52 protein-coding genes and 1 pseudogene (2 of these 53 running past the window's edge) are annotated in these 56,048 nt (G+C 64.5%); 18 read left to right on the forward strand and 35 right to left on the reverse strand.

Going from position 1 to position 56,048, the window contains the following annotated elements:
* On the reverse strand, positions 1-518 hold the 5' portion of the coding sequence (locus LOY53_RS14830; RefSeq protein ID WP_258702854.1) for a thermostable hemolysin. It extends 160 nt beyond the left edge of the window; 518 of the gene's 678 nt are visible here — the first part of the coding sequence; it begins with the start codon at positions 516-518; its stop codon lies off the left edge, out of view.
* A 135-nt stretch (positions 519-653) separates the two neighbouring features.
* Here LOY53_RS14830 and LOY53_RS14835 point away from each other — a divergent pair, with 135 nt between their 5' ends.
* On the forward strand, positions 654-1,145 hold the full coding sequence (locus LOY53_RS14835) for a DUF1543 domain-containing protein (RefSeq protein ID WP_258702855.1): 492 nt from the start codon (positions 654-656) through the stop codon (positions 1,143-1,145).
* 164 nt (positions 1,146-1,309) lie between these two features.
* Here LOY53_RS14835 and LOY53_RS14840 read toward each other — a convergent pair whose 3' ends face one another.
* Positions 1,310-1,951 (reverse strand): DUF1109 domain-containing protein, encoded by a 642-nt coding sequence (locus tag LOY53_RS14840; protein ID WP_252824572.1) that lies wholly within the window; start codon positions 1,949-1,951, stop codon positions 1,310-1,312.
* A complete protein-coding gene (locus tag LOY53_RS14845; RefSeq protein ID WP_252824574.1) occupies positions 1,938-2,525 on the reverse strand; it encodes a sigma-70 family RNA polymerase sigma factor in 588 nt (195 codons plus the stop codon). The genes LOY53_RS14840 and LOY53_RS14845 overlap by 14 nt, the downstream gene beginning before the upstream one ends.
* A gap of 167 nt (positions 2,526-2,692) precedes the next feature.
* On the opposite strand from LOY53_RS14845, the gene LOY53_RS14850 reads away from it, so the two are divergent.
* From LOY53_RS14850 to LOY53_RS14865, 4 genes are read left to right on the forward strand one after another with little or no spacing between them, the layout of a single operon-like run.
* Complete coding sequence (locus LOY53_RS14850; RefSeq protein WP_027596420.1) at positions 2,693-2,971, forward strand: DUF2282 domain-containing protein; 279 nt, start codon at positions 2,693-2,695, stop codon at positions 2,969-2,971.
* A 16-nt stretch (positions 2,972-2,987) separates the two neighbouring features.
* Positions 2,988-3,821: a DUF692 domain-containing protein gene (locus tag LOY53_RS14855; protein ID WP_258702856.1), complete on the forward strand. Its 834-nt coding sequence runs from the start codon at positions 2,988-2,990 to the stop codon at positions 3,819-3,821.
* Complete coding sequence (locus tag LOY53_RS14860; RefSeq protein ID WP_258702857.1) at positions 3,818-4,573, forward strand: DNA-binding domain-containing protein; 756 nt, start codon at positions 3,818-3,820, stop codon at positions 4,571-4,573. Before LOY53_RS14855 ends, LOY53_RS14860 begins: the two co-directional genes overlap by 4 nt.
* A 10-nt stretch (positions 4,574-4,583) precedes the next feature.
* Positions 4,584-5,051: a DoxX family protein gene (locus LOY53_RS14865; protein WP_258702858.1), complete on the forward strand. Its 468-nt coding sequence runs from the start codon at positions 4,584-4,586 to the stop codon at positions 5,049-5,051.
* Between the two features lie 10 nt (positions 5,052-5,061).
* On the opposite strand, the gene LOY53_RS14870 is transcribed toward LOY53_RS14865, so the two are convergent.
* From LOY53_RS14870 to LOY53_RS14890, 5 genes are all read right to left on the reverse strand, one after another.
* Positions 5,062-5,592 carry a membrane integrity-associated transporter subunit PqiC gene (locus LOY53_RS14870; protein WP_258702859.1) on the reverse strand — a complete coding sequence of 177 codons (531 nt, stop codon included), beginning with the start codon at positions 5,590-5,592 and terminating at the stop codon, positions 5,062-5,064.
* 23 nt (positions 5,593-5,615) lie between these two features.
* The gene (locus LOY53_RS14875; RefSeq protein WP_258702860.1) at positions 5,616-7,256 is read right to left on the reverse strand and encodes an intermembrane transport protein PqiB; all 1,641 of its coding nucleotides are present in this window, start codon (positions 7,254-7,256) and stop codon (positions 5,616-5,618) included.
* Positions 7,240-7,884 carry a paraquat-inducible protein A gene (locus tag LOY53_RS14880; RefSeq protein ID WP_258702861.1) on the reverse strand — a complete coding sequence of 215 codons (645 nt, stop codon included), beginning with the start codon at positions 7,882-7,884 and terminating at the stop codon, positions 7,240-7,242. The genes LOY53_RS14875 and LOY53_RS14880 overlap by 17 nt, the downstream gene beginning before the upstream one ends.
* A complete protein-coding gene (locus tag LOY53_RS14885) occupies positions 7,881-8,477 on the reverse strand; it encodes a paraquat-inducible protein A (RefSeq protein WP_252824585.1) in 597 nt (198 codons plus the stop codon). Before LOY53_RS14885 ends, LOY53_RS14880 begins: the two co-directional genes overlap by 4 nt.
* Positions 8,478-8,551: 74 nt before the next feature.
* Entirely contained in the window at positions 8,552-8,776 is a 225-nt protein-coding gene (locus tag LOY53_RS14890) for a hypothetical protein (RefSeq protein ID WP_027596412.1), read from the reverse strand.
* 232 nt (positions 8,777-9,008) lie between these two features.
* On the opposite strand from LOY53_RS14890, the gene LOY53_RS14895 reads away from it, so the two are divergent.
* Positions 9,009-9,314 carry a hypothetical protein gene (locus LOY53_RS14895; protein ID WP_027596411.1) on the forward strand — a complete coding sequence of 102 codons (306 nt, stop codon included), beginning with the start codon at positions 9,009-9,011 and terminating at the stop codon, positions 9,312-9,314.
* Positions 9,315-9,350: 36 nt separating this feature from the next.
* On the opposite strand, the gene LOY53_RS14900 is transcribed toward LOY53_RS14895, so the two are convergent.
* From LOY53_RS14900 to LOY53_RS14935, 8 genes are all read right to left on the reverse strand, one after another.
* On the reverse strand, positions 9,351-10,901 hold the full coding sequence (locus tag LOY53_RS14900) for a sensor histidine kinase (protein ID WP_252824586.1): 1,551 nt from the start codon (positions 10,899-10,901) through the stop codon (positions 9,351-9,353).
* A 522-nt stretch (positions 10,902-11,423) separates the two neighbouring features.
* On the reverse strand, positions 11,424-13,361 hold the full coding sequence (locus LOY53_RS14905) for a response regulator (RefSeq protein ID WP_258702862.1): 1,938 nt from the start codon (positions 13,359-13,361) through the stop codon (positions 11,424-11,426).
* The gene (locus LOY53_RS14910) at positions 13,351-14,217 is read right to left on the reverse strand and encodes a sensor histidine kinase KdpD (RefSeq protein WP_027596408.1); all 867 of its coding nucleotides are present in this window, start codon (positions 14,215-14,217) and stop codon (positions 13,351-13,353) included. The genes LOY53_RS14905 and LOY53_RS14910 overlap by 11 nt, the downstream gene beginning before the upstream one ends.
* Positions 14,210-15,226 carry an anti-sigma regulatory factor gene (locus LOY53_RS14915; RefSeq protein ID WP_252824590.1) on the reverse strand — a complete coding sequence of 339 codons (1,017 nt, stop codon included), beginning with the start codon at positions 15,224-15,226 and terminating at the stop codon, positions 14,210-14,212. Before LOY53_RS14915 ends, LOY53_RS14910 begins: the two co-directional genes overlap by 8 nt.
* Positions 15,217-15,621, reverse strand: a complete 405-nt coding sequence (locus LOY53_RS14920) for an anti-sigma regulatory factor (RefSeq protein ID WP_027596406.1) — start codon at positions 15,619-15,621, stop codon at positions 15,217-15,219. Before LOY53_RS14920 ends, LOY53_RS14915 begins: the two co-directional genes overlap by 10 nt.
* The gene (locus LOY53_RS14925; RefSeq protein ID WP_027596405.1) at positions 15,618-15,980 is read right to left on the reverse strand and encodes an STAS domain-containing protein; all 363 of its coding nucleotides are present in this window, start codon (positions 15,978-15,980) and stop codon (positions 15,618-15,620) included. Before LOY53_RS14925 ends, LOY53_RS14920 begins: the two co-directional genes overlap by 4 nt.
* A gap of 4 nt (positions 15,981-15,984) precedes the next feature.
* The gene (locus tag LOY53_RS14930) at positions 15,985-16,836 is read right to left on the reverse strand and encodes an STAS domain-containing protein (RefSeq protein WP_252824593.1); all 852 of its coding nucleotides are present in this window, start codon (positions 16,834-16,836) and stop codon (positions 15,985-15,987) included.
* Positions 16,837-17,011: 175 nt separating this feature from the next.
* Positions 17,012-17,476, reverse strand: coding sequence for an Lrp/AsnC family transcriptional regulator (locus LOY53_RS14935; protein ID WP_081717555.1), 465 nt, complete (start codon positions 17,474-17,476; stop codon positions 17,012-17,014).
* A 514-nt stretch (positions 17,477-17,990) separates the two neighbouring features.
* Here LOY53_RS14935 and LOY53_RS14940 point away from each other — a divergent pair.
* A pseudogene (locus tag LOY53_RS14940) lies at positions 17,991-18,182 on the forward strand (AzlD family protein); the annotation flags it as partial.
* On the opposite strand, the gene LOY53_RS14945 reads toward LOY53_RS14940, so the two are convergent.
* From LOY53_RS14945 to LOY53_RS14975, 7 genes are all read right to left on the reverse strand, one after another.
* Positions 18,168-18,710, reverse strand: a complete 543-nt coding sequence (locus LOY53_RS14945; RefSeq protein WP_027596402.1) for an AAA family ATPase — start codon at positions 18,708-18,710, stop codon at positions 18,168-18,170. The pseudogene LOY53_RS14940 and the gene LOY53_RS14945 overlap by 15 nt on opposite strands.
* Positions 18,711-18,961: 251 nt before the next feature.
* On the reverse strand, positions 18,962-20,608 hold the full coding sequence (locus LOY53_RS14950) for a fatty acid--CoA ligase (protein WP_258702863.1): 1,647 nt from the start codon (positions 20,606-20,608) through the stop codon (positions 18,962-18,964).
* Positions 20,609-20,653: 45 nt separating this feature from the next.
* The gene (locus tag LOY53_RS14955) at positions 20,654-23,179 is read right to left on the reverse strand and encodes an RND family transporter (protein WP_258702864.1); all 2,526 of its coding nucleotides are present in this window, start codon (positions 23,177-23,179) and stop codon (positions 20,654-20,656) included.
* 29 nt (positions 23,180-23,208) lie between these two features.
* On the reverse strand, positions 23,209-24,285 hold the full coding sequence (locus LOY53_RS14960) for a YCF48-related protein (protein ID WP_258702865.1): 1,077 nt from the start codon (positions 24,283-24,285) through the stop codon (positions 23,209-23,211).
* A 64-nt stretch (positions 24,286-24,349) separates the two neighbouring features.
* Positions 24,350-25,708 carry a DUF1329 domain-containing protein gene (locus tag LOY53_RS14965; protein WP_258702866.1) on the reverse strand — a complete coding sequence of 453 codons (1,359 nt, stop codon included), beginning with the start codon at positions 25,706-25,708 and terminating at the stop codon, positions 24,350-24,352.
* 32 nt (positions 25,709-25,740) lie between these two features.
* The gene (locus LOY53_RS14970) at positions 25,741-27,606 is read right to left on the reverse strand and encodes a DUF1302 domain-containing protein (protein ID WP_258702867.1); all 1,866 of its coding nucleotides are present in this window, start codon (positions 27,604-27,606) and stop codon (positions 25,741-25,743) included.
* A gap of 31 nt (positions 27,607-27,637) precedes the next feature.
* Positions 27,638-28,204: an alpha/beta hydrolase gene (locus LOY53_RS14975; RefSeq protein ID WP_252824604.1), complete on the reverse strand. Its 567-nt coding sequence runs from the start codon at positions 28,202-28,204 to the stop codon at positions 27,638-27,640.
* Between the two features lie 258 nt (positions 28,205-28,462).
* Here LOY53_RS14975 and LOY53_RS14980 point away from each other — a divergent pair, with 258 nt between their 5' ends.
* Entirely contained in the window at positions 28,463-29,518 is a 1,056-nt protein-coding gene (locus LOY53_RS14980) for an AraC family transcriptional regulator (RefSeq protein ID WP_252824606.1), read from the forward strand.
* A 10-nt stretch (positions 29,519-29,528) separates the two neighbouring features.
* Here the strand turns inward: LOY53_RS14980 and LOY53_RS14985 are convergent, their stop codons facing one another.
* From LOY53_RS14985 to LOY53_RS15040, 12 genes are all read right to left on the reverse strand, one after another.
* Positions 29,529-30,539, reverse strand: a complete 1,011-nt coding sequence (locus LOY53_RS14985; RefSeq protein ID WP_027596394.1) for a YeiH family protein — start codon at positions 30,537-30,539, stop codon at positions 29,529-29,531.
* Complete coding sequence (locus tag LOY53_RS14990) at positions 30,536-30,862, reverse strand: Rieske 2Fe-2S domain-containing protein (RefSeq protein ID WP_258702868.1); 327 nt, start codon at positions 30,860-30,862, stop codon at positions 30,536-30,538. Before LOY53_RS14990 ends, LOY53_RS14985 begins: the two co-directional genes overlap by 4 nt.
* Positions 30,859-31,521 carry a DsbA family oxidoreductase gene (locus LOY53_RS14995; protein WP_258702869.1) on the reverse strand — a complete coding sequence of 221 codons (663 nt, stop codon included), beginning with the start codon at positions 31,519-31,521 and terminating at the stop codon, positions 30,859-30,861. Before LOY53_RS14995 ends, LOY53_RS14990 begins: the two co-directional genes overlap by 4 nt.
* Entirely contained in the window at positions 31,518-32,852 is a 1,335-nt protein-coding gene (locus LOY53_RS15000) for an MFS transporter (RefSeq protein ID WP_252824611.1), read from the reverse strand. The genes LOY53_RS14995 and LOY53_RS15000 overlap by 4 nt, the downstream gene beginning before the upstream one ends.
* Positions 32,853-33,147: 295 nt before the next feature.
* The gene (locus LOY53_RS15005; RefSeq protein ID WP_027596390.1) at positions 33,148-34,200 is read right to left on the reverse strand and encodes a 3-keto-5-aminohexanoate cleavage protein; all 1,053 of its coding nucleotides are present in this window, start codon (positions 34,198-34,200) and stop codon (positions 33,148-33,150) included.
* A gap of 29 nt (positions 34,201-34,229) precedes the next feature.
* Positions 34,230-35,078 carry a TauD/TfdA family dioxygenase gene (locus LOY53_RS15010; protein WP_252824613.1) on the reverse strand — a complete coding sequence of 283 codons (849 nt, stop codon included), beginning with the start codon at positions 35,076-35,078 and terminating at the stop codon, positions 34,230-34,232.
* Positions 35,079-35,088: 10 nt separating this feature from the next.
* Positions 35,089-36,069 (reverse strand): quinone oxidoreductase, encoded by a 981-nt coding sequence (locus LOY53_RS15015; RefSeq protein ID WP_027596388.1) that lies wholly within the window; start codon positions 36,067-36,069, stop codon positions 35,089-35,091.
* A 138-nt stretch (positions 36,070-36,207) separates the two neighbouring features.
* The gene (locus tag LOY53_RS15020) at positions 36,208-36,966 is read right to left on the reverse strand and encodes an SDR family NAD(P)-dependent oxidoreductase (RefSeq protein WP_258702870.1); all 759 of its coding nucleotides are present in this window, start codon (positions 36,964-36,966) and stop codon (positions 36,208-36,210) included.
* Complete coding sequence (locus LOY53_RS15025) at positions 36,963-38,141, reverse strand: acyl-CoA dehydrogenase family protein (RefSeq protein ID WP_258702871.1); 1,179 nt, start codon at positions 38,139-38,141, stop codon at positions 36,963-36,965. The genes LOY53_RS15020 and LOY53_RS15025 overlap by 4 nt, the downstream gene beginning before the upstream one ends.
* Before the next feature lie 27 nt (positions 38,142-38,168).
* The gene (locus tag LOY53_RS15030) at positions 38,169-38,879 is read right to left on the reverse strand and encodes a histidine phosphatase family protein (RefSeq protein ID WP_252824621.1); all 711 of its coding nucleotides are present in this window, start codon (positions 38,877-38,879) and stop codon (positions 38,169-38,171) included.
* Positions 38,872-39,237 carry a DUF6285 domain-containing protein gene (locus LOY53_RS15035; RefSeq protein ID WP_252824622.1) on the reverse strand — a complete coding sequence of 122 codons (366 nt, stop codon included), beginning with the start codon at positions 39,235-39,237 and terminating at the stop codon, positions 38,872-38,874. The genes LOY53_RS15030 and LOY53_RS15035 overlap by 8 nt, the downstream gene beginning before the upstream one ends.
* Positions 39,234-40,283 (reverse strand): phosphotransferase family protein, encoded by a 1,050-nt coding sequence (locus LOY53_RS15040; RefSeq protein ID WP_252824623.1) that lies wholly within the window; start codon positions 40,281-40,283, stop codon positions 39,234-39,236. Before LOY53_RS15040 ends, LOY53_RS15035 begins: the two co-directional genes overlap by 4 nt.
* Before the next feature lie 453 nt (positions 40,284-40,736).
* Here LOY53_RS15040 and LOY53_RS26705 point away from each other — a divergent pair, with 453 nt between their 5' ends.
* The 10 genes from LOY53_RS26705 to LOY53_RS15095 all read left to right on the forward strand — a co-directional run.
* Positions 40,737-43,394, forward strand: coding sequence for a LuxR C-terminal-related transcriptional regulator (locus LOY53_RS26705; RefSeq protein WP_309475927.1), 2,658 nt, complete (start codon positions 40,737-40,739; stop codon positions 43,392-43,394).
* Positions 43,395-43,506: 112 nt separating this feature from the next.
* Positions 43,507-45,294 (forward strand): acyl-CoA dehydrogenase C-terminal domain-containing protein, encoded by a 1,788-nt coding sequence (locus LOY53_RS15055; RefSeq protein ID WP_252824624.1) that lies wholly within the window; start codon positions 43,507-43,509, stop codon positions 45,292-45,294.
* A gap of 113 nt (positions 45,295-45,407) precedes the next feature.
* The gene (locus LOY53_RS15060; protein WP_252824625.1) at positions 45,408-47,501 is read left to right on the forward strand and encodes a 3-hydroxyacyl-CoA dehydrogenase NAD-binding domain-containing protein; all 2,094 of its coding nucleotides are present in this window, start codon (positions 45,408-45,410) and stop codon (positions 47,499-47,501) included.
* A gap of 34 nt (positions 47,502-47,535) precedes the next feature.
* Entirely contained in the window at positions 47,536-48,720 is a 1,185-nt protein-coding gene (locus LOY53_RS15065) for an acetyl-CoA C-acyltransferase (protein WP_258702872.1), read from the forward strand.
* Positions 48,721-48,786: 66 nt separating this feature from the next.
* A complete protein-coding gene (locus tag LOY53_RS15070) occupies positions 48,787-49,560 on the forward strand; it encodes an SDR family NAD(P)-dependent oxidoreductase (protein WP_252824627.1) in 774 nt (257 codons plus the stop codon).
* A gap of 12 nt (positions 49,561-49,572) precedes the next feature.
* A complete protein-coding gene (locus tag LOY53_RS15075) occupies positions 49,573-51,162 on the forward strand; it encodes a sigma 54-interacting transcriptional regulator (RefSeq protein ID WP_258702873.1) in 1,590 nt (529 codons plus the stop codon).
* An 83-nt stretch (positions 51,163-51,245) separates the two neighbouring features.
* Positions 51,246-52,751, forward strand: a complete 1,506-nt coding sequence (locus tag LOY53_RS15080; RefSeq protein ID WP_252824630.1) for a PLP-dependent aminotransferase family protein — start codon at positions 51,246-51,248, stop codon at positions 52,749-52,751.
* Positions 52,752-52,864: 113 nt separating this feature from the next.
* Positions 52,865-53,926, forward strand: coding sequence for a sugar phosphate isomerase/epimerase (locus LOY53_RS15085; protein WP_252824632.1), 1,062 nt, complete (start codon positions 52,865-52,867; stop codon positions 53,924-53,926).
* A 33-nt stretch (positions 53,927-53,959) separates the two neighbouring features.
* Entirely contained in the window at positions 53,960-55,225 is a 1,266-nt protein-coding gene (locus LOY53_RS15090; protein WP_258702874.1) for an MFS transporter, read from the forward strand.
* A 157-nt stretch (positions 55,226-55,382) separates the two neighbouring features.
* On the forward strand, positions 55,383-56,048 hold the 5' portion of the coding sequence (locus LOY53_RS15095; protein WP_258702875.1) for an RHS repeat-associated core domain-containing protein. Its footprint extends 264 nt past the window's final position; the window shows 666 of its 930 coding nt (coding positions 1-666); it begins with the start codon at positions 55,383-55,385; its stop codon lies beyond the right edge, outside the window.

Consider the following 56,048-nt stretch of genomic DNA (forward strand, 5'->3'; position numbering starts at 1 on the left):
CGCTCAGGGTCGGCCGCAGCCAGCACCGTAGGCATCAGCCCGAGGCGTTGGAAGCTGTTGATCAGCGTGGCCGCCCCCGTGAATGCCACCCATTGCAAACCGCGCGTGGCCAGCAGCCAGGTCACGGCAATGATCATGATGCGTGCACTGCCAGCACTCAGCGAGGCCAGGTTGCCCACCTCGACCATGCTCTCCCGCGCCAGCGCGTAGCCGGCCACGCGGGTAACCGCTGCCTCCAGTGGCTCGTCCAGGTAACGCTCGAGAAACAGCGTACCACTGCTGGCCGGGCGTATGCCTGCGGCGGCAATCATCCGCCCATGGCTGTCATGCAACGCCAGGAGTTCAGGCAGGTAATGGTGCACATCGGCGTGATGCACGCTCTGAAAACACTGATGAATGAAGTGCTCAAGGTCACGACGCCCTGCATCAGGCTCCAGTTGCAGGGACAGTTGGGCATGGTGGTCGACGTGACAACCGATACGCAGCGGGAGCAGGCTGCTCCATTGATGCGGGTTCATGAAACGCCCCCCGTGGGATTCGATGAGGGGAGTATCCGGCGTGAATCTGAAAGGAATCTGAAGTCAGATGGACTTGCTGATCGGGCAGACGCCACGCATGCTGGTCATTGTCACTGTCAAACTACAGGTTATTCCATGCTCTACGTCGTCATGCTCGGCGGACGCCACTCCCGCGCCAGCATCGAAGTTCACGATGTGGTATTTGCCCAGGCCGACTCGCTGGAGCAAACCTACCCCCTCTTGCGCAACGCCTGGTTCGGCAGCCGCAAAGGGTTGCACATCGACTCCTGGCTGGAAGTGCACGGGGTGGAGGGTTATCGCATCGAATTCAGCCAGGCAGCGCCACCGCCCGGGGCCATGCGCCTGTTCTTCCTGAACCTGGGGGGCTACGAGCGGCAGGTGTTTGGTGAAGCTCACCGTTACCTGTTAGTGGCTGCTACTGACAAAGCCGCCGCCAAGCAACTGGGGAAGCAGCGTATGGCGGCGGGATGGTTGAAACCCCATACCGACGCGGTGCTCGATGTCGACGATTGCTTACCGATTGATCTGCTGGAAGGGCGCTATGTGCACCTGGTTGAGGGGGAGCATGACGGCATTGTGCAACGTAGCGATTACATTCTGATTTGATTGACAGGTCATCAACGCCTGTACGTTCCGTGCAGATGACGCGCGACTAAATCTCGCAACAACGGATCACAGAGTCCCTTCGATTGTTCTGACCGTTATCGTTTTCGCGAAGAACAGCCGATTTGTTAACACATTCGCGTGGGCTTTAGCGTTTTCGCTGCCTCTCACCAGCGCAACAACCGGGGCCCTGCCAACGCCCCCACCAACGTGGGGACCAGCATGCCCAACAGGTACCAGGTCCCCCAGAACGGCACCTGCATTTCCGGGCAGTGCAGGCAATAGGCCAAGGTTGCAGTCGAACCAGCGAGTAGCCCAGCGGCGCCACCAGCCTGGCGCAACCGTGTTGGGGCCAGGCCGCGCACTGCCCAGAACACGGCGATGAACACCGGCACGCTCAGCAGCGAGATATTCAACGCGCAGGTGCGCCAGGTACGGCCGAAGATCAACTCTGCACGGGCCTCGACCGGGGCGCCCGACAGGCTGATCGCCGCGCCCAGCCAGACCAGCAGCAACGGCAGCCCCAGCAGCCACCAGGCCAGCCCTCCCTTCACACCCGGCCGGGCCAAACGTTGCGTGAGCCATAGCGCAAGCAGCGCGAGGCTGCCAGGCAAGGCCAGCTTGGCCCAGAACAACGGCGTGCGCGCCACGTCGGCAAGGTCGCTGCGCACGCCATAGAGGGCCACTGTCATCATTACTGCGGCGAGCACGCCCGCGAGCAACGCCTGGGCCAGGCGCCGCGCCAGGGCATGGCGGTCCACCGGCCCTTCGCCAGCGGCCAGCAGGGTAATCAGTTCATCGGTTTTCATCGTCTTCACTGCCTCGAATCAGCCTGGCCAAGGCCTTGAGCCCACGGTGTATGCCTACCTTGACTGCCGAACTGGAGAGCCCGGTGATACGCGCGGTCTCCTCCACCGACAGGCCCTCGAGCTTGACGTGGACGATCGGCAAGCGCTGGCGCTCCGGCAACTGCCCCAGCAGTTTACCCAGGTCTCGGCTGGCCTGGGCTGGCGCTTCGTCGCTGGCGGCGAACAGGTCACTGTCGTCGTCCAGCAGGTCGTGCAGCGCATCGTGATGCGCGTAGCGGCGCAGGTAATCCGCCAGTTTGTAGCGGGCAATTGCCTGCACCCAGGCCGTCAGCGGCTGTTGCGGCTGATAGGTTTGCCGCGCGTTATGCACGGCCAGCAACACCTCCTGCAACAGGTCTTCGACCTCGGCCGGGCGCTGTTGCAGGCGCCGCTTGAGAAAACCCCGCACGTGCAGCGCCAGTGCCGCGAGAAATTCGCGGTAGGCGTGCGCATCACCCGCCAGCCCGCGCAGCAGCAAACCCTGCAACTGCGTCTCGCGAGCGGCGAGGAGGTCCTGTGGGTTAGTTCGTTGCATTGGGCGCCTGGGTTACACCGTCGGAAGGTTTCTTTTATCGAACCTTAGATGAGCCACGGCCACTGGAAAAAAATTTTCGTCGGCCTGTAACCCGGGCAACGATCGCCGCGAACTACTCAATGAGCCTTCGGTACAACACCCGGGCCCCATCCTCTGGAGACACCCTCATGAAAACCCTCGCCCTCGCCACCGCCGCCCTGGCCCTCGCTTCAATGGCCAGTGTCGCCTTCGCCGGCACCACCGCCGGCACGGGTACCGCCATGGAAAAATGCTACGGCGTCGCCATGGCCGGCAAAAACGATTGCAAGGCCGGCGCGGGCACCACCTGCGCCGGCAGCGCGAAAAAGGACTACGACGGCATGCACTGGAAGAACGTCCCGGCCGGTACCTGCACGTCGATCAAGACCCCCAACGGCATGGGGTCGCTGACCCCGATCAAGTCCTGAGCAGAGGCCGCCGACCATGAACCGGAACTTACCCCTGGGCGCTGGGCTAGGGCTGAAGGCCGAGCACTATGCCCAGGCCCTGGCGTGCAACGCTGAAGGCCTGTGGTACGAGGTCCATCCGGAAAACTACATGGTCGGCGGCCCGCGCCTGGCCTGGCTGCAGCGCATGGCCGAGCGCCATCCGCTGTCGCTGCATGGTGTGGCGCTGTCACTGGCAGCGGACGCCGAGCCGGACGCCACCCACCTGCGCCGCTTGCGCACGCTGATCGACCAGGTAAAGCCAGCACTGGTGTCCGAGCACCTGGCCTGGTCCACCTGGCGCGGCCAATACCACCCCGACCTGCTGCCGTTTCCCCGTTGCAGCGAAGCGCTAACGCGCATCAGCGACAATATCCTGCGCACTCAGGATGCACTGGGGCGGTCAATCGCCCTGGAAAACCCCAGCCACTACCTGCAGTTGCAAGGGCATGAGTGGGACGAGATCGATTTTCTCGACGAACTGGTGCGCCGCACTGGGTGCACCCTGCTGCTGGACGTCAACAACGTGCATGTCAGCGCACACAACCTGGGTTTCGACGCTGCGGCCTATCTGGACCGCTTCCCTGCCCAGGCCATCAGCGAAGTGCACCTGGCCGGGCACAGCCACGACGCGCAGGGCGCGCTGCTGATCGACTCGCACGATGCCGCGATTGCCGAACCTGTTTGGGCGCTGTTCCGCCGCTTGATCGCGCGTATCGGCCCACGCCCGACGCTGATCGAGCGCGACGGTAACCTACCGGCGTTCGACGACTTGCTTGCCGAACGCGCCATCGCCCAAACCACCCTCACGTCTGCAGGAGACTTGCCATGAACCTGCCCCTCGGCCAGTTCCAGGACGCCTTCATCGACGCGCTTTACCAGCGCCCTTCCCCGGCGCTGCAAAGCCTGACCGGGCAAGCGGCGTTCGCGGTCTACCGCAATACCGTGCTGGCCGGTTGCGTCGACGCGCTGCGGGCTAACTTCCCCACCGTCGAGACCTTGGTCGGCGCCGATTGGATGCGGGAGGCCGCGACCGCCTACGCCCAGCAGTCCCTCCCGGACGATGCCCGGCTGATCCACTACGGTGCGGGCTTTGCGGCGTTTCTGGAACAGTTGCAGGCCAGCCATGGGCTGCCCTACCTGGCCGATGTGGCACGCCTGGACTTCTACTGGAGTGAAGCGTTCAGCGCTACCGAAGACCCTTGCCTGGCGCTCACCGACTTGTCTGGCATGACCGCCAGCGACTTGATGCACAGCTACCTGGCCCCACGCCAGAGCGTACGCTGGCAGTGGTTCGATCCGCACCCGGTGCTCAGCCTGTGGCGCTGCAGCCGTGAAGGCCTGCCGTGGTCGGCCTCGCAACCGTGGGTGGCCGAAGGCGTGCTGCTAAGCGGCGGCCTCGACGGCGTCAGCCATCAGCCGCTGGAAGCCGGTGGTTGCGCCTTTCTGGATGCCTGCGCGGCAGGCCATACGCTGGAAACCGCGTCGCAATACGCCCAGCAACGCCAACCCGACCTGGACTTCAGCGACCTGCTCGGCCGCCTGATGCAAGCCCGGGTCTTTCGCCCACTCTCATTCGCATGAAGGAGTGGCCATGGACACCCTGCGCCCCAATGCCCCGGCAATCAGCCTGCGCCAACGCTGGAACAGCCTGGCCGACCGCCTGCAATTGCTGCTCAACGACACCGTGCTGTGCCTGGTCGCACGCCTGGGTATCGCCTCGGTGTTCTTCATGTCTGGCCGGACCAAGGTGGAGGGCCTTCTGAGCATCACGCCCAGTACCTATGAGTTGTTCCAGAGCGAGTATGCGCTGCCACTGGTCTCACCCTGGCTCGCGGCCCACCTGGCGACCTATGCCGAGCACCTGTTCCCGCTGCTGCTGGTGCTTGGCCTGTTTACCCGGCTTTCGGCGCTGGCCCTGCTGGGCATGACCACGGTGATCGAGGTGTTCGTCTACCCGGACGCCTGGCCTACCCACCTGTCCTGGGCGGGCCTGCTGCTGTTGCTGGTGGCCAAGGGCGCTGGCGCGCTGTCACTGGACCGCGTATTGCGGCTGCGCTGAACGCGGCCTATTAAGACCTAGGGCAACCCGACGCACTGGCACGCACGGCGCTGGCGAGCTTCTGCAGGTTGGCCTGCTGGGCGCCAACCAGGCTGCCGACGCTGTTTTGCGCGGGGGTCTGCACGGAGGTGCGGCAGTTGATCTCGTCCTGCCCGGGGCGCTTCAAGCGCCACACCGCCTCCAGCAGTGCGTACTGGCCAGGGACCGAGTCGAAGCGCTGCACATCCACCCTAAGCAGGGCGCGGGGCGTGCCGCCGACCGGCCCGCCTAGCTGGTCCTGCAAGGCACTGCGGAACTCATCGACCAGGTTGGCGCCCCACCACTCGGTCTCGAGGATCACCAGGCTACTCGTGCCCTGGCGGATCACCAACTGCGGGCGGTCCACCTGCGGCGGCATGCTGACCCGCTCGACTAGGATCTTCTCGCCCGCCGCATGGTTGGGCTGCGCAGCGACCAACGTGTGGTAGTTGTTGGGCGCGCTGCGACAGCCCGCGGTCAGCACCACCAGCGTGGCCAGCAACAGGGTAGGCAACGTGCGCATCGGCTCTCACTCCTTGGGCGTGGTCAGGGTTGCACGTCGTCCGCGCCTGCCGCTTTTGGCCGGCCGCGAATGAGCGATTCGGGATGACGGCCGAGGTAATCCGCCAGGTCCCTCAGCGAACGGGACATACGCTCCAGCTCCTGCAGCGTGTCACCGAGTTTCTCCCGCTGCGGCGAGTTCTCGGAGATCGCTGAATTGGCCGTGCGCAGGGTTTTCTGCAGTTCATCCAGTGTGGTCGTCAGCCCAGGCAGGGTTTGCCCATCGACGCGTTTGGCCGCGCTGCGCAGTTCGCGCAGCGTGCCGTCCAGATTTCCGGCAATGCTTTCGAGCGGCAGCTTGCCGATGCGCTCGACCACACCCTGCAACTGCTCCTGGAGTTTTTCCAGGCTGCCGGGCACGGTGGGGATGACGATCGGGTCGGCGCTCATGTCGAAGGCGACCTTCGGCGCCTCGGGGTAGAAGTCCAGCGAGATGTACATCTGCCCGGTGATCAGGTTGCCACTGCGCGCCTGGGCACGCAGGCCGTGCTCGACGAACGTGCCGATCAGTTGCCGGGCACCGGCGGCGTCGCCTTCGGTGTGCTTGAACACCTTGAGCATTTTCTGGTGCACCGGCCCCAAGCGTTTCGGGTAGATCGCCGCATCGACTACCACAGGGAAAATCTGTTTCTGCGGGTCGTAATCCAACGTAATCGACGTCACCCTGCCAAATTCAACCCCTTTGAACTCCACCGGCGCGCCCACCGTCAGCCCGCGCATCGACTGGTCGAAGCGCAGGCGCAAGTACTGTGGGCTGCCAGTCGGCGGTGCGAGGGCCGCATCGCGGTCGACGAACAGCTCGAACGCCTGCTGGTCGGCGGCGGGCTCGGCTGCAACGGCATATTCGGGCGTGCCGAAGGCCAAGCCGCCCATAAGAATCGACGATAACGACTGGGTCTCGACCTTCAGCCCGTTGGCGCCAAGCTGCATGTCGATGCCGCTGGCGTTCCAGAAGCGCGTGTCGAGGGTGACGAACGCGTCATAGGGGGCCTGCACGAAGATGTCGATGTCCACGCCCCTGCCATCGGGCTGCAGCGCGTAGGACACCACCTCGCCCACTGGGATCCGGCGAAAATAGATCGACGAGCCGATATCCAGCGAGCCGAGGTCATTGGCGCTGAGCACGAAGCGCTTGCCCTTCTCGCCATAGGTTATGGCCGGCGGCGATTCCAGGCCGACGAAGGTCTTCGCGGGCTTTTTCGACTCGCCAGCATCGGCGCCGATGAAACTGCCCGACAGCAAGGTGTCGACCCCGGATATGCCACCGGCGCCAATACGCGGGCGCACCACCCAGTAGCGGGCGCTTTCGGTGGCAAACGACTCCGCCTCTTTCGACAGCTCCACCTTGGCCACCACGCTCTTGTGGTCCGCCGCCAGCTCCACCGAGGTGACTTCGCCGATCACCACGCTGCGGTAGCGCACCTGGGTCTTGTGCGCCACCAGCCCCTCGCCGCTGCGAAAGGAAATCGAGATCACCGGCCCCTGTTCCATCCAATTGCGCACCACCAGCGAGGCGCCCACCAGCAGCGCCAAAATCGGCACGATCCACACCAGCGAGACACTGAAGCGGCGTGTGCGTACCTGCGCCTGGCCGGGCCCAGCAGGGTTCTCAGTCTCCAGCGCCATCGTGGTGCTCCCCGTCGTGTGGATGGTCGTCCCAGATCAGGCGTGGGTCGAAGCTCATGGCCGAGAGCATGGTCAGTACCACCACCAGGCCGAAGAACAGGATGCCCGGTCGCGGCTCGATGGTGCCCAGCCCGCGCAGTTGCACCAGCGCGGCCACCAACGCCACCACCATGACGTCGAGCATCGACCAGTAGCCGATCAGCTCGACGAAGCGAAACAGTTGCGAGCGCTGGCGGCGCGCCCACTGGCTGCGGTGCTGAGCAGTGAACAGCAGCAGGCCAAGGGACACGAACTTGATGCCCGGCACACCGATACTGGCGATAAAGATGATCAGTGCGATGTCCCAGGCGCCCGCCTCCCAGAACTCCAGCACCCCGCCAACGATGGTGCTGTCGCTGCCCTGGCCGAGCATCTCGGTGCGCATCACCGGCAGCGCATTGGCCGGCACGTAGAAGATCAGCGCGGCAAACAGAAATGCCCAGCCCCGGGCGATCGGGTTGGCCTTGCGCCGGTGCAGCGGCGCGCCGCAGCGGTCGCACTGGTGCAGGCCTTGGCGCAGGTCGCAGGCCTGGCCGCAGCCGTGGCACAGGCACAGGTGCAGTTGGTCGGCCAGCGCCGGGGCGCTCATACCTGCACCCACAAGTCGCGAATATCGCGGCCGGCAATGAAGATCATCAACACGCTCAACGCCGCCAGCGCGATCAGCCCAATCCCCGGGATCACCTCGAGTAGCCCCGCCAGCTTGATCACCGCCACCATGGCGCCCAGCAAGCACACCTCCAGCATGCTCCAGGGTCGCAACCCCTCCAGCGCCCGCATGCAGGCGGCAAAACCCGGCGCGCGGCGCCTGCCCAGGGCAAACCCTAGCACCCAGCACAACAGGGCAATCTGCAACACTGGGGCAAAGATGACCGCCAGCGCCAGCACCAGGGCGATAAAGGTAATGCTGCCGTGGCTGAGGATCAGCACTGAATCCCACAAGGTCGCCGAATTGCTCAAGCCGCTCATGCTGATGGTCATCACCGGGTAGGCGTTGGCGAAGACCAGCAGTACCCCGCCGGTGATGCACAACGCCAGGCGCTGCTGAACATTTAGTGGGTTGTGGCGATAAAGCACACCGCCGCAGCGCTGGCAGCAGGCACTTTGATGACGGTGCAAAGGCGTGCGCCGGTACACGGCGTCGCAGTACTCGCAAATGATCACATCATCCGCCTGGGCCATGCGTGCCCCCCGAATTGGCGCTTACCTGGCAGATAGCGTAGACAACGGGTCGGCAATCTGCTCAAGCACCTTGCTCAGGCGAAATTTGCTTGCTGGGGATCTTGGCAGCTATTACGCGCCGCACATTCGAACTCGGCTTCGGCGCGCGTCGAAAAGCTCAGGCTGAGGCGCACCTTTTCTTGCGTATCGTAAAGGTCATAGCCCTCCCCCAAGGCACTGGGAAAACCAATGCGCCGAGGGAAGATCTCTTTATGGCGAGGTACCGCGGGAACCACAACGAAGCGCATGTGCATAATCAGCCCTCTCCGGCAGTTCTTTAGTATTAGTCTGCATATGGGAAAGACTCAAGTTGGCTCATGCAAAGAATGCGGTTAAACCCAAAAAGCTCAGGATTATTGGAGCCATAAATACCGGGCCGGCGGTTGTTCAGGCGTTTTGTCAGAATCCCCAACAATAAATGCACCGCCCAAGATTGCCCCGAAGTCACAACTGAACACAGACCTTCCTGTGTGTGAACAGAGGTATGCAGTCATGGCGAACAATCAAGACTGGGGTGCAAACCAAGGCGGCAACGCCAATACCGGTGCCGGCGATGCCGGGCAGAAAGGCGGCCAGGGTGCCGGGGGCGACATGCCCGACAAACAGAAAGGCGGCCAGCAACCAGGACAGAAACCTGAAGACAAGATGAACAAGGACTGGGATCGCTCAACTGACACGGGGCGCCAAGGTGGGCAGCCCGGCACTGACCAAGCCAACCGCCAAGACCCCGCCGACAAGGGCCGTATGGGTGGCCAGGCCGACCACGGGGATGCTCAGCAACGGGATGAAGATCGCTGATGCCTTTGGCCCCGGGGTGGCGATATTGCCCTGGGGCTAAAGTTTGAAACGCACATGGATCGTGCTTTTTGCTTGCGCACGGTCAACCGTAATCGCCTGGTTGCCATAACCCGAATAGCTTTTAACCAAGCGCATACCCAGGCCGGTACCCGTTGGTTTTGGGTAGGACTCCGGAAAACCATCGCCCTCGTCGGTTACGGTGATCAGCGCATGATCCCCTTGGCCACTCACGCTAACTTCCACCGTGCCTTTGCCATACTTCAAGGCGTTGGTGATGAGTTCGGAAATCACCAAACCCAGTGGCGCCATCCGTTCGGCTGGTAGGATGAACGTGTCCGCGTTGAGCAAGATTCTGCGCTCGGCCAAGGCTTTGCCAAGGTCACCCAATAACGCTGCAAGGTAATCACAGGCCCGCACGGCTTGGGCCTCAGCGTTCTGATAAAGCCGCTCATGCACGCTGGCGATGGTCAATACCCGAGTCGCCGCCGTCTCAAGCTGCAGCTTTACCGCTTCATCCTGGGCCATGTTCGCCTGCAGCAACAGCAACGTATTGACCAGGTGCAGGCTGTTTTTGACCCGGTGATGGATTTCCTCCAGGTACAGGTCGCTTTTGCTCAGTTTGATGTTCTGCGCGTCGATCAACGACAGCAGCTGGGCTTCATGATGACGTCGCTCGGTGATGTCGCGTGAAACAGCGATCATCTTCTGGAAGTCGCCATGCTCGCCAAAAATGGGCGCAACCGTCACGTCCCACCACTTAGGCTCCTGATGCTGGGTTGGGCAAAAAGCCTCGAACCGGGTCGACTCGCCGCCTGTGACTTTACTGATCGCTTCCAGCACCAGGTTTCGGGATTCGTCAGGCCAGAGCTGCGACCACGCCACACCGCGAACCTGGGCCAGGTCGCCAATGTGCATCAGGCACATGCCGGCATCGTTCATGAATTCTATGTCGCCGCTCGCGGACAGAATCTTCACGCAATCGGGGCTGGCGTTGAGCACGCTCTCCGAATAAGGGTCGGACGAATGCATCTCCGAGCTTGCAGAAATCCGCTCGACCGCCATGGAGATGACGTTGGAGATGCCCTCCAGGAACACCAGGTCGCTTTCGATGAAGTCTTCGCCATTGCTGCTGTCGGCTTCGAGTACGCCGAACGGGGCGGATGGCCCGCGAATGGGTACGTTGATCGCACGTTCGATGCCGTACTTTTTAAGCAATGAAGGGGTTCTGAAGCGTTGCTCCTGCCCCAGGTGGTTCGACAGCACTGGCCGGTAGGTGGAAATGGCATAGCCTGCGGGGCTGGCGATGTCACCGCCCACCGTGGCATGCCCGATGTCGGCCTCGTCCCAACCCACGCCATGGGACAGCAGAAACTCGTCGCTGTCCGCTATCGGCGTGAGCACCTTGGCGAATGGCGTCTCCATGCCCTTGGCCACGACATCGCACGCCAGCGTCAGCAGCGCGTCCAGGTTAGACGACTTCAGTGACATGACGCCGTACTCGACGACCAGTTCATGCTGCCGCCGGAGCCTGGCATGCGACTTCTGCAACGCGGCGCGAATGGTTTCGTCGGGAGATTGATGCTGCATGGGGACTATTTCCAGAAACGAGATAAAGATGCACGCTGAAGCGCTTTCGCCAGTGCGTCAGCACTGTGGTTTACACCGCGCATTGCCCTGATGCAACAACGAAATCAGTCTAACCCCGCCGCTCATGCGCGCCGAACACATGGCAGGTCATCTGCTCAACTCACCAAGATGGCCTGATGGTGTTCGATAGAGGGTATGGATACCTCTTCTCGCCGGGCGGCAAGCCACGCCCGCATGCGCTCGGTATCGAAAATCTGCCCCTCCTCCATCATCACTAGAATGAGTGATTGAGACATTCTGTAACACCCGCATTGCGAGCAACGTCGCTCTTCCCACCCGAGCGGGCATTCGACGGAATCAGCATGTCCAGCGCAAATCAGACAACTCATGAAGCCCCCTTATGCTCTTTTTGGCGTGGGAAGTTGTGTACAGGTCGACAGGATGGGTCGCATAAAGGACAGGCATGAGAATTTCATGCCAACTTTACATTCCCTTTAGGTAATGACCGCGCATCCGGTTCTGCTAGCCAAGGCTAAGCCGCACCTTGTCGAGCAGGTCACCGATCTGGAACGGTTTGATCAACAGGTCCATCCCCGTGTCCAGAAACGCCTGCCGATCCAGCGCCGTCTCGGCATAACCGGTCATGAACAAGACCGGCAGCCCCGGGCGGTAAACACGCGCCATGTCGGCCAGTTCGCGCCCACTCATGCCCGGCAGCCCGACATCGGTCAGCAACAACTCGATGTCGGCGTCTTCGCGCAGGTGGTCCAGCGCTTGCTCGATGGTTTCGGCCAGGGTGCAGCGATAACCCGCGTCGGCCAGCACTTCTGCCACCGACAGGCGCACAGAGGCCATGTCTTCGACCACCAGCACATGCTCGCCAGCGCCGCGCTGGTCCAATTGTGGCACCTGTGCCTCACAGGTGACCTGGTGGCTGCTGGCCGGCAACATCAACGTCACCTCGGTCCCCTGCCCCGGCACGCTGCAGATCGACACATGCCCACCCGACTGGCGGGCGAAGCCATAGATGGTCGATAGCCCAAGCCCGGTCCCTTGGCCTACCGGCTTGGTGGTGAAGAACGGGTCGAACACCCGCTCCAGCACCTCCGGTTCGATGCCGCCGCCATCATCGCGCACGCTCACCGCCACATAGGGGCCGTCCTGCAGGTAAGGGTTGCCATGCGACCAGCTCGCCGCGGTGTTGACCCAGATATGCCCGCCTTTTGCCAAGGCATCGCGGGCGTTGATCACCAGGTTGAGCACCGCACTCTCTAGCTGGATCGGGTCGACCAGGGCGATGGTCGGCTCGCTGGAAAGCTCCAGTACCAGCACGATCCGTTCGCCGATGGTGCGGGTGATCAGCTCTTCCAGCGAGCGCACGCGCTCGTTGATGTCCACCGGGCGGGTGTCCAACGGCTGCTGGCGCGCAAATGCCAGCAGTCGGTGGGTCAGCGAGGCGGCGCTCATGGCTGAACTGAGCGCGGCGTCCGCGTAACTCGGGATCTTTTCCAGACGGTTCTGCGCCACGCGTTTGCGGATCAGCTCCAGACTGGTGATGATGCCGGTCAGCAGGTTGTTGAAATCGTGGGCGATGCCCCCTGTCAGGCTGCCCAAGGCGTCCATCTTTTGTAACTGCAGCAGTTGCGCCTCGGTCTGCGCCCGCTGGGCCATTTCTCGCGCCAGCTGGGTGTTGGCGTCATCCAGGCGTGCCAGGTGCGAGCGTTCGCGGTGGCGGTGTTCGGTAACGTCCTCGACGAACACCAGGCAGAACCCTGGCGCTCGGTAGGGCGAAAGCTGCCACTCGGTGTCCCGTGGCTGGCCGTGCACGCTCATGCCCAGCGTACCACGCCAGCGCTGGCCAGCGGCCAGGTGCTGGCGCAAGGCGGCGATGGCGGTTTGCTGACCGTCGACAAAGCACTCCTGCAGCGCCTTGGGGTTACGGTTGTCTTGAGTCAGCTGGGCGAATGCATGGTTGCACTCATGCACCTTGAGCTCGGCATCGAGCACGGCTATGGGTGCCGATACATTGGTGAAGATTTCCCGAAAGTTGGCCTCGCTTGCGCGCAGCGCCCGCTCGGTATCGCGCACCCGCATCAGGGTCCGCAGGGTCGCCACCAGCACATCCGGGTCCACTGGATGCACCAGGTAAGCGTCGGCACCGGCATCGAGCCCGGTAATGATGTCGCCGGTCTGGATCGACGCCGCCGACACGTGAATCACCGGCAACAATGCAGTCTCAGGGTCCGCGCGCAGCAACCGGACGATATCGAAACCGCTCATGTCCGGCAGGTTGACGTCGAGGATCAAACCGTCGATCTGCTCGCTGGCGATTATGGCCAGCCCCTCGCCACCGGTGCCCGCCTCCAGCACCTGGTAGCCATGCAGGGCCAGGCGGCGACGCAGCGCATAACGCGTGGCGACGTTGTCGTCGACAATTAGCAGGCGAATGTCAGGGTTCATCAACGCTCTCCTGGGCCAGCGCCAGCGGGATGACGACAAAGAACGACGACCCTTCGCCGGGCACACTGTCCACCCCTACTTCACCGCCCAGCAAGGCCGCGAAGCGCTTGCACAGGGACAAGCCGAGGCCAGTGCCGCGCAGGCGTTTCTGCAGCGGCGAGTCGATTTGGGCGAAGTCTTCGAACAACCCGCCCAGCAGCTCAGGTGCGATGCCGATGCCCGTGTCGGTCACAGCAAAACGAATCTGGTCGTTGCCCTGCAAGTGCGCCGACACCCGCACTTCGCCGCGGGTGGTGAACTTCAGCGCGTTGGAGATGAAGTTGCGCAGGATCTGCGCCAGCTTCTTATCATCGGTATACATCTTCGGCAGCCCGTGTGGCTCCTCAAAGATGAGGTCCACCGAGCCCATGTCGACGATCGGGCGGAACATCCCGCGCAAGGCAGCGAACAGGTCGAGCATGTCGAACCAGGCCGGCGAGATGGTGATGCGACCGGCTTCGATCTTGGCCAGGTCGAGCAAGTCGTCGACCATGTCGCTGAGTTCGCGCGTGGCGTTGCTGACAAACGCCACCTGCAATTGCTGCTCCTTGCTCAGCGGCCCGTCCACTTCGTCGGCCAGCAGGCTGGTGATGCTCAGGATCGAGCCCAGCGGCGTGCGGAACTCGTGGCTCATGTAGGACAGGAAGCGGCTTTTAAGGTCCGACGCCTGGCGCAACTGTTCGGCCTGGGTATCGAGCTCGGCATACAGCGCCAGCACACCCTGGTTGGTTTCTTCCAGCTCAGCGCGCAGGGCTTGGTTTTCGGCTTGCAGGTGTGCCATGCAGGCAGCCTGCTCGGCGCGGTTGTCGTCAGGCATGCACCGTCTCCAGATCGAGGACCAACACGGTCACATCGTCCCGCCCACGGCAGAAGTCGCGATGCAATACCGCCGCGATCACGGCCGGGTGGCGGAGCACGAGGCCCGGGTAGGCTTGAAGGTTCCAACGGGACTGCAGGCCGTCACTGAACATGATCAACAGGTTTCCCTTCACGTGAGCGTAGTCGAACACTTGCCCCTTGCGGTACTGCCCCCCAACGATGCCGGGGTGCGAGGCCAGGCCCCGCGGGCGTTCACCGCCGACCAGGGTAGCGCCGATGTTGCCAATACCAATGAACGCGACACTGTCGCGCGCACCCTCGTACTGGGCAATCGCGACGGCCCCGCCGCGCGTGCCGGCCATGGCCTGGTGCAGCTCGCCCAGCAACTGCTGGGGGGCGCTGAAGGGGCTCTGGGCAAAGGCCTGCGCGCCTGCCTTGGCAGCGCGTTCCGCTTCTTCGCCATGGCCCAGGCCGTCGATCAACAAGGCACTCACGCGCTGCTCGCCGAGCGTCACGTGCCACGTATCGCCGCAGGCCGGGTCGTCATGCAATGAATGCTGGCTAACGCCCAGGCGAATGTCCTTGGGTGTGCCGTCTTGTTTATAGACCCGCGCCAGTACCACTGCGCCTTGTGCGTCGGTGTGCACATCGAACACCTGTGCCAGACGGCTCACAGCGCCCAGGCCGATCCCTTGGGTGCCCCCGGTGGAATAGCCATCGACCAGGCAGTTGGCCAGGTCGAAGCCATGGCCGCGGTCCACCGCCAGCAACTCGATGCCAGGCTGGTCGCCATGGGCAAGCACGCGCAGGTGCAATTCGCCGCGTGCGGCGTGCTTGAGCACATTGCTGGCAAGTTCGGTGGCGACGAGCGCTGCCCGGCCTGCATCGGCGGCGTCGAAGCCCTGTTGCTCGGCAAGTTTCTGCACCACACGTCGGGCGTGACCGACCTGGCTGGCATCGTCGAGGCGCAGCACCTGGGTCAGGCTTGCGCTCAGGCTCATATCCATCGTGTGATCATTACCCGGGTACCTTGCCCGGGCGCGGTGTCCAGCTCGAATTCGTCGACCAGGCGTCGTGCGCCGGTCAGGCCAAGGCCCAGGCCGCCGCCGGAGGTCCAGCCATCGGTCAGGGCCAGTTTGATGTCGGCAATACCCGGCCCTTCGTCACGGAACACCAGGCGCACGCCGACACGGCCGGCCTCTTCGATGACCTCCCAGTCCATGTCGCCGCCCCCGCCGTACACCACGGTGTTGCGGGCCAGCTCACTGACGGCGGTGACCAGTTTGGTCAAGTCGACCAGGCGCATGCCGCAATCGCTGGCGATTTTGCGCGTCAATTGGCGGGCCAGTACCACGTCCTGCTCAATACGTACCGGCTGGCTGCCACGCTCGCGAAGGCTCATGAGTGGCCTACCCGCTTGCGCAACAGGTGCATGCCGCGGTCGACATTGAGCGCGGTGCTGACACCCGGCAGGGTCAGCCCTAGCTCCACAAGGGTGATCGCCACCGCCGGCTGCATGCCGACCAGCACGGTCTCGGCATCCATGATGCGCGACAGCCCCGAGATAGTGGCAATCATGCGGCCGATGAACGAGTCGACCATGTCCAGTGCCGAGATGTCGATCAGCACGCCACGGGCCGAGGTGTGTTCGATGCGATCGGTCAGGTCGTCCTGCAGGCGCAGCGCCAGTTGGTCATGCATGTCGACCTGGATGGTCACCAGCAGGAACTCGCCCATTTGCAATATGGGGATTCGCTCCATGGGCTCAGCCCCGCTCGCCAGCAGCGCTACCCAGGCGCGCCAGCGCCAGCTTCAGGGCATCGGCGAGGTTGGACTTGGTGGTCAGCGTGCCCAGATCCAGGCCCAGGTGCACGATGGTTTGCGCAATTTGCGGGCGCACGCCGCTGATAATGCAGTCGGCGCCCATGAGGCGGATGGCGGTCACGGTCTTGAGCAGGTGCTGGGCTACCAAGGTATCGACTGTTGGCACGCCCGTGATGTCGATAATGGCGATCTCGGAGCCTGTGTCGACGATGCGTTGCAACAGCGACTCCATCACGGTCTGGCTGCGATGGGAGTCCAGGGTGCCAATCAGTGGCAACGCCAGGACGCCTTCCCACAACTTGACCACGGGGGTCGACAGCTCCAGCAGCTCTTCCTGCTGACGCTTGATCACGGCTTCGCGATTCTTCTGGTAGGTGCGAATGGTGTGCAGGCCAAAGGCATCGAACAGCGACGAAATCTCCCACAGCTGCTCGGCCAGCAGCTGTGGCTGCTCGCGGTAATGGGCTTGCAGCAAGTTGAACAGTGGGCCCTTCAACGCAAAGATGAAGAACGCCGTCTGATGGGACTCCTGGCCCACCTGGGCGCGACTGGCAGACAGCTTCTCAAGGAAGCGGCGTGTTTCTTCCCAGCCTTCGGCAGCGATGTTGGTGCCGCTTTCATTGCGCAAGCCGTCGACCACCAACTGGAGGAATTCACGGGTTTCCTGGCGCAGGTCCTGTTCGCGGATGTTACGCGTCGCCCCGTTGGCTTCGAGTGCGGCGTGCCACTCACTCAGCAGCTGCGCCTGATTGCTGACAATCGCTTCCAACGTACTGTTTTGCAGTGCTGCCATGTCGAGTTAGCTCCGTAAAATGCGTGGCCGGTGCCCCATAATTCGTACCGGCTCCGAGAAGTGACATTTGCCGAGGGAAATAGTTGTGGCGACTGGCAATTAATTGCATTACGCCATCGCACGTGCCGCTAACTCTAGGCCAAGATTGCCTGGCGCGTTGCGAATCGAAGCCCGCCTACACCGGCAACTCGGTGGTGAGCTTGATTTTCTCCATGGGCACTTCGGTCTTGACGTTTTGCACCACGCTCAGGCTGGTCAAGTGAGCGATCTGGAAGCGGCGATAGGCCTCAAGGTCAGCTGCTACCACCCGCAACAGCAAGTCGCAGTCACCCGCCATGACGTGGCACTCCACCACTTCGGGCAGCAGCCGCACTGCCTCGACGAACTCATCGGTGGTGTCCTGGTCTTGGCGCTTGAGCCACACCCGCACAAACAAGGTCAGGCCCAGCGCTACCTTGGCCGGGTCCACCAGCGCCACATAGCGCTCGATAACGCCGGCTTCTTCCAGCAGGCGCACTCGCCGCAGGCACGGTGAGGGCGATAACCCCACCTGTTTGGCCAGCTCCTGGTTCTGTAGGCGGCCGTCGCGTTGCAGCGCCCGCAGGATACGTCGATCGATGGCGTCGAGCTTGATTGGCATTGAAAACCTTTGATGGGAATTTTTCGGCAGCAGATGCCAAATACTCATGCCAGTAGAGCCACTACGCAACCCGATTTCAGCGATTCATTGGAATAATTTGCCTCCACTGGAGGTGACCATGAATGCCCTTGAATCCATAGTTGAAGATCCCCCTGCAACGCCAGACCGCGAATGCCCCGCTGCCGCGACCACCGAGCCACCACCGCAATTGAGCCCGCGCACCGGCGCCACTTCGAGGGGGTGTCAGTGCGTGGCCTGGGTCAGCTTCATCACGCTCGGCGCGTTGATCGGGCCGCTGCTGGGTGACCTGCACCCCTACGGCTTGGGCACGGCGTTTGCCGCCGTCTTACTGGTGCTGCTCAAGGGCCTGTGGAAAGGGGTGCACGCTGCCCTGCCCTGGCTGTTCAGCCTGGTGACTGCAGGGCTGTTCTACCTGCTGATTCCCGGTGGCGGGTACGTGCTGGCGGGCACGCTGGCCGGCCTGGTCAGCGCGTACCTGTGGGCCAAGCCATTCACCCGGGTGCTGAACGCCGCCCCTGGCTGCGTGCTGGTTGCCGTGATCACGCCCGCCTTCGTTTCTGGCCACCCTGCAGACCTCATCGCCCTGGCACTTACCGCTTATGCCGCTTCACGGTTTTCAATCTTGCCAGTGATGCTGTTCGCCTTCGCCGTGACCGCTGCGCTGCGTGCGCTACTGCCCGCCTGACGCCAGCACGCCGGCAGCCGGCAAGCTGTCGAGAAACGCGGCAATCTGTTGGCTGCCACGCACGTGCACGACAGGCACCTGCGGCCCTTTCGCCAAGCGCTGCGCCTCGATGCCTGGGCGGTAGCCGCGATCGAAGTTCCACACGAAGTTCAGGAAAGTCAGGAACGCCCGGTCGAGTTTCTCTGTGCAACCGGCGGGTAGGTCTGGACGGGGCCGGTTCATGACGCTGCGCAGGATCACCCGGGTGAAGCAGGTAAGCCGGGGCGTATCGAGCCAGATGACCAGGTCGGCACGGGGCAGGCGCAGGTCGAATGTGCGCCGGGCGTAGTTGCCTTCACACACCCAGCTGTCCCCTGCTGTCGCCTCGCCGACCCGCTGGCGGAACTGCTCGGCGTCCGGTTCGACCCAGCCGGGCTCCCAGAACAGGGTATCCAGGTGAACCACCGGCACGCCGAGCCGCTTGCCCACGGCACGAGCAAGGGTGGATTTACCACTGCCGGCATTTCCCAGAATCACAATCCGTTGCATGGCGGCTTCCTGTCGCGAAAAAAGCCGGCAATTGTGCAGGTTCTGGAGGGGCAGTCCAATGCCCACACAAAAATAGACTTCATTGGTTTAGCCGGCTTCCATAGGACAGCACATAACTTATTGGTTTAGCAGGGACCTGTGGGAGCTGGCTTGCCAGCGATCACCGGCGAAGCCGGTGCCATGCACCGCGGTGCCTGCATCGCCGGCAAGCCGGCTCCCACTGGATTAGGGGCTCGCTACAGACTGTTCCCCTACACCCCCATGTGCATCTCGCGAATCAGCTTCTTGTTTATCTTGCCGATGCTGGTCTTGGGGATGTCGGTGACGAAGTGCACCTGCCGGGGGATCGCCCACTTGTTGATCTGGCCCCGGTCGACGAACTGCTTGAGGTGCGCTTCGAGCATCGGCTGGTCAAGGCTGTCACCGGGCGCGCGGACCACCAGGGCAATCGGCCGCTCACCCCACTGTTCATCGGGAATGCCGACCACCGCCACGGCGCTGACCGCCTGGTGCTGGCTGATCAGGTTTTCCAGGGTCAGCGAGCTGATCCATTCGCCGCCGGTCTTGATCACGTCCTTGATGCGGTCCTTGATCTCCAGCACGCCGTGGCGGTCGATCGAGCCCATGTCACCGGTGTGCAGCCAGCCGTCCTGCCACAGCTCGGCGCCTTTCTGCGGTTCGTGCAGGTAGCCCTGGGTCAACCAGGGCGAGCGCACCACGATTTCCCCCAGCGACTCACCGTCGTGGGGCATGTCGTTGCCTTGCGCATCGACGATACGCAGGTCGACCATCGCCACCGGGGCGCCGGTCCTGATGCGCTGCGCGACCTGCTCGCCCATGGGCAAGGCCAGGTCTTCTTCGCGCAAGTGGGTCAGGGTCAGCAGCGGGCAGGTCTCCGACATGCCGTAGCCACTGTAGATCAGCATGCCGCGCTCGCTGGCCTGACGGGCCAGGCCGTGGGTCAGCGCGCTGCCCCCAAGCAGAATCTTCCAACGGCTGAAATCGGTGTGCCGGCCTTGCTCGCAGTCCAGCATCATCTGCAACAGGGTCGGCACACAGTGCGAGAACGTCACCCCCTCGTCGCGGTACAGCCGTACCAGCATATTCGGCTCGTAGCGCCCCGGGTACACCTGCTTGACCCCCAGCACCGTGGCCACGTACGGCACGCCCCAAGCGTGCACATGAAACATCGGCGTGATCGGCATGTACACGTCGCTCGAACGCAACAGCGGCTGGCCGTCGTAAGCGGCAAAGGTGCCCAGTTCGTTGAGGGTGTGCAGCACCAACTGACGGTGGGAGAAATACACCCCCTTGGGGTTGCCCGTGGTGCCGGTGGTGTAGAACAAGGTGGCCACCGAGTGCTCGTCGAAATCGTCGAACTCGGCTTGGCAACTGGCGCTGGCCAGCAGCGCTTCGTACTCGCCCAGCACTGGCAGCGTGGTGGCCGTGGCCTGTTCGTCGGTCAGTTGCAGGTAACCTCGCACCGTGCCCAGCTGGCCCTGAATCTGCTCCAGCAGCGGCACGAAATCGTCGTGCACCAGCACCAGGTCGTCTTGCGCATGGTTCATGGTGTAGGCGACCTGCTCCGGCGATAGCCGCACGTTCACTGTGTGCAGCACGGCGCCCAGCATCGGCACGGCAAAAAAGCACTCCAGCGAGCGGTGGCTGTCCCAGTCCAGCAGCGCCACGGTGTCGCCCGCCTGCACCCCGGCAGCACGCAACACATTGGCCAGGCGCCGAACCCGCTGGTCGAGGTCGCGGTAGGTGTAGCGCAGCCTGTCGGCGTAGACGATCTCCTGCTCTGGATGCTGCCGTACCCCCGACATCAGCAGGCGCTTGATCAGCAAGGGGTAGGCATAGGCACCGGCTGCCGGCGGCATTATTTTTGTCTTGGCCATGAAGGTAGATTCCAGTTTCCGTGTTCGTTTCAACTAATAGGGCGCTCAAGCACTCATCCGTGTCTGCGCCCGGGGTTCGCTCAGTTGCTCACCCGGCGGCGCGGTAGGCGCGCAGGGTTGGGGCGCAGCGGCGACATAGCGTTTGTCCGGCAGCAGGAAGTACGACAGCGCGGGGATCAACACCAGGGCGCCGAGCATGTTCCACAGGAACATGAAGGTCAGCAGGATGCCCATGTCGGCCTGGAACTTGATCGGCGACCACGCCCAGCCGACCACCCCCGCCGCCAGCGTAATGCCGACCAGCCCCACCACCCGGCCGGTGAAGGCCACGGCGTTCTGGTAGGCCTCGCACAGCGAACGACCTTGGCGCTGGTAATGCAGCTGCACGCTGAGCAGGTACAAGGCGTAATCCACACCAATGCCGACGCCCAGGGCGATAACCGGCAACGTGGCCACTTTCACGCCAATGCCCATCACCACCATCAAGGCCTCGCACAGCACCGAGGTCAGCACCAGCGGCAACAGCGCCACCAGGGTCGCCCGCCAGCTGCGGAAGGTGATCAGGCAGAACAGCGTCACCGCCAGGTAGACGAACAGCAACATGGTGCGGTTGGCTTCACGGACCACAATGTTGGTTGCCGCCTCGATGCCGGCACTGCCGGCCGCGAGCATGAACTGGCGGTCGGCGCTGCTGTTATCGCGGGCAAAGCGATCGGCGATGGCCACCACGTCGTCCAGGGTCTGGGCCTTGTGGTCTTTGAGGTAGGCGATCACCGGCATCATCGAGCAGTCGGTGTTGAACAGCTCCGGCGCATTGACCGACGCTTGCTGGGCGGCGTAGTTGAGCATGTCCTGGTTGCGTTGCAGGCTGCTCATCTTCGGGTTGCCCTCGAATGAACCCGCCGTGATCTGGCGCACGGCATTCACCAGCGACACCGTGGTCTGCACACCCGGGTACTGCTGCAGCTCCCAGGCCAGACGGTCGGCAAGCATCAGCGTCTGGTAGCTGAGGCAGCCTTCCGGCGGGGTCTTGATCATCACCGCGAACAGGTCGCTGGACAGCGCGTAATGCTGGGTGATGTAAGCGTTGTCGCGGTTGTAGCGGGAATCGGCGCGCAATTCTGGCGCCCCGCTGTCGAGGTCACCTATCTTCAACTGCAGGCTCACCCAGAACCCACCCACGCCCATCAGCGTGGCCACCAGCACGGCGCCCGTGGCCCACTTGCGTGTGGTGAAGCGGTCGAGCGCATCCCACAGTTTGCCAAAGCCGCGGTGCTCGGCAGCGCGCTGGTCGATGCGCAGCGCTCGTGCGGCGGCTTTGCGGCCCACGCCGACGTAAGACAACGCCACCGGTATCAACAGCAACGAGGTGAAGATCAGCACCGCGACACCAATGCTGGCGGTGATTGCCAGGTCCTTGATCACCGGGATGTCGATCAGCATCAGCACGGCAAAGCCCACGGCGTCGGCCAGCAACGCAGTGACCCCAGCCACGAACAGGCGGCGGAAGGTGTAACGCGCCGCGACCTGCCGGTGCGTGCCACGGCCAATGTCCTGCATGATGCCGTTCATCTTCTGCGCCGCATGGGACACGCCGATGGCGAAAATCAGGAACGGCACCAGGATCGAATAAGGGTCGATGGCATAGCCCAGCCAGCCGACGATACCCATTTGCCACACCACCGCCGTGAGCGAACACAACACCACCAGCAAGGTACTGCGAACGCAGCGGGTGTACAGGAAGATGATCACCAGCGACGTGAGCACCGCCAGGGCAAAGAACATCATCACCTGGACCAGCCCGTCGCTCAGGTCGCCCATCAGCTTGGCGAAGCCGATGACCCGCACCTTGTACTTGCCATGGCCTTCTTCGCCGGCCTTGCGCGCCGTGCTGTCCCCGGCGTACTCGTACTTGTCGCGTAGCTGCTGCTCGAGCATCTGCGAGAACTGCCGGTAATCGATGCCGCGGCCGGTGGCCAGGTCGTGGTCGAGCAGTGGCACCACCAGCATGCTCGATTTGAAATCGGTCGCCACCAGGCTACCGACGATGCCAGCGCGGTTGATATTCTGGCGCAGTTGATCGATGTCGGCGGGCTTGCCCTGGTATTCGTCGGGCATCACCGGGCCACCCTGGAAGCCTTCTTCGGTGACTTCGGTCCAGCGCACCCCTGGGCTCCACAACGACTTCATCCAGGCGCGGTCCACGCCCTGGGCCAGAAACAGCTCGTCGTTGATCTGCTTGAGCACGTCCAGGTATTCAGGGTCGTAGATATCGCCCTGGGTGTTCTCCACCACCACCCGCACCGCGTTGCCCAGGCCGCGCAGCGACTTGCGGTTGTCGAGGTAGTTCTGGATGTAGGGCTGGCTCTGCGGGATCATCTTTTCGAAGCTGGGCCGCAGCTCAAGGCGGGTCAGCGCCAGGTACCCCAACACCCCCGTGACCAGCACCATGAACAGCATGAACAGCGGGCGGTAGTTGAAGACCATGCGCTCCAGCACGTTGCCGGAACGCGGGTCGAAATCCCTCAGGTCGCGGATGACCGGCAGGGTGTCTTGCTTGATGTTGGCCATCACTGGGTTCTCTTGGAATGCTTGGAGGCTTATCGGGCGGGCAGCACGCGTACACCGCGCTCGCCTACCAGCACGGTGGCATTTGCGCCGGTCTGCAGTGCGCCGGCCACCGGTGCCGGCGGCACCTGCGGTTGCACGGCGAAGCTCAGGCCGCCGTCGCGGCTGCGCAGCACCTGCCCGCCTTGGCTGAACAGCCAGTAGTCACCGTGGCTGTCGAGGCTGGCGGCGGTGATGCTCTGGGTCACCCCGGTGTCCACCTTGGCCCAGCTCTGGCCGCCATCGAGGCTGCGTGCCACATGGCCGCGCAGGCCATAGGCGAGCACCTCGCCAGGCTTGCCGAACACGCCAAACCAGGTACCTGAGTAGGGGCTGGGCAAGGTGACGAAGCGCTGCTGGCCGGCATCCCACTTCAGCAGCAGGCCCTGTTCGCCGACCAGGTACAGCGCATCGCCGACGGCCCGGATCGCATTCAGGTGAAAGCCTTGCGGGTTGTCGGTGCGGTCCTGCATCGGCACCCAGGTACTGCCGCCGTCGTCGGTGCGCAGGATCAGGTTGAACACCCCCACCGCGTAGCCGTGGCGGGCGTCGGCGAACCACACGCCGAGCAACGGCTTGTCGGCGCCCTCCTGCTCCAGGCGCTGGCCCTCGGCGGCGAACTGCGCCCATTGCGCGTCCTCGGGGTACGCCTTGGCCAAGGCCTGGTAGTGGGCCTCCACCAAAGCGCCAATTTGCCGGCCATCGAGCTGCACCGCCCAGTTGGCGCCGCCGTCACGGCTGTGCAGAATCACCCCATCGTTGCCCACCGCCCAACCTTCCAGGGCAGTGGGGAACGCCAGGGCATTGAGGTCGGCACTGACCGGCACGCTGGCCTGGTGCCAATCCTGGCCCTGGTTGTCGGAATACACGATATGGCCACGCGGCCCTACCGCGACCAGCCGCTCACCGGCCAGTGCTACATCGCGCAGCGCACTGTGCACCACCAACGCACTGGCTTTGGCCGGCAAGTCCAATACATCGACATAGGCCGCCTGGGCCCCACCGCAAGCGCCGCCCAAGGTGAGCGCGACGGCCAGCGCCCACGGTGTAAACGTGTTCAAAGTAGCCATGCCACATCCTCTGCAAACCCTGCCGGCGGCCACCTGTGGCCAGCCGGCAGGCTGATCGTCGGGGTCAGCGAATACCGGCGCCGGCCAGGGCTTCCGGCGACCACTGCGCCTTGGACAGAGGGGCGATGTACTCGATACCGCCGTGCGGGCCGATCAGGCCATTGACGTTGTAGCTGCCACCCACCAGGTCGTAGACCACATGCGGGTTGTTGTTGGGGATCTGCACGTCGTAGCTCTGCGTGAAGAAGCTGAACGAGCCGCGATACAGCTGGCCACGAGCGTCGTACTGGTCGGAGGCCAGGGCGAACCAGCTGTCCTCGTCGAGGTAGAAGCGGCGCTTGGCATAGATGTGCCGCGCATTGCCCTTGAGCGTGCCTTCCACTACCCACACGCGGTGCTTCTCCCAACGCACTTGGTCAGGCGCCAGGTGGTTCGGCGTGGTCAGGGTTTTCGGGTCGTGAATGTAGGTCAGCCGGTAGGTGTTGTACGGCACGTACATCTCGCGCTTGCCTACCAGGTGCCAGTCGTAGCGGTCCAGTGCGCCGTTGAACACATACACGTCATCGAACGTACCCGAGCCGGCGGTGCCCGGGTTGGGGGTGTCGTAGGCCAGGTTCGGCGCCAGCTTCACTCGGCGTTGCCCCGGCAGGTACTGCCAAGCGCGACGTTCCTGCACCAGCGGGTTGGCGGCGTCCTTGAGCATCATCGACTCACCGGCACGGCGCGCCGGGCCTTCGAAGTACAGCTTGGTCTGGAAGTAGATATCCTTGGCTTCGATGACCTTGTTCAGGTCTTCGTAGATCGGATAGGCGTTATAGGCCAGGCCCGTGGTCGCCAGGGCCGCGACACCGGCAGCGTCGACGTTCCAGGAGTCGTACTTGGCCTTCTGCGCCACGCCTTGGTAGCGCAGCAGGTGGTTCCACATGGCTTCGGCACCCGATTGCGGCACCGGGAACGGCACGCCTGGCAGGACATTTTCGATGGCCATGCCGTCCTGCAGGGACTTGGCATTGGCAGCATTCTTCAGGGTGTTGTCGAGCAGTGCCTTGGGCAGCGCGGCAGTGCGGTGGCTGGGGTAGACGTCGATGTGGAAAGTGGGGAAGCGTTTGGCCAGCTCCACGGTGGTGGCGGTCAGCGCGTCCTTGTACTGGTCGACGTTCTTGGCGTCGATCACCAGCAGCGGCTTTTCAGTGGCAAAGGGGTCGGGGCGCAGGGTATCGCCTTGCTTGAAGCCAGCGGGCGGGGTGTTCAGGCCGCCCTGGTAGGCCGGGATCGAACCGTCGGCGTTGCCCGCCTTGTCAGCACCCACCGCGGTCAGGTCCTTGCCCAGCCGGGCGATATCCTGGGCCGGGGCGGCCGCTTGGGCGCCCCCGGCGATAACGACCGCAAGCGAGGCCGACAGCAGGCTATTGAGATACTTCATCAGGTTTCTCCGCTTGTTGTTGTAATGGAGTTTCAGAAGGTGGTCTTGAACGAGGCAGTGACCATGCCGCGGTCCTTGAGCAGCGGCGCCAGGCCGGCCTGCGACGTGATCTGCCCGGGGATGCACTGGTAGCGCCCGTTGGTGCCTGGGGTGTTGTTGTCGGTACCGCTCGAGCAGGTATCGAACTTGCCGAAGGAGTCGACGTACTTCAGGTCGAATTTGTATTTTTGGTAGACATCGGCGGCGATCCCCACCGAGTAGCTGCCAGAGTCCTCGTTACCGCCCAGCTGGATGGCCGAGTTGCCCTTGAGGCCGACGTTGTAGGACAGCGGCATCGACACATCGACCCCCGGCAGCGCCTGGAACCAGGTCGGGGTGAAGTTGACCGCCAGGGTGTAGGCGTTGGTGGTGACCTTGTCGACGCCGTGGTAGGTGGAGTCGCCCTTGAAAGTCTGCTCACCCTTGTCGACGCTGACCAGGTGGGTCATCGCGCCCTCCACGGCCAACGACGACGCATTCCACAGCGGCGTGGCACCAAACGACACCAGGCCATTGAGCACCACATGGAAGGTCTTGCCGCGGGCCAGCCCGGTTTCACCATGGCCTGGCACCTCGCCGATCAGGTTGGTGCCGCCGGCGGTACCGGCCAAGGCCTCGTACAGTGGCCCGTTGATGGTGCTGAAGTTGCTGATCAGCGGCATGTTCTCGCGGTAGTTGACGTCCAACCCCACGCTGACCGGGCCGACGCTCTTCGCCAGGCTGATGCCGTAGATGTCGATATCGTCGGCGTAAGCGGCCATGTAGCTGCTGCCGGCCAGGCTGCCGGTGTGCAGGTTGGGGGCGTTGATCAGCACGGCCGGGGTCGGGTCGGAGGTGTTGCGGTAGTAGAAGCCCAGGGTGCCGTCGAGCCATTCCGGGCTCCACTTGGCCATCAAGCCGAAGTCACCCGTGTTGTGGGGACGAATGTCATGCCCGCGCGGCGCGCCGTAGAAGGCACCGGCACCGCCGACGGCATTGGGCACCGGCAACCAGAAGATCTCACCGCCGTCGCCCAGCATGTCATAGGCACCCATGTAGGTACCGCCTTCGGGCAGGCGCGAGTTCTCGAACTCGAGGAAGTACTGCGCCGCCAGGGTCAGTTCAGGGTTGACCGTGTAGCTCAGCGACAACTGCTTGCGCGGCAGGAACAGTTCTTTGGTTTCGGTACCCGGCACGTTGTACAGCTTGGCCAGGTCCAGCGCCGACTGGCCATAGTTGATGCCGTTGGCGGCGTTGAACAAGGTCTCGCCCCAGTACACCGAGTGCCAGCCCAGCTTGCCGCTCAGCATCGACTCGTCGCCGATTTCGGTGTTGTAGAACACGAAGGCATCCAGAAACTCGCCCGACGGCCCGTTGTAGTAACGATCGCTGTAACGGCTCAGGCCATGGTGGCGTGCCGGGCCACCGGCCAGCACGGTACCCGCCGGCAAGCCACCGGCCGGGCGTGCCAGCACCAGGTTGCCAGCGTTACCCGCTTGGCCGGGGAACGGGTTGGAGTCGGACCCCACGTCGTCATAGGCATGGTCGTACCAGCTGGCCGCGCTGACGCGCATGCCCATGGTGTTCTGATAGACCACATCCAGCTCGGAGAGCAGGTCGAGGCGCTGGGTGACCGCGCTGCCGACGCTGAAATTCTTGTCACCGTCATTGAGGTTGGCGGTGCGGGCGATCTTGGCGTTTTCGCCTTCAACCCGCTGGCCGTAGCTGAGCTTGGCGGTGTTGTCGAAGCGCACGCTCCAGTCGGGGTTGGCGATGTCCAGCTGGAATGCCTGGGCAGCCGGCGCACCGGCGACCAGCAGCAACGTAGCCATCACGTTACGGCGGGGAAGGCAGAAGAGAACGTTTTTATTGTTGTTCATGCGATGTCTCTGCGTGGGGGTTAGGCGCGGCTCAGCGGTCGAGTTGCTGTATCAGGGCCTCGGCTTGGGGCCATGGGCCGTAGCCCGAGGCAGGGTTGAGGTGGCCAACGGCACCGAGCTCGATCAGCGCGCTGCCCCATTGCGTGGCCAGGTCGGCCACTGCGCTCAAGCTGGCCAGGTGGTCGTTGCTGCTGGCGGCTACCAGGCTGGGGAACGGCAGCGGGCCGCCTGGCAATGGCGCCCAACCCTGGGCGCGCAGGGAATCCGGGGTGGGATAGCCTTGTGGCCAATCGCTGTGCAGGTCTGGCGGTGCGGCCAGCAAGGCGCCCTTGATCGGCCGCTGATAGCGCGCCGCCCAATGCGCCACCATCAGCACGCCGGCGCTGTGCGCGACCAGGATCACCGGGCCCTCGATTTGCGCCAGCTCACGCTCGATCGCTTCGACCCGTGCAGTGCAGTTGAGCTTGTCGGTATCCAGTGGCGGCACCGCACGCACCTTGGCCAGGCGCGCCTGCAACAGGGTCTGCCAATGTTCAGGTACATGGTCGCGCAGACCGGGAACGATCAGCACGGTGGCGGCGGTTTGCAGTTTTTCCATGTCAGGGCCCTTGCTCTGTTCACTCGGTCGATTGCCGACTGCTTGAGGGCCAGAGTAATGAGTCGGTCCGGCACACGCTTTACATTGCGCGTCACGGATTTTTCAGTTGATGACACGGCCGACGCGGCCGCCCGCAGCCCCCTCGCCACGGGCGACCAACGGCAGGAAAATGGCTTTGCATCTGATGACACAGGCGCTATAAGTGACTACCCGCCAGCGCAGCGGGATGCCCATCAAGAACACGTGGAAAACAACAATATGACCGTGCTCGCCCGAGCGGCTTCGCTCACCAATTACCTGGAAGTTTCCCGCCACCTGGGCCTTAACGGCCATGGCCTGCTGGCCCAGGCTGGCCTCAGTGCGTCCTTGCTCGAAGCGCCTGACCAGCGCATCCCGGTGGCTGCCGCCATCAGCGTACTTGAAGAATCGGCGCGGCTGAGCGGCTGCGAAGCCTTCGGCCTGCGCATGGCCGAACTGCGCCAGTTGTCGGATTTTGGTGAGGTCAGCCTGCTGATCAGCCACCAGCATTCGCTGCGCGATGCGCTGCAGGTGATCGTGCAGTACCGCCATGTGCTCAACAATGCGCTGGCGATCCACATCGAAGAAACCGGCAAGACGGTGATCATCCGCCAGGAGGTCATCACCGAGCAGCCCATACACAGCCGCCAGGCCATCGAGCTGGCCATCGGTGTGATGCACCGCTTCTGCTCAGCGCTGCTGGGCGCCCACTGGCACCCGATCAGCGTTAACTTCACCCATGCCGCCCCTGCCGACGTGGCCATTCACCGGCGCATTTTTGGCTGCAAGCTTGAGTTCAACAGCGACTTCAACGGCATCGTCTGCTCGGCCTCCGACCTGGACACGGCCAACCCGCAGGCCAACGAAGCCATGGCGCGGCTCGCCCAGCGCTACGTCTGTACGCTGCAGGATGACGGCAACCCCTCCCTGGTGCACGAGGTGCGCAAGTCGATCTTTTTGCTGATGCCCATGGGCCGCGCCACCATCGAACACATCGCCCAGACCCAAGGCATGAACGTGCGCACCTTGCAGCGCCGGCTGGAAGAAGAAGGCGCCACCTTCAGCGAGCTGGTCAACAGCGTGCGCCGCGACCTGGTGCTGCGCTACCTGGAAAGCCCCGGCTATTCGCTGGGGCGTATTGCCGACATGCTCGGCTATTCCATGCACAGTTCGTTCACCCGCTGGTTCATCAGCCAGTTCGGCCAGCCACCGGCCACCTGGCGTGTTCAGCATGACCTGCCCACGCCACTCAAACGCGCCCGCAGCGCGGCCCAGGGGCCCGTCACCACGCGCTGAGCGCGTGGTGTTACAAGCCGAAGCGCAACAGCACCAGCACCAGCGCCACCAGGAACACCGTCTCGCCGACCATCAGCAAAATCGGCTTGATGCCCACGGCGGCCAGCTCCTTGAGCTGGGTCTTCATGCCCAGGGCACTGATCGACACCACCAGGCACCAGCGCGACAGCTCGTTGACCCCACCCTGCACGGCCAACGGCACCCACCCGGTGCTGTTGATGCAGGCCAGCGCCAGAAACCCCACCGCGAACCAGGGCAGCAATGGCGGGCGTTTGCCTGCGGTGTCGGTACCCTGGCGGCGCGAGATCATGGCCGCGACAACAATCACCGGCACCAGCATGGCGACGCGCATCAGCTTGACCACCGTGGCGGTGTCGCCGGTTTCGGGCGACATGCTGTAGCCCGCCCCCACTACCTGGGCGACGTCATGGATCGTCGCGCCAAGAAAGACTCCGGCAGCCTGTGGCGACAGGCCGAGCGCGTTGGCGATCATTGGGTAGAGGATCATCGCCAGGGTCGACAACGCCGACACACCGATCACAGTGAACAGCGTCGCCCGCTCTTTTTGCGGGTGGCTGGGCAGCGCAGCGGCCAGCGCCAACGCCGCCGAGGCGCCGCAGATCGCCGTGGCGCCACCGGTGAGCATGCCGAACAGGCGCTGGAACCCCAGGGCCTTGGCCGCCACCATCGACACGCCGATGGTCACCACCACCAGGATCACCACCAGTGCGACGGCCTTCCAGCCCAGGCCTGCCATCTGCTCCAGGGTGATGCGCATGCCCAGCAATGCCACGCCCAGGCGCAATACCGTGCGTGCGGTGAATTCGATGCCGGCTTTGCATTTGCCATCGCTGGCCAGAAAATTCAGCGCCAGGCCCAGCAGCAGGGCAAACAGCATGACCGGCGCGCCATAATGCTCCGCCAGAAAGCTCGCCGCCCCAGCGGCAATCAGGCTGACGCTAAGCCCCGGCGCCAACTCCCGCGCGCGGTGGTTGACCTGGGCAAGCGCAAGGGTGCTCATGACACCACCTCCTGGCCGGTGATGACGATAAGGACCTGGTCGCCCTCCACCTCTACCGGGTAGCTGGCCACTTTGAGTGCCTTGGAATTGAGCAGGTAGCCGCTGGCAAGGTCAAAGCGCAGGCCATGGGCGCGGCACTGAATCACGGCGCCGTCCAGTTGCCCGGCGCACAACGATGAGCCCTGGTGCGGGCAGCTGTCGTCGATGGCCAGCAAACGCCCGTCGACATTGAACAACGCCAGGCTTTTGCCCCCGTGTTCGAATAGCACACGCTCGCCGACGCCGGGCACGCGCTGGGCCGGTACCTCGATACGCCCGTTCACGCCTGCACCCCCGCCGAACGCGACAGCGCCAGGTGCATGGCGTCGAGCAGTTGCTCTGCCGGCTGGGCACCGAACACGCGCAGGTGGTCGTCGAAGACGAAACACGGCACGCCCCTGCTGGCGATGTCGGCGTTGGCACTGATGAATGGCCGGCCATCAGCGCTCAGGCTCCCGGCCAGCGTGGCAGGCGTAAAGCCGCACTGTTCGGCGATGCGCAACAGGGTGTCGCGATCGCCCAAGTCTTCGCCCTCGCGGAAATACGCGGCAAACAGCCGCTCCAGCAGCGCCTCGACCTGTTGCTCGCTGCCCAGCTCGACCGCATGCAGCAGCAGGCGATGGGCGTCAGCAGAATTGGGCATGCGCGCGATCCGGCTGAAGTCGATCAGCTCGCCCACGGCACGCGCAGCCTCCTGCACTTGCCCCTGGCGTTGCCGCACCGCCTCGTCGCTGCCCAGGCGGCGGCGGTAGAAGTCGGCGAACGGCTGGCCGGTTGCGGGCAGGTCGGGCAACAGCTGCACGCCATGCCAGGCCAGGTTGACCTCGACCTCGGGCCGGGCTTCGCGCAACTGAGCCAGCGCGGTTTGCAGTTGCCGCTTGCCGATCAGGCACCACGGGCAGATGAAATCGAAATACATGTCAATCGACAGCGAATGCTTCACGTACGGGCCTCCAGTACAGGCTCGACAGGCGCTTGCGGGCTATTGCCACAGGCCAAGCGCGCCATGTCAGGGTGGTAGTGGCGCTTGGCGTAGAAAAACACCGCGGCGGCGGCGATGCTGATCAACGGCACCAGTTGAAAGGCGGCTTGCAGGCCGATCAGGTCGGACACCTTGCCGGTGATCAACGGGCCTGTGGCCAGGCCGAGCAGGTTGTTGCTCAGGGTCAGGGTGGCGAATGCCGTGCCATGCACCGTGTAGTGGGTCAGGTTGGCGACCATGGCACTGGACGGGCCATTGGTGCCTGCGGCAATCATCATGCCCAGGCAGATCAGCACCAGTTGCGGCAGGCCCGCCGGCATGGCGAAGGCCACTGACAGCAGCACGCAGCTGCCCAGGCAGTAGGCGATGGCCAGGCTGATCTTGCGATCAGGGCGATCGCGCCCCATGCGGTCGCACAACATGCCGCACAGCACGATGCCGACGCCGCTGCACAGCACGATGATTGCTGCCACGGCGCCGGCCCGGTCGGTGCTCATGGCGTAGTAGCGGTTCAAGTAGCTGGGGATCCAGACGATCACCGTGCCGCCGACGAACAGCTGCAAGCCGCTGCCGACATAGGCGCTGATCACCGAGCGGCTTGAATAGAGCGTGCGCAGCGGGCGCAATGCCTTCAAGGCGGCCTTGTCGGTGGCGCTTGCCTGATTTTTCGGGGCAATGCGCGCCTCGCGCACGATCAGCGGGTAGAGCAGCGCCAGGGCCAGTCCGAAAAACGCCATGCCGGCGAACGCCCAGCGCCAACCCAGGTGCTGGGCCATCACGCCGCCCAGGGCCATGCCCAGCACCGAGCCGAACATGCCACCGGCCATGAACGACCCGGCCAAGGTGGCACGCATCTCACGCGGGAACACCGCCACCACCACGGCAATACCGACGCTGCCATAGGCCGCTTCGCCGACACCGACCAGAAAGCGCGCGATGAACATCTGCTGGTAGTTTTCGGCGACTGCGCAGCCTAGCGTGGCCAGGCTCCACATCACCGCCATGAAGGTCAGGCTCTTGATGCGGCCGATGCGGTCGGCGAGCAATGACAGCGGAAAGGTCAGCAGCCCCACCATCAGGGCGACGATGCCGCTGAGCAGGCCGAGCTGGCTGTCGCTGAGCTGCCATTCCTGCTTCAACAGGGGGAACACGGCGTTGAGCACCTGCCGCGACATGTAGTCGGAGATCAACAGGCCGAAGGTCAGGGCAAAGACGATCCAGGCATAGCGCCGGGGGATGCCCAGTGATGTATCCGTGCCTGGGTCCGTCGCACCGGTGTGATAGGTGGCCATGCTGCCTCCTCGGGTATCTGGCTTGGGTTGTTTTTGTTGTTATGAACAAATGCCAAAATCTGTGCTGCGGGGACTGGCCTCATGCCTCGCGTCAGACGCGCGCCCCTTGTAGGAGCAGCCTTGCGCTGCGAAGAGGCCGGTGAAAGAACCGCAAATTTTCGCAGTAATAACGGGCCTCTTCGCAGCACAAGGCTGCTCCTACAGGCTGCGAAGAGGCAGAACCGCGAATCTTCGCAGCTATCACGGGCCTCTTCGCAGCACGAGGCTGCTCCTACAAGGGAATGAGGCCGGTGCCTCAGGCGCGCTGTGGCACGCCCTTCTGGCCCGGCCGGCGGTTCGGCGCCATGCCGTTGGCCAGCAAGGTTTCCTCGACGGATGCGTACTGCTCACCGATCCGGTAGATCGCCCGGGCTTCCTTGCCATTGGCCACTTCACGCCCCAGCTCATGCGCCACGCGCACGGTCTGCTGGATCTGCTGCACCGAAGTGAACGGCTTGCCGTGCTGGTCGATGATGGTGTCTTCGATACCACAGCGCGGGTGCAAGCCCATGGCCAGGGCCATGGTGTTGAACGGCAGCACGTTCTTGAGCAGCGACTCTGCGGTCAGGGTGCAGCCATCTGGCGCACGGTGCACAAAATTGAAGAAGTTGAACGGGTTCGGGCCATCGAAGCCGCCACCAATGCCGATCCAGGTCAGGTTCAGCGGGCCTTTGTAAACGCCCTTGCGCACCAGGCGCTCAAGGGTTTCCAGGGCATGCATGCCGGTCAGCTGGAAATGCGGCTGGATATTGCTGGCCTGCAGCCGACGCAGGTGCTCCTCGACCCAGGCCGGCCCGGCGGGCACGGTCATTTCACTATAGGCGGCCTGGATCCCAGGGTTGGCCAGCGATGTACCTTCCAGATATTCGGGGTACAGCAGCTCCATGATGTTCATCTGGGTGGTGTTGATCGCCACCGTCACCTGGTCAGGCTTTGGGGTCAGCTCGGCCAGCATGTGGCGGGTGTCGTCGCTCAGCCACTTGGCCGCTTCACCCTCGCCTTCGGGTGCGAACGAAATCGAGCCGCCGACCTGGATGATCATGTCCGGCACCGCTTCACGCACCCCGGCGATCAGCTCGTTGAACTTGGACAGGCGCTTGGAGCCGGTGCCATCGAGTTCACGCACATGCAGGTGCAGTACAGTGGCGCCGGCTTCGTAGCAATCGACTGCCTTTTGCACCTGCTCGTCCATGGTCACCGGAATGTCCTGGGGGAAATCGTCGGGCATCCACTCGGGGCCATAGGGGGCCACGGTGATGACTACCTTTTCCATGTTTTCCGGGTGCAGCGAGTCGTCGAAGAATTGCATGTCTGATCCTCAGTCTTGTTCTTGTCTGTTCAGAAAGTGCTGTCGCCCATGATCCCGGCTCGCTCCATCTTGCGGTGGCAGGCTGGGTAGTCCATGACGGCGTAGTGCTGGGTGCTGCGGTTGTCCCAGATGGCGATGCTGTTGGGTGTCCAGCGCCAGCGCACCTGGTACTCGGGGATGTACACCTGGCTCACCAGGTAGCGCAGCAAGTCGGCGGCGCCGGGGTTGGCGTCCTGGCCGAAGCGCACGCGCTCGGGGGTGTGGTAGTTGGAGAAGTGGGTGGCGAAGGCATTGACGAACAGCACCTTCTCGCCGGTTTCCGGGTGGGTGCGCACCACCGGGTGCTCGGCATCGGGGTAGCGGGCCTTGAGCGCCAGGCGCTTGTCGGTCGGCATGGCGGCGCCGAAGCTGGCCTCGATGCTGTGGCGGGCGCGCAAGCCCTCGATGCGGGCCTTGATCTCGGTCGGCAGGTTGTCGTAGGCCAGCACCATGTTCGCCCACATGGTGTCGCCGCCCACCGGCGGGCACTCCACGCAGCGCAGCACGCAGCCCATTGGCGGGGTTTCGCGCCAGGTGGCGTCGGTGTGCCAGGCGTTTTCGTAGCGGTCGGCCGGTTGGTCGGGGCGTTTGTAGATTTGCACCAGGCCCGGGTGCTCCGGGTCGCTGCCAGCGACGGGGTGATCCTCCAGTTCACCGAAGCGACGGGCGAACGCCACGTGCTCAGCGCGGCTGATGGCCTGGTCGCGCAAAAACAGCACCCGGTGCTTGAGCAGCTGGGCGCGAATCTCGGCGAACAGGCCGTCATCGTGAATGGCATCGGCCAGCCTTACGCCGACCAGTTCGGCACCGATGGCGCAGGTCAGTTGTTCGACTTGCATGGCAGTGCCCTCAGATGACGAAGATCGACGAGCCGGTGGTCTTGCGCGACTCCAGGTCACGGTGCGCCTGCACCGCATCCTGCAAGGCGTAGTGCTGGTTGATCTCGATGCGGATGCGGCCGCTGCTGACATGGTCGAACAGCTCGGTGGCCAGGCGGGTCTTCTCTGCCGGGTCGGCGATGTAGTCAGCCAAGGCCGGCCGGGTCATGAACAACGAGCCTTTGATCGCCAGCAACTGCGGGTCGAACGGTTCGATCTTGCCGGACGCGGTGCCCACGCACACCATCAGGCCACGGCGCTTGAGCGAGTCCAGCGAGCCCATGAAGGTGTTGCGCCCGACACTGTCGAACACCACGTTGACGCCTACGCCATCGGTCAGCTCGCGCACGCGCTGGGCGACGTCTTCGTGGCTGTAGTTGATGGTGTGGTCGCAGCCATGGGCGCGGGCCACAGCCGCCTTGGCGTCAGTGGAGACGGTGCCGATCACGGTCAGGCCGAGCAGCTTGGCCCACTGCGAAACGATCAGGCCGACGCCACCGGCCGCCGCGTGCAGCAGGATGCTGTCACCGGGCTTGAAGTCGTACAGGCGGCGCATCAGGTACGAGGCCGTCAGGCCGCGCATGGTCATGGCGGCCGCCGTCTCGAAGGAGATCGTTTCTGGCAGTTTGATCAACGGCGCGGCGGGGATCAGGCGCTCGGTGCTGTAGGCGCCGAGGGTGTTGAGGAAGCCGGTGTAGGTCACCCGGTCGCCGACCACCACATGGCTGACGCCCTCGCCTACCGCCTGCACCACACCCGACGCTTCCACGCCCATGCCGTTGGCCAGCGGGATCGGGTAGGTGCCATTGCGAAAATAAGTGTCGGCGTAGTTCAGGCCAACCGCCACGTGGCGCAGGCGCACCTGCCCTGGGCCGGGCTCGCCGACGTCGACGTCTTCGTAACGCAGGACCTCAGGCCCTCCGGTTTCGTAGAAACGTACCGCTTTGGCCATGCCAATCTCCCTTCTTGTCATTGTTGTTGAGCACACAAAGTGCGTCTTGAGGGGCAATTTAGGCCGTTGCGCCAAGCGCCGCTTATCATCGGACGACAACGGTTTTACAGTTGATGACAGCGCGCCTGGCGCAGGGGCTCAGAACGCCGAAAGGCCGCCGTCGACGGCGATGGCCTGGCCGGTCATGTAGCTGTTTTCGCGGGCACACAGCATCAGCATTGCCGCGACGATTTCTTCAGGCGTGCCCAGGCGTTTCATCGGTGAACCCTGGGCCAGCATCGCTTGCTGCTCGGCGACTTCGCTGGCGGTGACCATCGGTGTGGCGCTGTAGAACGGGCACAGGGCATTGATGCGAATGCCTTGGCGGGCATATTCCACCGCTGCGGTGCGGGTCAGCCCGACCACCGCGTGCTTGGCCGCCGCATAGGCGGCCAACTTGGGTGCCCCGCCCAGCCCGGCCATGGAGGCGATGTTGAGGATCACCCCGCCGCCCTGGGGCAGCATGTGGCGGATCTGCTGCTGCATGCAGAAGAACACGCCCTTGGTGTTGACCGCGTGGCTGCGGTCCAGCTCGTCTTCTGTGGTGTCGACGAAGCGCTTCATCGGCGTCAGGATGCCCGCGTTATTGACCCCGACATCCAGGCGACCAAACCGCGCCAGGGCCGCCGCCACCATGGCCTTGACCTGCACCTCACGGGTCACGTCGCAAGGTACGGCAAGTACCGTGGCGCCAGCCCCGCGCAGGGCCCCGGCGACCCGCTCAAGGCCGGCCACATCGCGGTCGCCAAGCACCAGCCTGGCACCCCTCAACGCCAGGCGCTGCGCCAGCAATGCGCCGAAACCACTGGCCGCGCCGGTGATCATCACCACCTGGTCCTGATAGCTGTCGTGCTTCATTTGGCGGCCCCCGTGGCCGCACGGGCGAGGATCTTTTTCGCCAGGCTCATGCGGTGCACTTCGTTGGGGCCGTCATAGATGCGGAAGCTGCGGGCATCGCGGAAGATCCGCTCGACGATCGACTCGCCGGTAACGCCCTGCCCGCCCAGCACCTGCACACTGCGGTCGATCACCCGCCAGATCGCCTCCGAGCTAAGCACCTTGGCCATGCTCGACTCGACGTTACCCCGCTCGCCCTGGTCCAACACCCAGGCGCAATGCCAGATCGCCAGGCGCGTGGCATGCAGGTCCATCTCGTTGTCGGCGAGCATGAAGCCCACCCCCTGATGCTCGCCCAGCGGCTTGCCGAACGAGACCCGGCGGTTGGCGTAGGCACAGGCCTCGTCATGGGCGCGGCGGGCCTGGCCCAGCCAGCGCATGCAGTGGGTCAGGCGCGCTGGCGCCAGGCGCACCTGGGCGTAACGGAAGCCTTTGCCCACTTCGCCGAGCACATCGCTGGCCGGCACCCGCAGGTTTTCGAAACGCAACACCGCATGGCCGCCGGCAAAGCAACTGTCCAGCGAGTCCATCATGCGCTCCAGAATGAAGCCCGGGCGGTCGGTGTCGGTCAGGAACATCGTCGCGCTGCCGTCTTCCATGCGCGCCATGATGATCGCCAGCTGCGCGCCTTCGGCCCCGGTGATGAACCATTTCTGGCCATTGATAACGTAGTCGTCACCGTCACGCACGGCCAAGGTGGTCAGCATCGAGGGGTCGGAGCCGGCGCCCGGGCTGGGCTCGGTCATGGCGAAGCACGAGCGGATATGGCCCTGCACCAGTGGCCGCAGCCAGCGGTCTTTTTGCGCCGGCGTGGCCACCTGCTCCAACAGGTGGATGTTGCCCTCGTCCGGGGCATGGATGTTCAGGGCCACCGGGCCGAGTGGCGAATAGCCCGCTTCCTCGAAAATGATCGCCTTTTCGACATGGCTCAAGCCCAGGCCGCCCATTTCACGCGCGGCATGCGGGGTCAGCAGGCCGTGCTCACGGGCCCGATCGAGCAGCGCCTGGCGCAGTTCGGGCGATGGGCCGTGGGCGGTCTGGCGGCGGTCGTGCTCCAGGGGGATGACGCTTTCGGCAATGAACTGCCGGGTCTTGGTTTGCAGGGCGAGCAGCTCGGCTGAAAGGGCGAAATGCATGGTGGGGTTCCTTGTAGAGGGAAAGGCTCAGGCGTGCAGGCGGCGCGGGTCGATGGCGGCGTGCAGGTGCTCCATCACGGTTTTGTCGATAGAGGCCTTGCCGGGGTCGTACGGGGTGTAGTTGAGGGTGCGGATGAACGCGTGCTGTGCTTGCGTGCCGGCCATGTCGATATCGACGATGTTCAGGCAAGCAGGGTCTTGTTCGAAGGCAGCCAGCCCACCCAGCCCGGTGCCGCTGGCCCAGGCCAGGAGGATGCGGTTGACGGCGTCGTGGCTGACCAGCAGCAACGATGTCCAGCCGGGCTCGGCCAGCAATTGCTGGAAGCTGTCCAGCACCCGTTGCTGGAACGCCACCCAAGGCTCGCCGCGCAAAAAGGCGCCGCCGGGGCGGTCGGCCAGGTGATAGGCCTGGGCCACTTCGCGGTGCAGGCAGCCTGGGGGTATTTCCCGCAGGCGGCCGGCCCGCACCTCGCGCAAGGCGGCGCGCTGCTCCACCGCCAAGGTGCGCGGGCCCAGCAGTTGGTCGAGGGTTTGGCGGGTGCGCGGGTAGTCCGAACACACCGCCCGGTCGAACCGGGTGTGCGCCAGCACCTGGCCCAACGCCTGGGCCTGGGCCACGCCTTGCGCCGACAGCGGCACATGCCGCGGGTCGAGGGGCCGGCCATCGGCATCGAAGTAATCGACATGGCCATGCCGAACCAAGTAGCAGCGGCGACGCTGGGTGGGCTGGTCAGTCATGGGCCAACACCTTCGGGTTGCTGATACTCAACTGCGCCCGGTTGATCACCCGCAGCGCCGCCAGTAACCGTGTTGGGTCCTGATCGTAGGCACCTTGGCGAATGCGCCGTGCCAGCAACGCGCGGGCCTGTTCAAGCCCCGTCGCTGCCTGGCCGTGCTGCGTCAGCAAGGCTGCCAGGGCCTGGCGCTCGACCTCGGCACAGTCCGCCGCCTGCGCCAGTTCGCGGCTGGCGATCAACATGGCGCTGGCGACCATCCGCCCTTGGTAGTGCAACCCTTTCGGCAACGCCGGTAGCAGATGGGTGAGCAGGGTGTCGCGCGCCGTCACAAGCAGGTCGCGGGCATCGGGCTGGTTCATGCGTGGCCTCCACGGGTGAGCAAAAGGATTTCCTGTTCGAGTTCGCTGACCATCCGCCCGGTCAGCGCCAGCTCCAGCGAGCGTTGCTGGCCAGACACATGGCGTTCGGCCTGCTGCAGGGCGATTACCGCCCAGCGCAGGTGGGCCATGACCTGCCAGAAGCGCAGCGCCTGGCTGTCCAGTTCCAGCGCCGACACGCTGCGGTATCCGGCGAGCAAGTCCTCCAGATGGCCGATGCCGCCCGCCTCCAGATCCGGCCGGCCGAAGCGCCAGCAGCGCGCGGTGAACCAGCCCAGGTCCTCACGCGGGTCACCCCAGCCAGCGAACTCCCAATCCAGTACGCCGCTCAGCGCACCGGCCTCGACCATGTAGTTGCCGGTGCGGTAGTCGCGGTGCAGCAGGCACGTGGGCAAGGGCGCAGGCTTGTTCAGCTCACACCAGCGCAAGCCCCACTCCAGCACCGGGTGGCTGCCTGGCAAGGCATCCAGAAACTGGCGGTACTGGTCGACGCTGGCTTGCACTGTGTCGGGTGCAGCGGCGGGCAGAAACGCCAGCGCCTGCTGCGGCGGGCGTACCTGATGCAGGCGCGCCAGGTTGGCGCCCAACTGCCGGCACAATGCCGGGTTGCCCTGCGGCGCATCTTGGGCGGACGTCAGGCGGTGGCCACTGGCAGTGCCGGCCAGCGCCTGCATGATGAAAAAGTCGCGGCCGATGACCTGCGGGTCCTGGCACAGCCAGAGAGGCTTGGGTACGTTGACACCGGCTTGGTGGGCCACGTCGAGTACCGCGAACTCCTGCTCGCGGGTCATGCTGGCGGCTACTGCGGAAGCGGCGTCGGTGCGCAGTACCCAACGCTGTGGTTGGCCTGCGACTTCGGCCTCGAGCAGCCAGTTTTCCTGGATGGCACCGCCTGACAATCGCTCGCTGCGGGTGAGGGTCACGGGGTGGCTGTCGAGTTGGTTTTGTAGGTAGGTAGAGAGCTGTGAATGGGCGTCTGGGATGTCGATGCGAGCGCTAGGGGGGAGCGCGGGATGGGTGATGGGCATGGTGGGTCCAATTGGCTGGTCGTTCGTGGGCTAGCCGATTGCAAGATGATTGCCAGGTCGTTTATTGGTTTTATTATTTGTTATTAATCAATGGTTTATAGAGATTTTTGGGTTTGATTTGATGGCGGATTTGAACGGGGCGGTTTCAAATTTGAACGGGTTGTTCAGGGCTGATGTGTTCGCCACAACATTTGCAGCGCCTGGGAGATCGAGCGCCGCCCGCGCGGCGCTTCGCAGCACAAGGCTGCTCCTACATCTGTTTCGGGCCAATGAGGCCTGTAAGATTTGCGCGCGACCGCCTTAGGAATAATTGGCCCGAGAATAATGTAGGAGCAGCCTTGTGCTGCGAAGCGCCGCGCGGGCGGCGCTCGATCTGCCAGGCGCCAAAAATGTTGTGACAAACACCCCCCACCCCCTACGATACCTGGCTGACCCGACGGAGCACTGCTCGCCATGCACCTTCCCGCGCTCAAACCCAACCAGCTGCGCCCACCCGCCGAACCACCCAGGGCCTTACAGCGCACCCGGTTGCTCGACCACCTGGCCAGCGCGCTGGACGACGGCGCTGTCATCCTCCTGCAAGCGCCCTTGGGCTACGGCAAAAGCACCCTGCTCGGCCAGTTCGCCCGCCGCCTCACCGGCCCCTTTGCATGGCTGCGCCTGACCCGCGCCGAAAACCAGCCCTTGGCCCTGCTGCTGCACCTGCACGCCGCCCTTCAGTTGCCGGCGTCACACCGCGAACTCCCCCAGGCCGAGCAGCTGTGGAGCCACATCCTCGCCGACCTTGAAGCCCGCCAGGCCCCGGTGACGTTGCTACTCGACGACCTGCACCTGCTCAACGCCGCCCAGGCCTGGCAGTACCTCGACACCCTGCTGCACGACCCGCCGCCAGCACTGCGCCTGCTCGCCGCCAGCGAAGGTCCGCCGGCGTTACCCCTGGCCCACCTGCGCCGCGACGGCCGGCTGGCCGTGCTAAGCGCGCGTGAACTGGCCCTGGACAGCGAAGAGACCGGCCAGCTGGCACTGGCCCGTGACGTCCGCCTGGGCAGCGACGCGCTGTACCAACTGCGCGCCGGCAGCGAGGGCTGGCCCAGCGGCGTGCTGTTCTGGTTCGAGGCCTACCGCGAAGCGCTGCAGAGCACCGGCCAGCCGCCCGGCGACCTGCGCCCGATCACGCGTCAGGCCTACGCCCATGCCCGGCAGTTTCTGGAAGAAGAACGCCTGCAGCGCTTGCCCACCGCCTTGCGCGGCTTTCTTGAACACACCGCCGTGGCTCAGGTGTTCGATGCGGGGCTGGCCGGTGAACTGGCCGCCAATACCGATGTGACGGCGGCGCTGCGCCAATTGCAGCGGCTGGACCTGATCATCGAAATGCCCCAGGCCAGCCACGCCGAATACCGCTACCACCCTGCCCTGCGCAACAGCCTTTACCAACGCCTCGAACAACGCGACCCGCAACGCCTGCGGCAACTGCACCGCCAGGCCGCGAACTGGCTGCTGGCGCAGCGCCGCTTCACCGAGGCGATCTACCAGTACGGCCGGGCCAGGGACCTGGACGCCGTGCTCGGCATCGTCGACCGGCATGGCTTCGAGTTGTTACGCGAAGGCAAGGTCAACACCCTGGTCGATGTGCTCGACGAGGTGGCCGGCCATGCCGGCAACGACAGCTTCACCCTGGCCGTGACCGAAGCCTCCACGGTGATGGTCACCAACGACATCGCCCAGGCCTGCCAGTGCCTGCACCAGCTGTATGCCCTACAGCGCCGCCACGCTGTGCCGCGCCACCCCGAGCGGGTGCAGCAGACGGTGATGTTCCTGCGTAGCCGCCTGGCCTACCTGGGCGGCAACCTGGCGCACGGCCTGGCCTTGGCTGCGCGGGCATTGCAGCAATTTGGGCAGCACAACGCTGCGCGCTCGGTGCTGTATTTCGACCGGGCCAACTGCCTGGCGGCCTTGGGTGAACTGCAACCGGCCCACGCCGAAGCCAGCCGCGCCCTGGTCGAACTGCAAGGCTTCGGGCTGAGCGGCTATACCAACTTGCTGCAACTGCTGCTGGGCCAGATCGAACTGGCCCAAGGTGCCAGCGAAGCGGCCTGGGAACGCCTGCAAGGCATGGCCGAGCAGCCCGCTGCCGGCAGTTCGGGGCGCTTCTATGAGCTGTTCCGCCACTTGGGCAAAGGCCTGGCCCTGCTGCAGGCCAACCAGCTGAGCCAGGCGCGCCACGCCCTGGCCCAGGCCGAAGTACTGGCGCTGGGCTTCCCGCACAGCGCCGCGCTGCCCTGGGTGTTCCACCACCAGGCCTGCCTGCACTGGGCGCTGGGCGAGACCGCTCAAGCGAAGGCGCGCTGGCAAGAAGTGCGCCGGCTGGCCTTGCAGTTCCGCCTGTTCACCCTGTACCGCCAGGCCGGGGCCTGGCTGGCGCGCCTGGCGCTGCGTGACAACGACACCGACTACCTGCCCGGCTGGCTTGACCAGTGGCACTGGTGCAGCCGCCAATATGACCAGCAGTTGCTGCCTGAAGAGTGGCTGGCCTATGCCTGGGTGCAGCGCCACCTGGGGCAGCGCGACAAGGCGCGGCAGATCCAGGCGACACTGCACGCCCAGGCCAAAGCGAACACCAACCGCCGCCTGTTGCTCGACACCCTGTTACTCGACGCAGCCCTGCACCAGGACCGCGGCGCCCACGACCAGGCCCTGCACAGCCTCGAACAGGCCTTGCAACTGGCGTGTGAGTACGGCTTCGGGCAACTGTTGCAATACGAAGGCGAAGCGTGCCTTGAAGCCTTGCGCACATTGCTGCTGCCACAGGCTCGCGAGCGCCTGGCCCTGGCGACCCCGCCACCGTCACGCGAGCGCCTCAATGCCCTGTTCCGCCCATTGCTGGCGGGGCGAGACAGCACTGACAGCGCGTTGATCGTGCCGCTGTCGCGCCGTGAACTGGAGGTGCTGCAACGCATGGCACGCGGGCAGAGCAACGGGCAGATTGCCGAGGCGATGTTCATCAGCTTGAGCACGGTCAAGACCCACATCAACAACCTGTTCCGCAAACTCGACGTGGCCGACCGCGACAGCGCCTTGTGCTCAGCGCGCGAATTGCAATTGCTGCACTGACCTCCACCCGCACGCCACGCCGATTCCACCCCCCATTCCACCGGGGGGGTGGACGCGGCGTGCGGGGCCTGCCTGCTACAACATGCCGAATCCACCCAGCCAGGAGTCCGGCATGCCCAGCTACACCGCCCCGTTGCGCGATATCACCTTCGTTGCCCAGGAGCTGCTCGACCTGAGCGGCCACTATCAACAGCTGTCTGGCTGCGAAGCCCCCGACGCGGACACCTTCGCCGCCATCGTCGAGGAAGGCGCCAAGTTCGCCGAGCAGGAACTGGCACCGCTCAACGCCGTGGGCGATCAGCACGGTTGCCAATGGCAGGATGGCAAGGTCAGCACCCCGCCGGGCTTCGCCGAGGCCTTCAAGCGCTTCGCCGCCAACGGCTGGCTGGGCCTGGACAAAGACCCAGCCTACGGCGGCCAGGGTTTGCCGCCCTCGCTGGGCTTCGTCAACCACGAGATGATCTGCAGCGCCAACCACGCCTGGGGCATGTACGGCAACCTCACCGGCGGCGCCATCAGCACCCTCAGCGAGCATGCCGACGAGGCCCTGCGCCAGCGTTTTCTGCCGCCAATGATCGCCGGCCGCTGGAGCGGCACCATGTGCCTGACCGAGGCCCATTGCGGCTCGGACCTCGGCCTGCTGCGCACCAGCGCTCGGCCCCAGGCAGACGGCAGCTACCGCATCAACGGCAGCAAGATCTTCATCTCGGCCGGTGAGCACGACCTGACGGAAAACATCGTGCACCTGGTGCTGGCGCGCATCGAAGGCGCACCGGCCGGGGTCAAGGGTATTTCGCTGTTTGCCGTGCCAAAGGTCCAGGTCGACGCCGATGGCAGCCTGGGCGCCCTCAACGGCGTCAGTTGCGGGTCTATCGAACACAAGATGGGCATCCACGGCAACGCCACCTGCGTGCTCAACTTCGACAGCGCCACAGGCTACCTGCTGGGCGAAGCCAACCGTGGCCTGAACGCCATGTTCACCTACATCAACGAATCGCGCCTGGCGGTTTCTCAGCAGGCCCAGGCCCACGCCGAAGCCTCGTTCCAGGGGGCCTTGGCCTATGCCCGCGACCGCGTGCAGATGCGTGCCACACCGCGCCTGCGCGCCGACCAGCCCGCCGACCCGATCATCGGCCATGCCGATGTCCGGCGCATGCTGCTGACCCAAAAGGCCTATGCCGAAGGCGGTCGCATGCTGGCCTACACCTGCGCCAAGGGCGTCGACCTGCTGCACCACGGCGTCACCCCAGGTGTGCGCCAGGCCGCGGCACGCCGGCTGGCCTTGCTCACGCCAATTGCCAAAGGCTTTTTGACCGAGACCGGCAACGAGGCCGCGCAGTTGGGCATCCAGGTCTTCGGCGGCCACGGTTTCATCCGCGAATGGGGCATGGAGCAGATCGCCCGCGATGTGCGCATCACTGCGATCTACGAAGGCACCAACACCATCCAGGGCATCGACCTGCTGACCCGCAAAGTGCTGGCCGATGGCGGTGAAGCCCTGGACGAACTGCTCAGCGAAATCGAAGCCTTCATTCAGAACACCTCGGCCTCAGCCGACCTCGCCCAGGCCTTGCAACAGCGCGTCAGCGCCTGGCGCGACGTCAGCGAGTGGCTGCGCGACGCCAGCAGCTCCGACGCCAACCTGATTGGCGCCAGCGCCTTCGACTACCTGATGCTCTGCGGCTACACCCTGATCGGCTACCTGTGGCTGCGCGCCGCCTGCGTCGCTGAACAGGCACTGGCGGCCGGCAGCGACGACGTGGCGTTCTACCAAGGCAAGCGCGAGACCGCGCGTTTCTACCTGCAGCGCCTGCTGCCGCGGGCCAGCCTGCACGAGACGCTGATCCGCACGGGCAGTGACAACTTGATGAACATCAGCGACGCCGCCTTCGCCCGCTGACCCTGCCTGGCAGGCTCCGCTGCCGAGTCCCCCAGGGGCAGCGGGTTTTTCGGCGGTGGCCAACGCTCCGGGCCGCCGCCTCGTTTTTTCAGGACACCAACAGGAAGGTTCCCATGCCGCTGATCGACTATCGCCGCGATAACCAACTGGCCTTGATCGGCCTGTGCCACGCCCCCGTCAATGCCCTGGGCCACGATCTGCGCCAGGCACTGCTACAGGCCTGCACCCAGGCCGCCAGCGACCCCGAGGTCAAGGCAGTCATCCTGCATGGGCGCTCACTGCCGTTCAGTGCCGGCGCCGACATCAGCGAGTTCGGCAGCCCACGCACCTGGCAGACACCCGCCCTGCCCGAATTGCTCGACACGCTGGCCAGCATCGCTAAGCCACTGATCGCCGCCATCGATGGCGTGGCGCTGGGCGGCGGGCTGGAACTGGCCCTGGCCTGCAGCCATCGCGTTGCCAGCGCCACTGCCCGACTGGGTCTGCCGGAGGTACGCCTGGGCCTGCTGCCCGGTGCCGGCGGTACCCAGCGCCTGCCACGGCTGATCGGCGTGGCGCCCGCGCTGGAGCTGATGCTCGGCGGCGAACCGATCGATGCCCGCCAAGGCCTGGCACTGGGGCTGGTAGACTGCCTGGTCGAGCCCGGCCAGGACCTGCTCGACCAAGCCTGCGCCTTTGCCCGCGAGCAACTCGCCAACCCCGCCCCGCCAAGGCTTACACCCGCGCTCCCAGCCCAGGGCCTGTTCGCCACGCACGAGGCCCAGCTGGCTGCCCGCAAACCTGGCCAACGGGCGCCACTGCGGGTACTGGCGGCCGTGCGCGCTGCCTGCGAACTGCCGTTGGCCGAAGGCCTGGCCCGCGAACAGGCGCTGTTCCGCGAAGCGCTGCAAGACCCCCAGGCCACTGCGCTGCGTCATCTGTTTTTTGCTGAGCGCGAGGCGCTGCGCATTCCTGGTATCGACGCGGCCACCGCGCTGCGCCACATCGCCCAGGTTGCCGTGATCGGCGCCGGCACCATGGGGGCCGGCATCGCCATGAATTTCATCAACGTCGGCCTCCCCGTGCGCTTGCTGGAGCTCAAGCCCGAGGCCTTGGACCGCGGCCTGGCGCAGATCCGCAAACACTACGAAAGCGCCATCAAGCGCGGCAAGCTCACCGCCGAGCAACTCGAACAGCGCATGAGCCTGCTGCAAGGCACCCTCGATTACGCCGACCTGGCTGACGCTGACCTGGTGATCGAAGCGGTGTTCGAAGACCTGTCGATCAAACAGTCGGTGTTCCGCACCCTCGACCGGGTGTGCAAGCCCGGCGCGATCCTGGCCAGCAACACCTCGACCCTGGATGTCGACCGCATCGCCGCCTGCACCCGCCGCCCGCAGGACGTGGTCGGCCTGCACTTCTTCAGCCCGGCCCATGTCATGCGCCTGCTCGAAGTGGTGCGCGGCCGGGCCACGGCGCCAGACGTGCTGGCCACCACGCTGAAAATTGCCAAGCGCATCGGCAAGCTACCGGTGGTGTCTGGCGTGTGTTTCGGCTTCATCGGCAACCGCATGCTCGAGCCTTATGCCCGCGAGGCCCACCGCCTGGTCCTCGAAGGCGCATCGCCGGCCCAGGTGGACAAGGTGCTGACCGACCTCGGCCTGGCCATGGGCGTCTTCGCCATGTACGACCTGGCCGGCATCGACGTCGGTTACCTGGTGCGCCAGGCGCGGCGCAGCGAGATCGCCCACGACCCGAGCTACTTCCGCTTGGCCGACGAACTCTACACGCTGGGCCGCCACGGGCAGAAGAGCGGGCGCGGCTTCTACCGCTACGAGGGCCGCGAACGCATCGAAGACCCCGAGGTGGTGCAGCTCGCGGCGCAACTGGCCGCCAAGCTGGGCATCACCCGGCGCACCATCAGCGACGCAGAAATCCACGACCGCTGCCTGTTCATGCTGGTCAACGAAGGCCTGCAATTGCTCGACGAAGGCATCGCCCTGCGCAGTGGTGACATCGACCTGGTGTGGGTCAACGGCTACGGCTTCCCGGGCTGGCGTGGTGGGCCGCTGCATTACGCCCGCGACATCGGCCTGGACACCGTGCTGGCTGGCATCGAGCAATTGCGCGATCGCCTGGGTGCCTACGGCCACCTGTGGTTGCAGCCAGCCCCCTTGCTGCGGCGCCTGGCGAGCAGCACCGGCAAGCTGCGCGCGCAACACCGTTGAGCTGCCCTCTTCTGGCCATCAAGGAACCCCGTTCATGAAAGACGCCGTTATTCTCTCCACCGCCCGCACCCCGATCGGCAAGGCCTTTCGCGGTGCCCTCAACAACCTGCGCTCGCCCAGCCTCGCCGCCCATGCCATCCAGGCGGCCGTTGCACGGGCCGGCATCGCTGCCGACGAAATCGAAGACCTGGTGATGGGCACCGCCATGCCCACTGGCACCGCCGGCTGGAACCTGGGGCGTATGAGCGCGCTGGCGGCCGGGCTGTCCGTGTCGGTCAGCGGCCAGACCCTCGACCGCCAGTGCGCCTCCGGGCTGATGGCGATCGCCACCGCCGCCAAGCAGATCATCGTCGATGGCATGCACGTCACCGTTGGCGCCGGCCACGAAAACATCAGCGCGGTACAAGTGCGCAACCTCGAATGGGCGCTGGGCGAGCAGGACAACGCGGTTATCCAGCAGGTGCCGCACGCCTACATGCCGATGCTGCACACCGCCGAGCACGTCGCCCGGCGCTACGGCATCAGCCGTGACGCGCAAGATGCCTATGCGCTGCAATCGCAGCTGCGCACTGCCGCCGCCCAGCAGGCTGGGTTGTTCGAGGCCGAGATCGTGCCGGTGACTGCGCAGCAAAGGGTCAAGGACAAGCACACCGGCGAGATCAGCTACCGCCAGGTAACCCTGGCGCAGGACGAGGGCAACCGCCCGCAGACCCGCCTGGACGACCTGGCGCGCTTGCAGCCGGTGCTCGACGGTGGCTGCATCACCGCCGGCAACGCCAGCCAGCTGTCCGACGGCGCCAGTGCTTGCGTGCTGATGGACGCGCGCCTGGCCGAGCAGCGCAACCTCAGGCCGCTGGGCCTGTACCGCGGCATCGCCGTGGCCGGCCTGGCGCCGGAGGAGATGGGCATCGGCCCGGTGTACGCGGTGCCGCGCCTGCTCAGGCAGCATGGGCTGAACGTCGACGATATCGGCCTGTGGGAGCTGAACGAAGCGTTCGCCTGCCAGGTGTTGTATTGCCGCGACACCCTGGGCATCGACCCTGAGCGCCTGAACGTCAACGGCGGCGCCATCGCCATTGGCCACCCCTATGGCATGAGCGGCGCGCGGATGGTCGGGCATGCGCTGCTCGAAGGTAAACGGCGCCGGGTGCGCTATGTGGTGGTGACCATGTGCGTGGGCGGTGGCATGGGGGCGGCGGGCCTGTTTGAAGTGCTGTGAACACAACCGGACCGCAAGGGCTCCCACACCGCCCCTGCCCACTCACTGAATGATGAGGAACGCGCCATGCTAGCAACCCCTTTTTCCCTTGTCGGCAAGACCGTTTTGGTAACCGGCGCCTCCAGCGGCCTGGGTGCCCACTTCGCACGTTTGACCCAGGCCGCTGGCGCCCGTGTGGTGCTGGCGGCGCGGCGGGTCGAGCGCTTGCGCGCGCTGGTCGAGCAACTTGAAACCCAAGGCGGCGAAGCGTTGGCCGTGGCGCTCGACGTCACTCAACGCAACAGTGTCGAACAGGCCTTCGACCAGGCCGAGGCCCGCTTCGGTGTGGTCGATGTGGTCATCAACAACGCCGGCATCGGCGACCCTGGGCGCTTTCTCGAACTGAGCGGGCAGGACTGGCAGCGCATGCTCTCGACCAACCTCGATGGCGTGTTTCATGTCGCTCAATGCGCTGGCCAGCGCCTGGTCAAGGCCGGCCGCGCCGGGAGCATCGTCAACATCGCCTCGATCCTGGGCCTGCGCGTAGGGGCCGGGCTGAGCCACTACTGTACGGCCAAGGCCGGTGTGGTGCAGTTGACCAAGGCCATGGCGCTGGAGCTGGCCCGCTACCGGATCCGCGTCAATGCCATCGCCCCTGGTTACTTCAAGACCGAGATGAACGAGGCCTACTTCGACAGCGAGGCCGGCCAGGGGTACATCAAGGACCACGTGCCGATGCGCCGCCTGGGCCAATTGAGCGAGCTCGACGGCCCACTGCTATTGCTGGCCAGTGACGCCGGTGCGTTCATGACTGGCAGCGTCCTCGCCGTGGATGGCGGGCACTTGGTCAACCCGTTGTAACAAGGAGCCTGCATGCCCACCGCCGCTTACCTGCCCCGCGTGGTCGCGCTGGTCACCCACTTGCGCTGCCCTAGAGCACCCAGCCCCATGGCCCGGCTGATCGAGCAGGTCAGCGCCGACTACCGGCAGCAGGCCCATGTCGAGGTGATTGAAACCACCCTCGGCAAGCTGCTGCCGCTGGCGCGCGAGCTGGAGAGGCGCCAGCAGGCCGACGTCATCCTGTGTTCCGGGGCCGCCGCCGACTACTTGCGCCAGCACCTGTCGACCTCGGTGCAGGCCCTGCACCTGGGCGAGCACGACCTGATCCGCGCCCTCGCCCTGGCCCACACGCGCACCCGGCGCGTCGGCGTGCTCAGCTTTGGCCAGCCCCACCTCGGGCTGGCGGCGATGCAAGCGTTGCTCAACCTCAAGGTCCACGAGCACACCTATACCCGCCTGGAACAGGCCCGGGCGCAGGTCGCGCAGCTGGTCGCGGACGGCGTCCAGGTCATCATCGGGTCGCCGACGGTGTGCCAGCTGGCCGACGCGGCCGGTGCTCAGGGCGTGCTGGCCCTGGACAGCGACAGCCTGCGCCATGCGTTCGACAACCTGCGCATTCAGCCCCGGCGCAGCCGCAAGCCGCCTGCCGCGCAGCCGTTCACGACGCGCTATCGTTTCGATCAGTTGCTGGGTGATGCCCCGGCGTTCCGCGCGACCGTGCAGCTGGCGCAGCGCTACGCCGCGACCGACGCGACGGTGCTGATCACCGGCGAAAGCGGCACGGGCAAGGAGTTGCTCGCACAAAGCCTGCACCACGCTAGCGCCCGCCAGCATGGGCCATTCGTGGCGATCAACTGCGCGGCCCTGCCGGAGTCGCTGCTCGAGAGCGAGCTGTTTGGCTTTGAAGACGGCACGTTCACTGGCTCGCGCAAGGGTGGCAAACCCGGCCTGATCGAGCTGGCGCACGGTGGCACGTTGTTCCTCGACGAAGTCGGCGACATGCCCGCGCCGCTGCAAACCCGTTTACTGCGTGTGTTGCAGGAGCGCGAGGTGCTGCGCCTGGGGGGCTGCGCGCCGACACCGGTGGACATCCGCGTGATTGCCGCCACCCATTGCGACTTGCCAGCGCGCATCGCCAACGGGCAGTTTCGCGCCGACCTGTTCTACCGCCTGAACATCCTGCGCCTTGCCGTACCGCCCCTGCGCGAACGGCTCCAGGACATCCTGCCCCTGTTCGAGGCGCGGCTCGCACAGCACGGTGCAACACCGCTCGCCACACCGCAGTTGCAACCCCTGCTGCCCCTGCTGCTGCGCCACCGCTGGCCAGGGAACATCCGCGAGCTCGACAACATCGCCGAGCGTGCTGCCCTGTGTACCCAGGCCTTGGTGGGCGCCGATGGCATCGACCTGGCCACGCTCTTCCCGGAATTTTTTGAGCATGTGCAGGCTGCCGCACAGCCGCTACCCGCTAGCGACAACCTGCGCAGCCTGGGCAAGGCCGCCGAGGCGGCGCACGCCCGGCGCATGCTCGACACCTGCGACGGCAACATGGACCAGGCTGCGCGTTGCCTGGGTGTCAGCCGCAGCACCCTGTGGAGGCGTTTGCGCGCATCCTGCGGATGACTTATCGCGAGTCGCCCGATACCCTTGGCCTCTGGTGGCCTGACGGTTTCGGGCCCAATCCTTTTTGCGCAGACGAGCATGTCATGAAAACCGCCGCAGGTTTGCTGCTGTCGGCCATCGAGCTGGACCGTGCCAGCGCCATCCCCCTGTACCGCCAGCTGTACCTGCAGATTCGCAAGCAGATACTCAATGGCAGGATCCAGGGTGGCGTGCGCCTGCCCTCGACCCGCACCTTGAGCAACGAGTTGGGGTTGTCGCGGATCACCATTCTCAATGCGTTCGATCAGCTGATTGCCGAAGGCTTCCTGGCCTCGCGCACCGGCGCCGGCACCTATGTCGGCACGGAATGGGAAAGCCGCGGCAGCGAGCCCGAGCAGCCCCAGCCGCCGCCGCGCCTGTCCGACCTGAGCCAGTCGATGCTGTCGCTGCGCAGCGATCATTTTCGCGGCGTCTCGTACACCGACTGGGACCCGGCCACACCGACCTCGTTCCTGCCCAGCCACAGCACCTACGAAGCCTTCCCCCAGGCGATATGGCGGCGGCTGATGAACCAGCATCTGCTGAAGCCCACCAAGGCGATGCTGGGCTACGGCGAGCTGCAAGGTTTGCAGGCCTTGCGCAGCGCCATTGCCGAGTACGTGTTCGATGCCCGTGGCATCGACTGCGATGCCGGGCAGGTGGTGATCGTGTCTGGCGCCCAGCAAGCGTTCAACTTGCTGGGCATGTTGCTGCTCAACCCCCAGGACAGTGTGTGGATGGAAGACCCGGGGCACATCGCCGCGCGCATTGCCTTGCAGGCGCAAGGGGCGCGGGTGACCGCGTTGCGTGTCGATGAACACGGGATCGACGTGGAGCAAGGCCTGCGCGAATGCCCTGAGGCCCGGTTGGTGTTCTGCACCCCCTCGCGCCAGCACCCGTTGGGCGTCACCTTGAGTTATGCGCGGCGCCAGGCCTTGATCGACTGGGCCGCGCAACAACAAAGCTGGATCATCGAAGACGATTGCGACAGCGAGTTCCGCTACAGCGGCCGCCTGCTGCCCGCCCTGTATGCCCTGGACCAGATGGCCCGGGTGATCTATGTCGGCACCTTCAGCAAAGTGCTGTTTCCGTCACTCCGGCTGGGCTACGTGATCCTGCCGCCGGCGCTGGTCGAACCCTTCTGCACCCTGCGTGCGGTCATGGACCGCAGCCCGCCCACGCTGCTGCAGGCCACCACCGCTGATTTCATGGTGCAAGGCCATTTCATTGGCCACATCCGCCGCATGCGCGCGTTGTACAAGGCACGCCAGCAGGCCTTGATCGCACAGCTCGAACAGCACATGGGCGGCTTCTTCACCCTCACCCCGGCCGATGCGGGCATGCACCTGATCGCCTGGCTGCCCCCTGAGCTCAACGATGCCGACATCGCCCGGCAACTGGCTGAGCACGGCATCCACACCTACCCCTTGAGCGACTACAGCATCCAGCATGCGCAACCGCCTGCGCTGCTGATCGGCTTTGCCGGCACGCCGGAAAACCAGGCCGCGGCACGCGTCCAGGCACTGGCCCAGGCCTTGCGCACACTGGGGTACCTGCCCGCAAACACCTGAGGCTAGGCAAGTGGTCCTATCGATTGGCGGATAATGGATCTATCGAACGTTCCTCACTGGCGCGATAAAGGTTGCGCCGGTAGACCCCGGCGTCTGAACCAGGAACGACGCTAATGAACAATAAGATCCAGGAACGTTTCAACGCCTTGCTGAGCCACAACGTGGTGGAACAGGCGCCAGCCCCCGCGCTGACCCAGGCACTGGCCCAGCGCTTGCTCGAACGCCTCGGGCAACTGCGCCTGTTTGCCCACGCCTACCCGCTGCTGACCAACCTCACCCACGGCCGAGTCACCCCCGCCGACCTGCTCGACTTCGCCTATCGACACGAACTGCAAGGCCTGAGCCTGCACGTGCTCGACGGCGAGCAGAACAGCCTGAGCCAGATGACACCCGCCCAGCTTCAGGAATTTGCCGACAAGGCCAAGGCGCTGGGGCTGGACGTGCATGTGGAAATCAGCAGCACGCTGAAAAAAGACGTCGACCAGGTGATCGCCATCGCCAAGGCCCTGGGGGTGCGCAACATCCGCGTCTACTCGCGTTACGAGGGCACACTGTCGCGGGTCATGGACATCATCGAGAGCGACCTGCACTACCTGGCGCAACAGGCCGACGCCCACGACCTGTACTTTGACTTCGAGCAACACGAAGAGCTCAAGAGCGACGAGATCGCCCAGTTGCTCAAGCGCCTCGACCACCCTCGCCTGCATGCCCTGTTCGACTTTGGCAACATGATCAATGCCTGCGAACAGCCCCTGCAGGCCCTGCGCAACCTGGCGCCGCACATCCGCCAAAGCCACCTCAAGGGTGTGCGCATCGTGGCCGAACACAACGGCTTCGGCCATTACGGCGTGCTGCAAGGCAGCGCCGATGACGACCTGCCCAGTGCCCGCATGCTGTTCGAGCTACTGATGCTCGGCGACACCACCCCACAGGTGATCGCTTTCATCCTCGAGCAGGAAAACCACTATGTGGCCCCGGCCTTCCGCCAACAGCAGGAAGCGGCCGACCCCTTCATCGCGTATCGGGAAATGAGCGACACCCCCCTGCCGGCCGGCTTCACCCTGGAACGCATGCTGGCTGACGAACACCGTTGGGCGAACAACCAGGTGGCCTACGTGCGCGGCCTGCTGAACGAGTTTCGCACCCTGGCCGAGCTGACCTTGGCCAACGCTTGAACCTGGCGACCCGACTACCTGCGGAGAACAACAATGACAGCCCAGAACAAAGCCAAATGGCTCCGATTCCTGATCCTCGTCCTTGGCGGCGGTACCGTCTACAAGCTGGCGAACCTCAAGGATGCCTTCTACGTCCCCATGCAGGAATTCATGGGCCTGAGCCACACTGAAATCGGCCTGCTACTCAGCGCCAACGCGATTATCGCCACCGCACTGTTCGTGGTCGGCGGCATGCTCGCCGACCGCTTCGAGACGCGCAGGCTCATCCCCCTGGGCCTGATCGGCACCGGCTGCCTGGGTGTGTACCTGGCCACGTTCCCGCCGTTCAGCAGCTTGCTGATCGTGTTCAGCCTGCTGGCCGTGTGTGCCGACTGCCTGTTCTGGCCATCGCTGCTCAAGGCCGTCCGCAACCTGGGTAACGATCAGGAACAAGGGCGCCTGTTCGGCCTGCTCGAAGGCGGGCGCGGCGTGGTCGATACGCTGGTCGCGTTTGCGGCCTTGGGGGTGTTCGTGGCCATGGGCTCGGGCGAAAGCGGCTTGAAGTCAGCGATCCTGTTCTACTCGGTCATCGACCTGCTGGCCGGCACCCTTACCTGGTTCCTGCTCAAGGGCGACAGCGCGCCGTCGCTGGCCAAGCCGAAAAATGGCCTGGCCAACCTGATGGAGGCGATCAAGGTGCCGGGTATCTGGCTGGTCAGCCTGAATGTGTTCATGGTCTACATCGTTTATTGCGGCCTGACCTACTTCATTCCCTACCTCAAGGAGATGTACGGCTTGCCCGTGGCGCTGGTGGGTGCCTATGGGATCATCAACCAGTACTTCCTCAAGATTCTGGGCGGGCCTGCCGGTGGGTTCATTGCCGACAAGCAGTTCAAGAGCACCAGCCGCTACCTGAAGTGGGCCTTACTGGCACTGTTGCCGCTGATGGCGGTGATCATGTTGATTCCGAAAAGCCCGACCTTCATCTATGCCGGCATGGCCGCCACCCTGTCCTTTGCGTTGATCGTGTTCTCCATGCGCGGCGTGTTCTGGGCGCCGATGGGCGAAGTCGGTATTCCCCAGCACATCACCGGTTCCGCCTTCGGTATCGGCTGCCTGATCGGTTACGCGCCGGGCATGTTTGCCTACGTCATCTACGGTGCGATCCTCGACCACTTCCCCGGCCAGCAGGGGTACAACTGGGTCTTCACCTTGATGAGTATCCTGGCCGTTGCAGGGTTCATGGTGTCCAGCCTGCTGTACCGGGCCGTTAGAAAGAATGCCCTGGCTGCAGGTGGGATGAGTACCGCGCAAGCTTGATTGCACAGGTGCATGGGCCAGCTACGCAGGCGTGGCTGGCCTTGGACGGGTGGGGTGGACCTATCATTTTTGATAGTGGTGCACAAAATCTCGGCAAGTGACACTGACTCGCCTGGGGCTGCCACTTTCACTGGCGGCCCGGTACGAGGTATGACCAGTGACTAAAGCCAGCGAGAGCAAGCGCCTCTATTTCTACCAGCGTGCGAAAATCGCCACCGTGAAAGGAACGGAACGAAACCGCTCCCTGTTCAGAGGCAGCGAGGGACCACTGGCTGAACTGCAAAGCAATGACACCGTTCAAGTTCAACTCTTAGCAACCGAAAACTCCGGATCGGTCATTCGTACAATGAGTACTGAACGTAGCGAGCCCTTGGCCTACATGGCACACGGGCATTCTTCATCCTTGCCTTCGGATCAAGCATCGGTTGGTTTCAACGGCGAACTTATTGAGGCCTTCAATTTTTACATACTGGGGGCTGGATATCGAATGCATTCTCCAACCCTGATGCGCCTATTATCCCCCGACAACCTCAGCCCATTTGCGCAGGGCGGCATCAATAGCTATGCGTATTGCGGCGGTGACCCTGTGAACTTTTCAGACCCTTCTGGGCATAATCAATACAAAATCCCTCCCTACCCTAAAGTCCCTAAGGTAATCACGAATGTTGAAATACTGGACCCTCCACCGCCTTATGAAAAATTACCACCGCGCCCCGAAGACAAGCGCTCAGCCTATCACTCTTCTACTGTAACTGACATGCAAGGCAAACGGCGCAATAGTCAGCATGCTCCGGACCCAGTACAAATACTTGAGACACTGAAA

The sequence above is a fragment of the Pseudomonas sp. B21-031 genome (assembly GCF_024748985.1).
In the GTDB taxonomy this organism is placed as follows: Bacteria; Pseudomonadota; Gammaproteobacteria; order Pseudomonadales; family Pseudomonadaceae; genus Aquipseudomonas; species Aquipseudomonas kermanshahensis.

What these genes read in the sequence shown, in the direction of transcription:
- LOY53_RS14835 (WP_258702855.1), top strand. Translation starts at nt 654, where the DNA reads ATGCTCTACGTCGTCATGCTCGGCGGACGCCACTCCCGCGCCAGCATC.
- LOY53_RS14840 (WP_252824572.1), bottom strand. Translation starts at nt 1,951, where the DNA reads ATGAAAACCGATGAACTGATTACCCTGCTGGCCGCTGGCGAAGGGCCG.
- LOY53_RS14845 (WP_252824574.1), bottom strand. Translation starts at nt 2,525, where the DNA reads ATGCAACGAACTAACCCACAGGACCTCCTCGCCGCTCGCGAGACGCAG.
- LOY53_RS14850 (WP_027596420.1), top strand. Translation starts at nt 2,693, where the DNA reads ATGAAAACCCTCGCCCTCGCCACCGCCGCCCTGGCCCTCGCTTCAATG.
- LOY53_RS14855 (WP_258702856.1), top strand. Translation starts at nt 2,988, where the DNA reads ATGAACCGGAACTTACCCCTGGGCGCTGGGCTAGGGCTGAAGGCCGAG.
- LOY53_RS14860 (WP_258702857.1), top strand. Translation starts at nt 3,818, where the DNA reads ATGAACCTGCCCCTCGGCCAGTTCCAGGACGCCTTCATCGACGCGCTT.
- LOY53_RS14865 (WP_258702858.1), top strand. Translation starts at nt 4,584, where the DNA reads ATGGACACCCTGCGCCCCAATGCCCCGGCAATCAGCCTGCGCCAACGC.
- LOY53_RS14870 (WP_258702859.1), bottom strand. Translation starts at nt 5,592, where the DNA reads ATGCGCACGTTGCCTACCCTGTTGCTGGCCACGCTGGTGGTGCTGACC.
- LOY53_RS14875 (WP_258702860.1), bottom strand. Translation starts at nt 7,256, where the DNA reads ATGGCGCTGGAGACTGAGAACCCTGCTGGGCCCGGCCAGGCGCAGGTA.
- LOY53_RS14880 (WP_258702861.1), bottom strand. Translation starts at nt 7,884, where the DNA reads ATGAGCGCCCCGGCGCTGGCCGACCAACTGCACCTGTGCCTGTGCCAC.
- LOY53_RS14885 (WP_252824585.1), bottom strand. Translation starts at nt 8,477, where the DNA reads ATGGCCCAGGCGGATGATGTGATCATTTGCGAGTACTGCGACGCCGTG.
- LOY53_RS14895 (WP_027596411.1), top strand. Translation starts at nt 9,009, where the DNA reads ATGGCGAACAATCAAGACTGGGGTGCAAACCAAGGCGGCAACGCCAAT.
- LOY53_RS14900 (WP_252824586.1), bottom strand. Translation starts at nt 10,901, where the DNA reads ATGCAGCATCAATCTCCCGACGAAACCATTCGCGCCGCGTTGCAGAAG.
- LOY53_RS14905 (WP_258702862.1), bottom strand. Translation starts at nt 13,361, where the DNA reads ATGAACCCTGACATTCGCCTGCTAATTGTCGACGACAACGTCGCCACG.
- LOY53_RS14910 (WP_027596408.1), bottom strand. Translation starts at nt 14,217, where the DNA reads ATGCCTGACGACAACCGCGCCGAGCAGGCTGCCTGCATGGCACACCTG.
- LOY53_RS14915 (WP_252824590.1), bottom strand. Translation starts at nt 15,226, where the DNA reads ATGGATATGAGCCTGAGCGCAAGCCTGACCCAGGTGCTGCGCCTCGAC.
- LOY53_RS14920 (WP_027596406.1), bottom strand. Translation starts at nt 15,621, where the DNA reads ATGAGCCTTCGCGAGCGTGGCAGCCAGCCGGTACGTATTGAGCAGGAC.
- LOY53_RS14925 (WP_027596405.1), bottom strand. Translation starts at nt 15,980, where the DNA reads ATGGAGCGAATCCCCATATTGCAAATGGGCGAGTTCCTGCTGGTGACC.
- LOY53_RS14930 (WP_252824593.1), bottom strand. Translation starts at nt 16,836, where the DNA reads ATGGCAGCACTGCAAAACAGTACGTTGGAAGCGATTGTCAGCAATCAG.
- LOY53_RS14935 (WP_081717555.1), bottom strand. Translation starts at nt 17,476, where the DNA reads ATGCCAATCAAGCTCGACGCCATCGATCGACGTATCCTGCGGGCGCTG.
- LOY53_RS14945 (WP_027596402.1), bottom strand. Translation starts at nt 18,710, where the DNA reads ATGCAACGGATTGTGATTCTGGGAAATGCCGGCAGTGGTAAATCCACC.
- LOY53_RS14950 (WP_258702863.1), bottom strand. Translation starts at nt 20,608, where the DNA reads ATGGCCAAGACAAAAATAATGCCGCCGGCAGCCGGTGCCTATGCCTAC.
- LOY53_RS14955 (WP_258702864.1), bottom strand. Translation starts at nt 23,179, where the DNA reads ATGGCCAACATCAAGCAAGACACCCTGCCGGTCATCCGCGACCTGAGG.
- LOY53_RS14960 (WP_258702865.1), bottom strand. Translation starts at nt 24,285, where the DNA reads ATGGCTACTTTGAACACGTTTACACCGTGGGCGCTGGCCGTCGCGCTC.
- LOY53_RS14965 (WP_258702866.1), bottom strand. Translation starts at nt 25,708, where the DNA reads ATGAAGTATCTCAATAGCCTGCTGTCGGCCTCGCTTGCGGTCGTTATC.
- LOY53_RS14970 (WP_258702867.1), bottom strand. Translation starts at nt 27,606, where the DNA reads ATGAACAACAATAAAAACGTTCTCTTCTGCCTTCCCCGCCGTAACGTG.
- LOY53_RS14975 (WP_252824604.1), bottom strand. Translation starts at nt 28,204, where the DNA reads ATGGAAAAACTGCAAACCGCCGCCACCGTGCTGATCGTTCCCGGTCTG.
- LOY53_RS14980 (WP_252824606.1), top strand. Translation starts at nt 28,463, where the DNA reads ATGACCGTGCTCGCCCGAGCGGCTTCGCTCACCAATTACCTGGAAGTT.
- LOY53_RS14985 (WP_027596394.1), bottom strand. Translation starts at nt 30,539, where the DNA reads ATGAGCACCCTTGCGCTTGCCCAGGTCAACCACCGCGCGCGGGAGTTG.
- LOY53_RS15000 (WP_252824611.1), bottom strand. Translation starts at nt 32,852, where the DNA reads ATGGCCACCTATCACACCGGTGCGACGGACCCAGGCACGGATACATCA.
- LOY53_RS15005 (WP_027596390.1), bottom strand. Translation starts at nt 34,200, where the DNA reads ATGCAATTCTTCGACGACTCGCTGCACCCGGAAAACATGGAAAAGGTA.
- LOY53_RS15010 (WP_252824613.1), bottom strand. Translation starts at nt 35,078, where the DNA reads ATGCAAGTCGAACAACTGACCTGCGCCATCGGTGCCGAACTGGTCGGC.
- LOY53_RS15015 (WP_027596388.1), bottom strand. Translation starts at nt 36,069, where the DNA reads ATGGCCAAAGCGGTACGTTTCTACGAAACCGGAGGGCCTGAGGTCCTG.
- LOY53_RS15020 (WP_258702870.1), bottom strand. Translation starts at nt 36,966, where the DNA reads ATGAAGCACGACAGCTATCAGGACCAGGTGGTGATGATCACCGGCGCG.
- LOY53_RS15025 (WP_258702871.1), bottom strand. Translation starts at nt 38,141, where the DNA reads ATGCATTTCGCCCTTTCAGCCGAGCTGCTCGCCCTGCAAACCAAGACC.
- LOY53_RS15030 (WP_252824621.1), bottom strand. Translation starts at nt 38,879, where the DNA reads ATGACTGACCAGCCCACCCAGCGTCGCCGCTGCTACTTGGTTCGGCAT.
- LOY53_RS15035 (WP_252824622.1), bottom strand. Translation starts at nt 39,237, where the DNA reads ATGAACCAGCCCGATGCCCGCGACCTGCTTGTGACGGCGCGCGACACC.
- LOY53_RS15040 (WP_252824623.1), bottom strand. Translation starts at nt 40,283, where the DNA reads ATGCCCATCACCCATCCCGCGCTCCCCCCTAGCGCTCGCATCGACATC.
- LOY53_RS26705 (WP_309475927.1), top strand. Translation starts at nt 40,737, where the DNA reads ATGCACCTTCCCGCGCTCAAACCCAACCAGCTGCGCCCACCCGCCGAA.
- LOY53_RS15055 (WP_252824624.1), top strand. Translation starts at nt 43,507, where the DNA reads ATGCCCAGCTACACCGCCCCGTTGCGCGATATCACCTTCGTTGCCCAG.
- LOY53_RS15060 (WP_252824625.1), top strand. Translation starts at nt 45,408, where the DNA reads ATGCCGCTGATCGACTATCGCCGCGATAACCAACTGGCCTTGATCGGC.
- LOY53_RS15065 (WP_258702872.1), top strand. Translation starts at nt 47,536, where the DNA reads ATGAAAGACGCCGTTATTCTCTCCACCGCCCGCACCCCGATCGGCAAG.
- LOY53_RS15070 (WP_252824627.1), top strand. Translation starts at nt 48,787, where the DNA reads ATGCTAGCAACCCCTTTTTCCCTTGTCGGCAAGACCGTTTTGGTAACC.
- LOY53_RS15075 (WP_258702873.1), top strand. Translation starts at nt 49,573, where the DNA reads ATGCCCACCGCCGCTTACCTGCCCCGCGTGGTCGCGCTGGTCACCCAC.
- LOY53_RS15080 (WP_252824630.1), top strand. Translation starts at nt 51,246, where the DNA reads ATGAAAACCGCCGCAGGTTTGCTGCTGTCGGCCATCGAGCTGGACCGT.
- LOY53_RS15085 (WP_252824632.1), top strand. Translation starts at nt 52,865, where the DNA reads ATGAACAATAAGATCCAGGAACGTTTCAACGCCTTGCTGAGCCACAAC.
- LOY53_RS15090 (WP_258702874.1), top strand. Translation starts at nt 53,960, where the DNA reads ATGACAGCCCAGAACAAAGCCAAATGGCTCCGATTCCTGATCCTCGTC.